51 protein-coding genes and 3 pseudogenes (1 of these 54 running past the window's edge) are annotated in these 57,284 nt (G+C 57.5%); 23 read left to right on the forward strand and 31 right to left on the reverse strand.

The features are described 5' to 3' along the window. Positions 1–218, forward strand: a pseudogene (locus CPY51_RS09250) (IS5/IS1182 family transposase) (its annotated part extends 54 nt beyond the left edge of the window); the annotation flags it as partial. A gap of 619 nt (positions 219–837) precedes the next feature. Here CPY51_RS09250 and CPY51_RS32805 read toward each other — a convergent pair. From CPY51_RS32805 to CPY51_RS09335, 17 genes and pseudogenes are all read right to left on the reverse strand, one after another. Beyond that, positions 838–963: pseudogene (locus CPY51_RS32805) on the reverse strand (YecA family protein); the annotation flags it as partial. 32 nt (positions 964–995) lie between these two features. After that, a complete protein-coding gene (locus CPY51_RS09265) occupies positions 996–2,846 on the reverse strand; it encodes a hypothetical protein (protein WP_111159960.1) in 1,851 nt (616 codons plus the stop codon). A 433-nt stretch (positions 2,847–3,279) separates the two neighbouring features. Then, a complete protein-coding gene (locus tag CPY51_RS09270; protein WP_111159961.1) occupies positions 3,280–5,568 on the reverse strand; it encodes a DUF7024 domain-containing protein in 2,289 nt (762 codons plus the stop codon). A 128-nt stretch (positions 5,569–5,696) separates the two neighbouring features. Next, positions 5,697–6,455 (reverse strand): glycosyltransferase family 2 protein, encoded by a 759-nt coding sequence (locus CPY51_RS09275; RefSeq protein WP_476705523.1) that lies wholly within the window; start codon positions 6,453–6,455, stop codon positions 5,697–5,699. Then, positions 6,433–7,380 (reverse strand): GDP-L-fucose synthase, encoded by a 948-nt coding sequence (gene fcl / locus CPY51_RS09280; protein WP_111159963.1) that lies wholly within the window; start codon positions 7,378–7,380, stop codon positions 6,433–6,435. Before fcl ends, CPY51_RS09275 begins: the two co-directional genes overlap by 23 nt. Before the next feature lie 4 nt (positions 7,381–7,384). Further along, positions 7,385–8,467, reverse strand: coding sequence for a GDP-mannose 4,6-dehydratase (gene gmd, locus CPY51_RS09285; RefSeq protein WP_195909485.1), 1,083 nt, complete (start codon positions 8,465–8,467; stop codon positions 7,385–7,387). 20 nt (positions 8,468–8,487) lie between these two features. Beyond that, on the reverse strand, positions 8,488–9,576 hold the full coding sequence (locus tag CPY51_RS09290; protein WP_206607243.1) for a GDP-mannose 4,6-dehydratase: 1,089 nt from the start codon (positions 9,574–9,576) through the stop codon (positions 8,488–8,490). Next, positions 9,537–12,758 carry a glycosyltransferase gene (locus tag CPY51_RS09295; protein ID WP_111159965.1) on the reverse strand — a complete coding sequence of 1,074 codons (3,222 nt, stop codon included), beginning with the start codon at positions 12,756–12,758 and terminating at the stop codon, positions 9,537–9,539. The genes CPY51_RS09290 and CPY51_RS09295 overlap by 40 nt, the downstream gene beginning before the upstream one ends. 2 nt (positions 12,759–12,760) lie before the next feature. Beyond that, positions 12,761–13,798: a class I SAM-dependent methyltransferase gene (locus tag CPY51_RS09300; protein WP_111159966.1), complete on the reverse strand. Its 1,038-nt coding sequence runs from the start codon at positions 13,796–13,798 to the stop codon at positions 12,761–12,763. 212 nt (positions 13,799–14,010) lie between these two features. Next, complete coding sequence (locus tag CPY51_RS09305; RefSeq protein WP_206607244.1) at positions 14,011–15,513, reverse strand: ABC transporter ATP-binding protein; 1,503 nt, start codon at positions 15,511–15,513, stop codon at positions 14,011–14,013. Further along, positions 15,434–16,255, reverse strand: a complete 822-nt coding sequence (locus tag CPY51_RS09310; RefSeq protein WP_244598547.1) for an ABC transporter permease — start codon at positions 16,253–16,255, stop codon at positions 15,434–15,436. Before CPY51_RS09310 ends, CPY51_RS09305 begins: the two co-directional genes overlap by 80 nt. Beyond that, complete coding sequence (locus CPY51_RS32265) at positions 16,252–16,665, reverse strand: hypothetical protein (RefSeq protein ID WP_146260108.1); 414 nt, start codon at positions 16,663–16,665, stop codon at positions 16,252–16,254. The genes CPY51_RS09310 and CPY51_RS32265 overlap by 4 nt, the downstream gene beginning before the upstream one ends. A gap of 344 nt (positions 16,666–17,009) precedes the next feature. Next, positions 17,010–17,942 carry a HEPN domain-containing protein gene (locus tag CPY51_RS09315; protein WP_111159968.1) on the reverse strand — a complete coding sequence of 311 codons (933 nt, stop codon included), beginning with the start codon at positions 17,940–17,942 and terminating at the stop codon, positions 17,010–17,012. Positions 17,943–18,130: 188 nt separating this feature from the next. Then, entirely contained in the window at positions 18,131–18,559 is a 429-nt protein-coding gene (locus CPY51_RS09320; RefSeq protein WP_338049418.1) for a methyltransferase domain-containing protein, read from the reverse strand. Continuing rightward, positions 18,547–19,092, reverse strand: a complete 546-nt coding sequence (locus CPY51_RS33785) for a LysR family transcriptional regulator (protein ID WP_338049417.1) — start codon at positions 19,090–19,092, stop codon at positions 18,547–18,549. Before CPY51_RS33785 ends, CPY51_RS09320 begins: the two co-directional genes overlap by 13 nt. Before the next feature lie 183 nt (positions 19,093–19,275). After that, positions 19,276–20,364 (reverse strand): FAD-binding oxidoreductase, encoded by a 1,089-nt coding sequence (locus CPY51_RS09330; protein WP_111159969.1) that lies wholly within the window; start codon positions 20,362–20,364, stop codon positions 19,276–19,278. Then, on the reverse strand, positions 20,354–21,607 hold the full coding sequence (locus CPY51_RS09335; protein ID WP_111159970.1) for an aromatic ring-hydroxylating oxygenase subunit alpha: 1,254 nt from the start codon (positions 21,605–21,607) through the stop codon (positions 20,354–20,356). The genes CPY51_RS09330 and CPY51_RS09335 overlap by 11 nt, the downstream gene beginning before the upstream one ends. 119 nt (positions 21,608–21,726) lie before the next feature. Between CPY51_RS09335 and CPY51_RS09340 the strand changes: the two genes are divergently transcribed. From CPY51_RS09340 to CPY51_RS09350, 3 genes are all read left to right on the forward strand, one after another. Next, positions 21,727–22,620, forward strand: a complete 894-nt coding sequence (locus CPY51_RS09340; protein WP_111159971.1) for a LysR substrate-binding domain-containing protein — start codon at positions 21,727–21,729, stop codon at positions 22,618–22,620. Between the two features lie 281 nt (positions 22,621–22,901). Then, positions 22,902–23,789, forward strand: coding sequence for an MBL fold metallo-hydrolase (locus tag CPY51_RS09345; RefSeq protein WP_111159972.1), 888 nt, complete (start codon positions 22,902–22,904; stop codon positions 23,787–23,789). Positions 23,790–24,126: 337 nt separating this feature from the next. After that, positions 24,127–25,668, forward strand: a complete 1,542-nt coding sequence (locus CPY51_RS09350; protein ID WP_111159973.1) for an FAD-dependent monooxygenase — start codon at positions 24,127–24,129, stop codon at positions 25,666–25,668. Between the two features lie 139 nt (positions 25,669–25,807). Here the strand turns inward: CPY51_RS09350 and CPY51_RS09355 are convergent, their stop codons facing one another. Beyond that, complete coding sequence (locus tag CPY51_RS09355; RefSeq protein ID WP_111159974.1) at positions 25,808–28,120, reverse strand: methyl-accepting chemotaxis protein; 2,313 nt, start codon at positions 28,118–28,120, stop codon at positions 25,808–25,810. A 436-nt stretch (positions 28,121–28,556) separates the two neighbouring features. On the opposite strand from CPY51_RS09355, the gene CPY51_RS09360 reads away from it, so the two are divergent. The 5 genes from CPY51_RS09360 to CPY51_RS09380 are packed head-to-tail and all read left to right on the forward strand — an operon-like array spanning position 28,557 to position 34,000. Beyond that, positions 28,557–29,903, forward strand: a complete 1,347-nt coding sequence (locus CPY51_RS09360) for an LLM class flavin-dependent oxidoreductase (RefSeq protein ID WP_111159975.1) — start codon at positions 28,557–28,559, stop codon at positions 29,901–29,903. A gap of 26 nt (positions 29,904–29,929) precedes the next feature. Next, on the forward strand, positions 29,930–30,775 hold the full coding sequence (locus CPY51_RS09365) for an ABC transporter permease (RefSeq protein ID WP_111159976.1): 846 nt from the start codon (positions 29,930–29,932) through the stop codon (positions 30,773–30,775). A 54-nt stretch (positions 30,776–30,829) separates the two neighbouring features. Next, positions 30,830–31,831: an ABC transporter substrate-binding protein gene (locus CPY51_RS09370; protein ID WP_111159977.1), complete on the forward strand. Its 1,002-nt coding sequence runs from the start codon at positions 30,830–30,832 to the stop codon at positions 31,829–31,831. An 11-nt stretch (positions 31,832–31,842) separates the two neighbouring features. Next, entirely contained in the window at positions 31,843–32,613 is a 771-nt protein-coding gene (locus CPY51_RS09375; protein ID WP_111159978.1) for an ABC transporter ATP-binding protein, read from the forward strand. A gap of 34 nt (positions 32,614–32,647) precedes the next feature. Then, positions 32,648–34,000 (forward strand): LLM class flavin-dependent oxidoreductase, encoded by a 1,353-nt coding sequence (locus tag CPY51_RS09380; RefSeq protein ID WP_111159979.1) that lies wholly within the window; start codon positions 32,648–32,650, stop codon positions 33,998–34,000. A 167-nt stretch (positions 34,001–34,167) separates the two neighbouring features. Here the strand turns inward: CPY51_RS09380 and CPY51_RS09390 are convergent, their stop codons facing one another. Together CPY51_RS09390 and CPY51_RS32505 are read right to left on the reverse strand one after the other, a co-directional pair. Next, positions 34,168–35,466, reverse strand: a complete 1,299-nt coding sequence (locus tag CPY51_RS09390; protein ID WP_206607245.1) for a carbohydrate porin — start codon at positions 35,464–35,466, stop codon at positions 34,168–34,170. Between the two features lie 268 nt (positions 35,467–35,734). Next, positions 35,735–35,890 carry a hypothetical protein gene (locus tag CPY51_RS32505; protein WP_154677726.1) on the reverse strand — a complete coding sequence of 52 codons (156 nt, stop codon included), beginning with the start codon at positions 35,888–35,890 and terminating at the stop codon, positions 35,735–35,737. 504 nt (positions 35,891–36,394) lie between these two features. On the opposite strand from CPY51_RS32505, the gene CPY51_RS09395 reads away from it, so the two are divergent. From CPY51_RS09395 to CPY51_RS09405, 3 genes are all read left to right on the forward strand, one after another. Then, positions 36,395–37,750, forward strand: a complete 1,356-nt coding sequence (locus tag CPY51_RS09395; RefSeq protein ID WP_111159981.1) for a sensor histidine kinase — start codon at positions 36,395–36,397, stop codon at positions 37,748–37,750. 107 nt (positions 37,751–37,857) lie between these two features. Beyond that, on the forward strand, positions 37,858–39,021 hold the full coding sequence (locus CPY51_RS09400; RefSeq protein WP_244598551.1) for a sugar ABC transporter substrate-binding protein: 1,164 nt from the start codon (positions 37,858–37,860) through the stop codon (positions 39,019–39,021). Positions 39,022–39,798: 777 nt separating this feature from the next. Further along, positions 39,799–40,278 carry a VWA domain-containing protein gene (locus tag CPY51_RS09405; RefSeq protein WP_111159982.1) on the forward strand — a complete coding sequence of 160 codons (480 nt, stop codon included), beginning with the start codon at positions 39,799–39,801 and terminating at the stop codon, positions 40,276–40,278. Here the strand turns inward: CPY51_RS09405 and CPY51_RS09410 are convergent. Next, a complete protein-coding gene (locus CPY51_RS09410; RefSeq protein ID WP_111159983.1) occupies positions 40,167–40,724 on the reverse strand; it encodes a DUF4142 domain-containing protein in 558 nt (185 codons plus the stop codon). The genes CPY51_RS09405 and CPY51_RS09410 overlap by 112 nt on opposite strands. A gap of 567 nt (positions 40,725–41,291) precedes the next feature. Here CPY51_RS09410 and CPY51_RS09415 point away from each other — a divergent pair. Next, on the forward strand, positions 41,292–41,909 hold the full coding sequence (locus tag CPY51_RS09415; RefSeq protein ID WP_111159984.1) for a cupin domain-containing protein: 618 nt from the start codon (positions 41,292–41,294) through the stop codon (positions 41,907–41,909). Positions 41,910–41,986: 77 nt separating this feature from the next. Here the strand turns inward: CPY51_RS09415 and CPY51_RS09420 are convergent, their stop codons facing one another. Together CPY51_RS09420 and CPY51_RS09425 are read right to left on the reverse strand one after the other, a co-directional pair. Then, positions 41,987–42,313, reverse strand: coding sequence for a hypothetical protein (locus CPY51_RS09420; RefSeq protein ID WP_111159985.1), 327 nt, complete (start codon positions 42,311–42,313; stop codon positions 41,987–41,989). A 462-nt stretch (positions 42,314–42,775) separates the two neighbouring features. Further along, the gene (locus tag CPY51_RS09425; protein WP_111159986.1) at positions 42,776–43,411 is read right to left on the reverse strand and encodes a hypothetical protein; all 636 of its coding nucleotides are present in this window, start codon (positions 43,409–43,411) and stop codon (positions 42,776–42,778) included. A 229-nt stretch (positions 43,412–43,640) separates the two neighbouring features. Between CPY51_RS09425 and CPY51_RS32810 the strand changes: the two genes are divergently transcribed. The 4 genes from CPY51_RS32810 (at position 43,641) to CPY51_RS09445 (ending at position 45,557) form a co-directional block, all read left to right on the forward strand. After that, positions 43,641–43,853 carry a hypothetical protein gene (locus CPY51_RS32810; RefSeq protein ID WP_111160024.1) on the forward strand — a complete coding sequence of 71 codons (213 nt, stop codon included), beginning with the start codon at positions 43,641–43,643 and terminating at the stop codon, positions 43,851–43,853. After that, entirely contained in the window at positions 43,850–44,068 is a 219-nt protein-coding gene (locus CPY51_RS09435) for a hypothetical protein (protein ID WP_244598553.1), read from the forward strand. Before CPY51_RS32810 ends, CPY51_RS09435 begins: the two co-directional genes overlap by 4 nt. Positions 44,069–44,151: 83 nt before the next feature. Beyond that, the gene (locus CPY51_RS09440) at positions 44,152–44,766 is read left to right on the forward strand and encodes an alpha/beta hydrolase (protein WP_244598554.1); all 615 of its coding nucleotides are present in this window, start codon (positions 44,152–44,154) and stop codon (positions 44,764–44,766) included. A 533-nt stretch (positions 44,767–45,299) separates the two neighbouring features. Continuing rightward, complete coding sequence (locus tag CPY51_RS09445; protein WP_111159987.1) at positions 45,300–45,557, forward strand: GlsB/YeaQ/YmgE family stress response membrane protein; 258 nt, start codon at positions 45,300–45,302, stop codon at positions 45,555–45,557. A gap of 41 nt (positions 45,558–45,598) precedes the next feature. Here CPY51_RS09445 and CPY51_RS09450 read toward each other — a convergent pair whose 3' ends face one another. Beyond that, positions 45,599–46,075, reverse strand: a complete 477-nt coding sequence (locus tag CPY51_RS09450) for a hypothetical protein (RefSeq protein ID WP_111159988.1) — start codon at positions 46,073–46,075, stop codon at positions 45,599–45,601. Positions 46,076–46,630: 555 nt separating this feature from the next. Next, the gene (locus CPY51_RS33325; protein ID WP_244598556.1) at positions 46,631–46,762 is read right to left on the reverse strand and encodes an SOS response-associated peptidase family protein; all 132 of its coding nucleotides are present in this window, start codon (positions 46,760–46,762) and stop codon (positions 46,631–46,633) included. Between the two features lie 335 nt (positions 46,763–47,097). On the opposite strand from CPY51_RS33325, the gene CPY51_RS09460 reads away from it, so the two are divergent. Continuing rightward, a complete protein-coding gene (locus tag CPY51_RS09460) occupies positions 47,098–48,030 on the forward strand; it encodes a LysR family transcriptional regulator (RefSeq protein ID WP_111160027.1) in 933 nt (310 codons plus the stop codon). Positions 48,031–48,304: 274 nt separating this feature from the next. On the opposite strand, the gene CPY51_RS09465 is transcribed toward CPY51_RS09460, so the two are convergent. After that, a complete protein-coding gene (locus tag CPY51_RS09465) occupies positions 48,305–48,973 on the reverse strand; it encodes a VOC family protein (RefSeq protein ID WP_111159990.1) in 669 nt (222 codons plus the stop codon). Between the two features lie 216 nt (positions 48,974–49,189). On the opposite strand from CPY51_RS09465, the gene CPY51_RS09470 reads away from it, so the two are divergent. From CPY51_RS09470 to CPY51_RS09480, 3 genes are read left to right on the forward strand one after another with little or no spacing between them, the layout of a single operon-like run. Then, entirely contained in the window at positions 49,190–50,005 is an 816-nt protein-coding gene (locus CPY51_RS09470; protein ID WP_111159991.1) for an SDR family NAD(P)-dependent oxidoreductase, read from the forward strand. Between the two features lie 52 nt (positions 50,006–50,057). Then, complete coding sequence (locus CPY51_RS09475) at positions 50,058–51,086, forward strand: D-cysteine desulfhydrase family protein (RefSeq protein ID WP_111159992.1); 1,029 nt, start codon at positions 50,058–50,060, stop codon at positions 51,084–51,086. A gap of 50 nt (positions 51,087–51,136) precedes the next feature. After that, positions 51,137–51,730 (forward strand): NADPH-dependent FMN reductase, encoded by a 594-nt coding sequence (locus CPY51_RS09480; protein ID WP_111159993.1) that lies wholly within the window; start codon positions 51,137–51,139, stop codon positions 51,728–51,730. A gap of 984 nt (positions 51,731–52,714) precedes the next feature. Here CPY51_RS09480 and CPY51_RS09490 read toward each other — a convergent pair. The 5 genes from CPY51_RS09490 to CPY51_RS09510 all read right to left on the reverse strand — a co-directional run bounded on the left by CPY51_RS09490 (position 52,715) and on the right by CPY51_RS09510 (position 56,223). Beyond that, positions 52,715–53,350: a cysteine hydrolase family protein gene (locus tag CPY51_RS09490; protein ID WP_111159995.1), complete on the reverse strand. Its 636-nt coding sequence runs from the start codon at positions 53,348–53,350 to the stop codon at positions 52,715–52,717. A gap of 19 nt (positions 53,351–53,369) precedes the next feature. Beyond that, positions 53,370–53,918, reverse strand: coding sequence for a hypothetical protein (locus CPY51_RS09495; RefSeq protein ID WP_111159996.1), 549 nt, complete (start codon positions 53,916–53,918; stop codon positions 53,370–53,372). A gap of 87 nt (positions 53,919–54,005) precedes the next feature. Next, entirely contained in the window at positions 54,006–54,995 is a 990-nt protein-coding gene (locus tag CPY51_RS09500) for an enoyl-CoA hydratase/isomerase family protein (RefSeq protein ID WP_195909486.1), read from the reverse strand. Then, positions 54,992–55,504 carry a RidA family protein gene (locus tag CPY51_RS09505; RefSeq protein WP_111159997.1) on the reverse strand — a complete coding sequence of 171 codons (513 nt, stop codon included), beginning with the start codon at positions 55,502–55,504 and terminating at the stop codon, positions 54,992–54,994. The genes CPY51_RS09500 and CPY51_RS09505 overlap by 4 nt, the downstream gene beginning before the upstream one ends. Then, entirely contained in the window at positions 55,498–56,223 is a 726-nt protein-coding gene (locus CPY51_RS09510; RefSeq protein WP_111159998.1) for an SDR family NAD(P)-dependent oxidoreductase, read from the reverse strand. The genes CPY51_RS09505 and CPY51_RS09510 overlap by 7 nt, the downstream gene beginning before the upstream one ends. A 281-nt stretch (positions 56,224–56,504) precedes the next feature. Between CPY51_RS09510 and CPY51_RS32510 the strand changes: the two are divergent. Both CPY51_RS32510 and CPY51_RS09515 read left to right on the forward strand, forming a co-directional pair. Further along, a pseudogene (locus tag CPY51_RS32510) lies at positions 56,505–56,648 on the forward strand (2-nitropropane dioxygenase); the annotation flags it as partial. 170 nt (positions 56,649–56,818) lie between these two features. Beyond that, positions 56,819–57,280 carry a YybH family protein gene (locus CPY51_RS09515; RefSeq protein WP_111159999.1) on the forward strand — a complete coding sequence of 154 codons (462 nt, stop codon included), beginning with the start codon at positions 56,819–56,821 and terminating at the stop codon, positions 57,278–57,280. Positions 57,281–57,284 lie beyond the last annotated feature (4 nt).

Below are 57,284 nucleotides of genomic sequence, written 5' to 3' on the forward strand. Positions count from 1 at the left end.
AGAGCATTTGCAAAGCAAAAGCAGGCGTCGGCCAATATTCCTCCCAAGAACAATCGGAAGGGAAGCTTCCCTTTCAGCCAATGGGTCTTCCGACAGCGCATCTCGTCGAGCGTTTCTTCAGCAAACTCAAACAGCTCAGAGGTATCGCCACCCGCGACGACAAAGACCCGATGAAATTTCTCGCTGCCGTCAAATTGGCAGCAGCCAGAATTGGATGAGATCGTTATGAGTCTGCGGCCTAGTCTGAGTGGGCGCTTCACCACTCGTCGGCTAACTTGATCGCCATGGCATGCGGGACGCGGTGCTTGCATCTTCGCCGCCGCTCTAGCTCGCGCGTTACTGAGTACCCGCAACAACACTCGCGATAGTATGGATGGCCTCAATCGGGATGACAGTCATGACTGTGAGAATAGCAATCGCCAATCTTGCTACCCATGCACTCGATGATCCACTGGCCAGTACCGCCACAGCGAACGGGATAAGAACCTTGTGGCCTACCCCATAGCTGTTAATCGATATGAAAAGATAGGAAACTACAAAAAATCCCGCCGCTAGCGCTAGCCGACGAAAAAGAGGGAGCAGAAATCCTAACTCAGATCTTAAATTTCTCACATCGTCGTCAGGTATCATCTTGCTTTCGTCTTCATGATCGGTGAGTCAACTTAGAAGCGAATTTGCAAACGATCAACACAAATCAGCAACGACGTCCTTTCGAGGCGACTTTTCTTTGGAAGTTCAAAGGCTGTGTCGGCCCGCGGCCGGATCCTCTCAGTGCGCTACGTCGTGAGGTCGACTGACGCCAAAGGCAACATAGGAAGCGCCGGTCTCCAATCCGGACTAAGCGTCGTTTGCGGGCGCGCCTGGATTAAAGCGCATCGGCTTGCAGTGCGCGTAGATGCTCTCGACGGCGAACGGAATCGTATGCCAGGCGTCTTTAAGGATGGCCTCAGGCGGCTTTGGAAACGCCGTCGCGATCACGTCGCGGCCTCGGCATCCTAATTCTTCCGCCGCAAATCAACGACTGTCTTGTATCCGGGCAGCGCATCGCTATCTGTGACAAGGCAATCGGCAGCACCCGGCTGCTGCAGGACCGTGGTTTCTTCATTGAACGGTCTGATCGCTTGAAGTGTGCGCCAGCCTAGCGCCTCACCGGTCAAAGCAACCTGCACAAATGTATCAAGAAACGCGTTGCCGATGTTAAGATTGATGCCGTGACATGAGCGAAGCATTGTTTCCTTGCTGGAGATGCTCCAATCTGTCGCCGCTTTGTCTGGGAGATTGGGATAGGGCGGGGGGTAGGGAGAACCGCTTTCACTGGTTGCAGCAATCGGGCGCGCAATCCCGAAGCTCAGATATACGAGCGCTAGGAGTATAGCAGGCAGTTTCCAGAACCACTTCACCGGGAGCACGATAGGAAGTGCGGCGATGATAAAGAGTGCCGGAGCTGCCATCCCAAGCGCCTTTCCGGCGGTCCAGAACACTCCTTGGTATAGTGCGTAAAATGGAATGGCGAAGCAACTCGCTAGCCCAATGAGCAACGGTTTGTCGGTACTCGTTCTCGCGGAAACCCACGCCGATAACAGAAGGGCGGCCATATAAATGGCGGAAAGCGCCTTCAATAGGGTCCTGACGTTTATGTTCATGTTGGGCGTTGGCAACAAATAGAACAGGCCCAATTCGCCCATTGCAGGATCGATAATTGCTGACGCGTGTGCGTAATGTGTCAGCGGGGTGCCCTGATTGATCCTGGGCCAGTAATCGACGTCACGCCCGAAGAGCTGCTGATCAAAATATGCCGCCCAATCGATCCTCGATAATTGCGATGCGAAACCGAGCTGTGGCAATAGGAAGCCGATCGTACCCTTCCAATACAGGGATGCGACAAGAATCGCGGCGATGCATGGAATTGTTGCTCGAAACAGCGCGCGGATATCGCGCTTAGCCGCAAGGCTGGCAATCGCTGTAATAATGCCGCAAACCGCAACAATACTTGATATCTCTGGGTAGATAAACAGTATGCCCGAAAGGGATGCGCCAAGGCTTACCAGAAGCCACACTGACGCTCCCTTTGTAGACATTGCAAGATAGCCAAGTCCCATTGATATAAACGCCAGAGGCATCCCGGCGACTTGGCCCCAAGCATTAAGGTCAATGACATGTTGAAAGAGTGGCCCTAGCGCATAGATCGCACCCAGCACGACCGCCGCTGATAGCCGATTCGGTGCAACCTGAAGAACGAGGAACGCAACCGACAAAGACATAAGCACTTGGAGAGCCGCCATGTACGGATAATAGCCATCGATGGCGGTTTTGAAGAATGGCCAATAAAAGGCCGCGTGGACGATATTTACGCCTGGTCTAAGGTCAATGAACTTCGTCGCGAAACCTTGCATGTTGCCTGCAACGCCCCAATCGGAAGGAGGCGTTTTTATCATGCTATAGGTATATTCGTTAATCGCGGTGGAAAACTGAAGGTAATTGATCTGGTCGGACGGGTTAATCTGCACCGCATAGAACTGCTCGCCGCCCGTCCACTTCGGGAGAATCGCTAGAAACGCGACAAGGATCACGACAAGAAAAGGAAACAGAGGGCGGGCCCGGATGTCGGAAATCACCCTCCTCGCCGATAGAATAGCACCAGCCGTTGCAACGGCCAATATCGTGAATGTACATTGGTGAGAGGTCTCGCCATATCGGTAGGCCAAAGTCGATATTGTGGCTATAATCCCAAAGCCCACAACCGGCGCGGCAAGGTATGTTCCGCTGAATTTGCACCGGCTTGTAATCGCAATTCCGACGGCCGTGCATACGAGCAGAAAAACAACTAAAAAAATGACATCAAACATTGCGTACCTTCTCGTGCGAACTTGCGCTGACCGTTACTTGGGGTCGGCTGGCTGCAATAGGTGCTCAGAACTAGTTCCTGCAACCTCCTGGAAACATGAACCTTTTTTAAGACGGCGAGGGGTTTTGGGCTGCCGAGATCGCCCGTCTGCACGAAATTCTTCCTCGACATATCTTGTAGCGGTGCAGGAAGATTGGTCCGAACGTTGGGGCAGCTAAGGTCGGGTGTTACGCTACTCCTCGCGTTGATCTCACCAAGCATGACTGGCCAGTGCCGGCTCTGGAGGCACTGGTCAGCAATACAGGGGCGAAAATCGCTTTGCACATTTCGCGACCCCGAGCGCGCGAACACCCCCTTCGCTCCGCGCGGACTCCACCTCCAAGTATCCAAAGCCCGTCCGCAATGCTACGGTCCTAGCAAAGATCCAATACACTTCAATCAACCTCAAGTGATATAAGTCCCAAACCAAGCAATCTAGTGTCAGAGCTTTCGGAAACAGACGCTGGAGTAGTGGCATCCGGAAGCTCGATCCTAATATCGACCATATTGGCAGGAAGCCGTTGTCTCGGAATTTGCATGGACAAACTTATTGGGTCAGCGGCGCTAAGCGTGGCCTGAAAGAGGGGGGAGCCGCTAAGCGAAATGTCCACCCTTTGTCGATCCACTTTGCCAGCAGATAGGAAAGGCCGCACTTTCATTGTTAAACGCAGATCGTGGTCCGGAGGATTGCTAAGGTGAAATGCGAGCCGAACATTCCGATTTTCAGTCCAGGAACCCCATGGCTCGTTGTCGCTTACACCTTCTGTATATAAACAACTATCTGGCTTGCTGAATTGAACGAGATCGCCTGGCGCCATAGTCGGCAAGATATTTGTCGTCAGGAAGAACCCGCCTTTCAGTTCGATGTTTTTCGAACCGAGATAACAACTTTCTCGATCTCGCCTAAGGGCCAACGTACCCGGTCGAAGATCTTCTAATTTTGAGCCGGGTCCGTAATACGTCGCCCCGTGAAACTGAATGGACTTTGTCTTTATGTAATTAGTTGCAAGCATGCGGTCTGCGTATGCGGGCAAATCGATATAGACAGAATTGGAGGATGAAATCTCATCAATTCCACTTAGGCTTTCAAATGCCGAAGAGAACCGAACAAACTGCCACCTTGCCGCGACGTAAGAAAACTGCGCAACCACCCCAATCACGAGGACGACCTTCGCAGCGGCGAACATCTGCGCTTTGGACAATTTCTTCGCACCTATCAGAATTGCGGCGGGAACGCAAAATGAAAAAAGAACCGGATATGATCCTGCAAATTTCCACTGCTGGTATGAAGGCCCATAGAACAACGCGATTAAAATATATCCTGCAGAAAGAAACGCAAATAATCCCAGGCTAATACCCTGCGCTTGTTTGCTTCGCGAATTTTGACCCGAACGCGATATCCCGAGAAGGCCAACGCCAACAATTATAAATAGCCCTACCCATTCTATATAGGTCTGTGGACCAGGAGACCTGGGAGGCCAAGATTCGGGGTATCCTAACAAGGCCAGGGGACCAACGGGCTCAAGCGGCCATCCCGCTATATTTGGAACGGCGAGCTTTAGTGTCTTTATAACTGCAATTAGAAATCTCTCTGGGGCAAGAAAAAGTATTGAAACAGCAGCGGTAAGAGCAAAGGATAGTGTGCATTTCAACGCGATGGAAACAGTCAATCGGAGTCTAGATTTAGCTACGTTCGATTTAAGAGCGGTTATAGTAGCTGCAGAACAGGATAGGAGCGTAAGAATGATGAAATGTGGCAGAGCCATCACCGGGTAGATGAAAATCATGCATACAGTGTGAAGGCCCGTTACTGATGCCATAAAGGAAATATCCAAACGATCAGAGCGATGTACAAAATTATCGAGGATAAAAAAGACGGTCAATAGCAAAGCGGCGCACGCCATTACTTGAGATAAAAAGTAGTTAAGGCAAATATACTGAAATAAAATGTTGCAGAGCAAGAAGAATCCAAGAGATATACTTGTAATGCCGTCTAAATGAAATACTTTTCGGGACATCCCAAACACCGCGGTCGCGGCGCTTGCGCATGCGATCGCCATAGGTATCATCGTGGCGTGCACGGGGCTGTCGTTCAACATGAATGCCGAAAATGCGAGGAAGATAAAGGCGCCAAAGACATCGGATTTTGGAAAAACGTTAAAATCAATGTTACCGATTTTCTGGACAATTCGATCTCGGTTGAGAAGAAAATCTGCGCTTGCTACATAGCTGTGTATATCATTGTTATTTATAATCTGGATATTGAGATCTTCCTGCGCCACCGAATGGGAAACGTATAAAAGTACCGCAAACAAGTAAAAAGAAAATGCTAATAATACTTTCGCCTCGATGCGCGTTTGATTTAAAAATTCGGAAACATTTCGTAGTAATATATTTTTCCGGCCAACGAAAATACCAGCGAGAAATAGGGTAATAATAGCCAGTATTATTTGGAATAGTCCTCTCGCTGTTCCCCCAAGCTCAAAATTGTACCATGAGAGTACAAAAATTGCGATGAAACCGATCGCAAATTGCTCTACGATCGACAACGGCCGGACCTTAACTCCCGCTGCCTTCACGAGGGATGATGTCAGGGCGCCGAGGATGGATATTAGGAGAGAAATCGTGATTGCAGCGAGAGTCCAAGCGCCGGCTTTAAGAATGGTTGTAAGCACTTCGGGCATTCCTCGACTCCAAGAATCGGTAATTGTAAGGCAAAAGCGGAAAAGAAACACCAATTGGACATTAGTGTCTATCGGAGATTGTGGTGCTCGATAGTGCCATATCCCATCCGCGCAGGATCAAGAAGGGCCTAACGAACCAGCGACTTGAACCAGACCGCGTAGGGCTGTGCGAGCCACCACTTCAACGGCACCCTGCCGTAATGTTTTCGAACGGTCGCAATAGCCTCTCGGTAATGGCGCACTCGCTGGGTTTTCGTCTTTGTGCTTTCGTGGACGCGATTTACCGCGAGGTAATCATCCACGAAGCGAGGAGGCCCACATTCCTTATAGAGTCTCCACCACAGATCGTAATCCATCGTCATATGGAGGTTAGGATCGAGCCCGCCCACCTTCTGCCATGCAGCACGCTGAATGACCGTGGCAGGTTGCGAAATAATGCAACGCAACGCCAAGCGCCTTTCAGTGAATGGCTCTACCCATACGGGCCTCCGTGCTTGTGTCTTTTGAATAAAATTCCAGCAACGGCCATACGCCATAGCCGAACGCGGGCTCTGTTCGGCGGCTTGAACAAGCCTCGAAAGGCTTCCGGGCAAAAGCCAGTCATCACTGTTGAGCCAACAAACATATTTGGCGTGCCCAAGCGCAATGCCTTCGTTTATGGCCGCAGCCTGCCCGCCGTCAGGCTCGCTTCTATAGCCAGCGAGGCGGTGACGCCAGCTCTCGATGATCTCCATGGAGTTATCGGTCGAGCCGCCGTCCATCACAAAGACCTCGACCGAAACATCCTGTTCAAAGATTGAAGTCAATGCCTTCTCAAGATAGCGACCTTGGTTGAAGGATGGCACTGCGACCGTAACAAGGGGCTCAGTCAGCTTGGGCCTCGGAATTCTTTAACAGGAAGTCGGAATAGGCGAGCTTGATCCCATCGCGTAATTTTGTGCGTGCTTGCCATCCAAGCTTGCGCAAGCGTTCGACGTTCAAAAGTTTGCGTGGGGTGCCATCCGGTTTGGAGCTGTCGAATACTATCTTACCGTTGAAGCCCACCACGTCCATGACAGTTTCGGCTAGTTCTCGAATGGTAACATCTTGCCCCGTGCCGACGTTGAACAGGCCCTCCTCGATCTCCTCATGCTCCATCAGGAAGACGCAAGCGTCAGCCATGTCATCGACATAGAGGAATTCGCGCATCGGCTTGCCGGAACCCCATACTTCGTAGGTCGCATCGCCACGGATCTTAGCTTCATGCGCCTTGCGAATCAATGCGGGCAGCACGTGACTCTTGCTAAGGTCGTAATTGTCGTTGGGGCCGTATAGATTTGTCGGCATCGCGTTGAGATATTTCGTGCCGTACTGCCGGTTATAGCTCTCGCAAAGTTTGACGCCGGCAATTTTTGCAATAGCGTATGGTTCGTTCGTTTGTTCAAGCGGACCGGTCAGAAGATACTCTTCACTTATCGGCTGAGGACAATCACGTGGATAAATGCAGCTTGATCCGAGGAACAGCATCCGGTTTACGCCGGCTTGCCAGGCTGCATGGGTGATGTTCGCTTCGACCATCAGGTTTTGATAGAGAAATTCCGCCCGATAAACATCATTGGCGTGGATACCACCCACTTTGGCGGCCGCCATAAATATATAATCCGGGCGCTCGGCGGCCATAAACTCGGCGACCTTTGCTTGTTGCGTCAAATCAAGCTCAGTACGCGTGCGGGTAACAACGTTTGAATACCCACCCGTATCGAGACGACGCAAAATGGCGGATCCCACCATGCCGCGATGTCCTGCGACATAAATCTTGGCGTTCTTATTCATTTGTCTACTCGTGGTATTGGTAAGTATTGAAACCGTGCTTCTTCACGACTTCATCCCGCTCTGCCGCCTTCAGGTCTTCGCGCATCATCTCGGATACGAGTTCGGAGAAGGTGATTTTAGGCGTCCATCCGAGCTTTTCCTTCGCCTTGCTGGCGTCACCGAGCAATGTCTCGACCTCGGCAGGACGGAAATAGCGAGGGTCGACCGCAACAATGCATTTGCCTTTCGCATCGAACCCTTTTTCATCGACGCCTTTGCCAGTCCAGCGAATCTCGATCCCGATTTCCTTTGCCGCGGCATCCACAAATTCGCGGACGCTGTACTGAATGCCGGTGGCGATGACGAAGTCTTCCGGCTCCTGCTGCTGCAGCATCAACCACTGCATTTCGACATAGTCCTTGGCATGTCCCCAGTCGCGCTTCGCGTCCAGATTTCCAAGGTGCAAGCAATCCTGGAGGCCAAGTTTGATACGTGCGAGCGCTCGGGTAATCTTGCGCGTCACGAAGGTTTCGCCGCGTACCGGGCTTTCGTGATTGAACAGAATGCCATTGCAAGCGTAGATGCCATAGGCTTCACGATAGTTCACCGTGATCCAATAGGCATACAGCTTGGCAACTGCGTAAGGGCTCCGGGGGTAAAAAGGAGTTGTTTCCTTCTGTGGCGTCTCCTGCACGAGACCGTACAGTTCCGACGTGCTGGCCTGGTAGAAGCGCGTCTTTTTTTCCAGGCCGAGAATACGGATGGCCTCAAGAATCCGGAGCGCACCCAGTGCATCGGAATTGGCCGTGTATTCTGGCTCTTCAAAAGAAACGGCGACATGCGACTGAGCCGCAAGATTGTAAATCTCGTCAGGCTGAACCGCCTGAATGATGCGGATCAGGCTGGTGGAATCGGTCAGATCACCATGATGCAAAATAAATCGACGGTTGCTCTCATGCGGGTCTACGTAGAGATGGTCGATGCGATCGGTGTTAAATAAGGACGACCGACGCTTTATCCCATGAACCTCGTAGCCCTTGTTCAGCAAAAGCTCGGCGAGGTAGGAGCCATCCTGACCGGTGACACCAGTAATGAGTACTTTTTTCACGATTTTTATCTCTACCTAATTTACACGAAATGCTGCAGTCGACGTATTTGAGCCTTGACCATACGCCCTACCATCTCTTCGAAGCCGACACTAGGCTGCCATCCCAGCACATCTCTAGCCTTGGTTGGATCGGCAACCGTCTTTCTTGGCTCCAGCGGCCTGACAAGCACGGGATCGCTGAATACACATTTTTTCCAGTCTCGGCCAACGCTTTGATAGGCTACCTCACATAAATCCTGAAGAGTATGCGACAGTCCCGTTCCGATAATGAAGTCTGTTGGCTGGTCCTGTTGCAAAATCATCCACATTGCGCGGACAAAATCCGGCGCATAACCCCAGTCGCGCGACACTTGCAGATTTCCCAGTGCCAGCTTGCCATCCTCGACGATGGGCCGGCCCCGCTCGTTGCGATCCGGAGAATTGGTAATTTCCAGCGCCTGACACGCTGCCCCGTACGCGACCTTCTGTGGCAGGAAATGCAGGGGCCGCCGCTCGCTTTCGTGATTGAAGAGGATGCCGCTGGCAATATACATATTGTAACTGTCGCGGTAGATGCCTGCCATCTGATGAGCATAGACCTTGGCAGCGGCGTAGGGGTTCACGGGATTGAAGGGCGTGTGCTCGTCCTGGCGCTCCACATGGGTCTGGCCAAACATTTCAGACGAAGAAGCATGATATATCCGCGCGAGGGGGCAGTTATGCCGAACCGCCTCGAAGAGCCTTACTGCCGCCAATCCATTGACCAGCAGCGTTTCCGGCGCCCGAGACCAGGATTCTCCGGGGCGCGACTGGGAGGCGAGATTGTAGATCTCGTCGGGCTTTGCGTCCTGCACGGCCGTCGCGAGGTCGATCCCTTCAGAAACATCTCCAAACAGAATCTCGATTTTGCCGGTGAGATGACTGGCGCAATTCGCCCTGTACCAGCTTTCCTGCCGTGCCAAACCGAAGACCTTGTAGCCTTTTTCGAGCAGGAGCTCAGCCAGATAGGAACCGTCCTGGCCTGTCACGCCTGTGATCAATGCGCGTTTGGCCGGTGCGTCCGTATCACTTTCCATCTCGACGGGCTTGCTCAACTGAAGCCTCTGCGAAGGGTTGATGATCTGCGCCACGCCTTCCTGAGGACGGTACCTATAGCCGGTGATCGACGATCGACGACGCTGAAGACGGTGCGGGCAACACTTCTTATATTATGACGCTTACGCCTGATGCGAACAAGCTGGCTGGAGAAATGGAACATCGCTGGCAATCTATACGCACGAGGCAGTATGCGTCGGAAAGTTGCCCCACCTGCCCATGATTCATAAAGACGATAGGACCAGAGGCCATTGTAGTAGCTGTAGCTGACATAGCCGCCATGCTCTTCGCAGATATCGAATACCTCTTCAAAGATCTTGCCACGCATAGCCAATGTCTTGGCATCTTTGTGCAAACGCGACTGTGCCAGTTTTTCAGAGGTGTGGCGAATGATGCCGCCGCCCGAAGCGATCCTCAGCCAGTAATCGTAGTCCATAGCGGTCTGCAGCTCAGCGTTGAATGGGCCGGTTCGCTCGGCAATGCGACGTCTCCAGAACGCAGCCGGCTGGCAGACGCAGCAATCCTGCATCAGGCGTTCGAACGTGAACTCTGCTGTCGTATAGAGACCCGTTATGTTGCCATCCTCATCAATATAGTCTGCGTTGCCATAGATCATGTCGCACTCGGGATGATCGTTGAAATAGGCGACCGCCTTTTCGAGAGCGCCCGGCAACAGGATGTCGTCGGAATTGAGATAGGCGAGAATATCCCCGCCAACCTTCTGCATGCCTTTGTTAATGGCGTCGGCTTGCCCCTTATCTGGCTCCGAAATCCACCTTATCTTATCGCCGTAACTCTTGAGAATTTCGACGGTTTCATCGGTCGAAGCGCCGTCCATCACGACAAGTTCGACATTCTCATAGCTCTGCGACAAAACGCTGTCGATCGAAGCCCGGATGAAGTGGGCATGATTACGGGTTGGCATCACGATGCTCAGGAGCGGCCGCCGTTTCTCTCGCGTTGGAGCATGCGCCACTCGATTCAGCGCGGCCCGCAGGCTGTGAGCAGGTGTTGCCCAATTGTATGCCGCGAGACGTTTCGCTGCCTTTGCGGAGAGGCACTCCCGCAACCCCTCTTCGTTGACAATCCTAGACATGAGCTGTGTCATCGCGCGGACGTCGGTCGGATCGCAGGACAGCACCGCATCTCCACCTACCTCGGGCAATGAGGCTGCATTGCTACAAAGAACAGGCGTGCCATGATTGAATGCTTCCAGCAATGGCATGCCGAAGCCCTCGAAAAGCGAGAAATAGACCAAGGCGACGGCCTCTCGGAAGAGTGCCGCCACTTGCTCGTGCGGAACAAAGCCAAGGTGTACGATGGGAAGATCTTCGAAGCCCTTGATAGCATCGATAAACCCATCCGGACTGCCCGTCAGGACCAGGCCTGTGTTCGGCGGTAATAGCGGTTGCACATCGCGAAAGGCTTCAAATAGCCGGTGGTGGTTCTTGTGCAGCCAGATATTTGCCGGCATGTAGAAGAACCGGTCAAAGGCGCGCGCCTTCTCGGGCAGGGCGCCGTCGGCGGGCTCAGCGCGAAGTTCTTCCGGCAACGCCGCCGGCATCAGGAATACATCGTCGGTGATCGTCCAGCCATTTTTCACCAATGTGGCGCGCGAGTGGTCCGTCATCGTCGCAATTGCACCGCCACAGGACAAGGCATAGGCAAAAGCGCGCCGCCTAGCTGCAAGCACATCCTTGGCGAAGAACTCTGGAAAAAATTCGTGTTGAATGTCCGGGATGACGAAAATCTGGCGTTCAAATGGAATATTCGGATGGTGCTCCTGCGGATAAGTGCGAATGATGGCCCGCACGTGCAGATACTCGCAATGGCGAGCCATCTCGCTGTAAAAAGCTACGGGGTGCTCGGCGAGCGGGACGAACTCTACATTCTCCCCCTCAAACAGGAGAGGAGGTGGCCCCGGCCGATGGAAGAGCACCACTCGATCCATTGGGTAAAGCCGGACCATCTCGCGAAGGACGCCTTTTACCCATGGCACGATGCCACCGGACGTCCCGGCGTTCAGAGGGAAGAGATCGACGCCGATCACCAGTCGTTCGATTTCCCCGGGATGCCTCGCGATATCGTTGGCATTCTCGACCAGCCGCTCTATCCCGGATTGTAACGGTTGAGGGCGCTCAGCAAACGAGACAATTTCTATGTCACCTTCCTTGATGGGGAGCGGATTTAGTTTTGGCTGATGGGAAGTGGTTGGTCGATCCGCTCCGACTAGTCGAACTATCTTGCGAAGGACACGCTTCACCCGTCGCGTTAAACTATCGGAAGCCCCGGAGTATCTCGGGAAAAGATCACCGAGGATCGCCGGTCGCTCCGGTTCCGCGGAGCGGCTCGTGGGCATCCCCATGGTATTCACACTTAGTCGTTGCATATCAGATTGGACGGCACACCAAAACTCGTGAAGCGCGCTTTGGACATCGCCTTTGAACAGGGAAGGATCCGATTTCATCGCGTTCACTAGCGTGTCCAGCCAATAAGACACTGCACCATGGGTCGTCGCCTTACCGCTATAGCGCTCTGCCATTAGGCGCAATTCCTCGGCCCGACGAAAACCTCCGTTCGCCGTCAACGTTGCGCCCCATTCGCGGGACGCCGCTAACGGCACATCGATAGTCGCGGGCGGAGCTAATTCCGCAAGGCGAATCCAGAGCTCCCAATCGAAACTCCAGCGCAAATCGATGTTTAACCCGCCCGCCTCCTTCAGAACTTTCGGGTTCATGAAAGTCGCAGGCTGCAGGATATAATCCAGCCCCTCAATCAATGCATCACGATTGTAGATTATTGGGCCGGGATTGAAGACTGCTTTTGTCTTACCGGCCTCATCCACGCGAAGGCCGTTGCCGAACCAGAAGCTCGCGTCGGGTTTCTCCCGCCACTTGGCGGCCAGTTCCTCAAACGCGCCAGGTAGGTAGAAATCGTCCGCATTCAGCCACGCTACGATATCACCAGTGCACTTTGCCAAGCCTTTGTTGATGGCGTGGGCGGCACCACTATCGCGTTCGCTCACGAAACTTGTCAACTGATCGTTACGCTTCAAAATCTCCAAAGAGTCATCGGTCGATCCGCCATCGATGACAAAATGCTCAAGGTTTCCCCAATTCTGGGCAGCGACCGAGTCAAGGCACTGTTGCAGAAAGCGTCCTTGGTTCAGCGACGGGGTAACGATCGAGATTTTTGGTGGCTGGCTGGAAGACTGCATGATCAACTATTTATTTCCCGCACAGAGGCTTGCAATTCACGGATCATCCTGGTCAGCGTATTAATTTGCTCCAGCCTGTCAGCTCTATCGGCATCGATGATCTTAATCTGCTCGCTCAATGTGTTGATTTGATCGAGCCGCTCGGCGCGATCGGCGTCTATCACCTTGATGCGGCTGTCCAGATCAAGCATCGCCTGAACAAATCGGCCAGTCGGTCTTGATGCAAGTGCATCTTGCCCGCTATCATCGGAAAGTGCCTCTATTGGCTGTCTTCCGACGAGGAAAAACATATCATACTGATAGAATACAGGGGGCTCGAACACTAGATTGTCTGCACCTAAGCGATTGAAAAGACGCTTTACTGACGATTTCGTAAAGAGATATACATGCTCGTCAGGCTGAAGCATTTTAAGGAAGGCACCTTGCGAAGCAGTCAGCTCTTCGAATGTCATTTCCTCTTTGAACTCCGGTGTTTGAATAATGAGCATACCTTCAGGCTTCAACAGGCCCAATGCGTGTCTCATGGTCCCTTCCGGATCGGGCAAATGTTCAAGCACATCCATCAAAACAACGAGATCAAAACTTCCCGGGATAAGGTTCAGATTTTCCGCGGGGCCGAGTGCTATCGGAACATCGAATGTCTTTTGTCCGAATTCCACGACCCAAGGGCTCAACTCCACTCCAGACGCATCATAACCCGCCTGGCGCATCAATCCCACGAAACTCCCGTGCGAACAGCCTAGTTCAAGCACATTTGCGGGCGGCACCTGGTACCTGAGGAGCGTTCTTAACCAGTGCAGATTTCGATCCGTCAGATCACTGCGGGCACGACCGAAGATATTCGCAAAGCCTAAATCTTCGCTTTGGTGCTCAAGCCAGTATTGCTTTCCATAGAAATCCTTATCGTCGTCTGAAACCTGAAGTTCCTTGTCCGACAAGCCACCCACCGAGACGAGTGTGCCGCACTCTTCACATCTTCCATATTCAGCATTGAACGGCAGAAGCTCGTTATTGCCGCACCAGCAAATTCGCTTATACATTACTTGGTTTTCCTAGCACTGAATACTGTCTCACTCCCGTCAGTCCGTCGTACCGCGGAACACCGCTGGGAAGTTAATGTTAAGTGAAAGAGTGGAAACTTTATGTCGCCAATGTCCCTTCACGGTTCACATCCTTTGGGCCAATCTGCGTTGTTGTATCCATCGCAGTGGCACAGCGCTTTCCCAAGGCGCAAATCTTGTTATCCGCCCGATCACTCTGTGGCAACGGCGTCAAAGGCATATTCGAACGCTCCAGGTAGATCAGCCACACCATGATGAGTGAGAGGTGCGCCATCGTGCACACGGCGCCAGCCGACCGCTATGACGCCGGCCTTAGGCAAATGGCAAACGCGGGATATGTGAGAAAAAATCCTCTCATGATTGAAGTTTGCCATCTCATGATATGTTTTCGCATCAATTGTGGCTAGGCCTAGCTCAAAGCTGTATTCTCCAAGTTCAAGCTTCAGCTCGACGCTCTGGCGGCAGCGAACGAGCGTGCCGGCCGGCAGATGTTGCGGCGTTTTGGTGCTGTATTCGAGTGATCCTTTACCGTGCACGTTGATCCCTCTTTCGTTCTGCAGAACCACACCGGCAAGCGGAATTGCGATCGGATCCGACAAAAGGAACTCGTAACAGAAAACCGCGGTTTCGCCCTGGGCGAAGCTGGCGCAGCGATTTCCTGATGTGTCAAAAACCCCATAGCGGGTGCATCGTGCCGAGCCATTGCCAACTTGGTTGACCGACTCCGCATTGACGAACGCGGTATCCTCTGGCCAGAAATCCGCTCGGGTCGCACTTGGCAAAGTGACAGGGCGTGTAATAGATGCGTCAACCGGCGCTGCGCCGATGCGTTCTGCCAACTTGGGCTGATGCAACTGATAATAGCGCTTGGCCGCTTCCGTCGATTCTCCGACGAACAACGCTTCGCCATGATCGAGCAAAATCGCCCGATCGCAGAATTGCTCGATGTCGGTCATGGCGTGCGAAACAAGCAGTATAGCCGCACCTGAATCTCGCAGGGCTTCGAGCCGCGCATAACATTTCTGCCGGAAAAACACGTCTCCAACCGCGAGCGCCTCATCGATGATGACGATGGATGCATCGATGTGTGCCTGGACCGCGAATGCCAGTCGCACAAACATGCCGCTCGAATAACTCTTCACTGGCTGCTCGATAAAATCCCCGATATCGGCAAACTCGACGATACGGTCGTAGCGCTCTTCGATCTGCCGCTGGCTGAGGCCAAGAATTCGCGCATTGAGAAAGACGTTATCGCGGCCGCTGAACTCGGGATTGAACCCACTTCCGAGTTCGAGCAACGCAGCAATTCGGCCATCGACTTTAACGTCTCCGGAGGTCGGTGACAGCGTACCCGCCAGTATTTGCAGCAGCGTACTTTTGCCACTCCCGTTGCGGCCGATTATGCCAAGCGTCTCACCGGGCTTCACCTGGAACGAGATATCGCGCAATGCCCAGAATTCGCGATGGTAAGTCGGCGGATTTTCCGGTTTTGCCAATTTCAATCGACCGGCCAAACCGTGGAGACGGGGAATGACCAGTTGCCTCAGACGATCACGCGGATGATCGTAGATATCGTAACGCTTGCTGAGATTCTTAACATCGATGACGGCTTTGTCAGAGTACATCGGCAAAGCCTTTCCTTGTCTTCTGAAACCAAGCGAATCCCAGGTAAAAGACCACCACGCCAATAACAAGGCTGACGGCCCACGCCGTCCAGTCAATCGGGTCACCCCATAACAATGCCGCGCGAAGCTGCATGATGGGCAACGTAATCGGATTCCAGACCAGCATCGCTTGGTAAAGCGGTGGCAAGGATTCAATTGGATAAAATACCGGTGCCAAAAACAACATGATCGTTGTTACCATTACGATCACCTGTGCAAAATCCCGAAGGAAAACTCCCAATGATGACAAAAGCCAACTTAGACCGAGTGCAATTAGAAGCATCGGCAACAATATAATAGGAATGAGCAAGCCACCCGTATGCAGCGCTGCACCAGAAAGCATGCAGAATATTATCAGGACGAGCAGGCTGACCAGGAAATGGCCAAGCGCGGAACCCAGCGCCATCAGGGGGAGTATCTCCAGAGGGAATACCACCTTGGTAACGTAGTTTGGGTGGCTGACAATCAACGTCGGCGCCCGATTAAGACATTCCGCAAAAAGGGCGTGAACGATTAGCCCTGAGAAGAGCACGATAGCAAATCCGACCTTGCTCTCGTTGGCAATTCCCCAGCGCGCTTTGAAAGCCACACTGAAGACGAATGTGTAGATGGCCAACATCAAAAGGGGATTGAGAAGTGACCATGCGACGCCAAGGAAGGAGCCTTTGTATCGGCCGATGAAATCGCGCTTGATCAGTTCCCAAAGAAGCTCGCGGTGGCGCACCAGTGTTGAAAGCATGCCCGCCGGCTTTATGCTATGTTGGTTGATCATTCAAACGCGCCTATGCATTTTCGAAGTGATGAAGTTTTCCACGCACAGGCAACTATCAATTTGCGTTTCCTAAACATCTGATGATGCATGGCCTCAGCATTGTTGGTGTTCGCAATAGCCAGCGCGCCAGCCTTTAAACAGCTATTTGGCTCGAAATCAATTCTTTGGGAGCGGGAACTTGACTTTATTCCTTTGAGATCATGTGAGAATCCTGAGTCTCTTGGCGAGCCAATCTTCGGACTTCCCCTAGCGGCGAACCAACTCACCGAAATTCCGGATACTTTTTCAACACTTTGACTAAGTTTCAATGGCTGCAACGCCTTTTTAACGCTGTCGATTTGTGGCAATCGGCGGACAGCCAGGACATCGGTTGGGGACCCTTGTTTGATAACTAAGTTCTTCCGCTTCACATCAACTTCGGAGATTCGTCACTTCGGAGTAGCACCCGCCAGGGGATAGATTATACCCAATTGAATAGAGGGGACTGGTAAGGGCTGTCGCAGCGACCACCTCACGCTATGTGCTCTGCAAGCACCGCGCAGGCTAGTTCGGCGGCACTTGCCGCCCCGAGAGTCGTCAAATTGCGGTCGTCGGCGAACGCCGTAGTAATCGAATAGCATGCCGACCAGAATCGCCATCTGAAACTCCGCCGCGACTCCGAATGGCTTTTCCTTAAATCCGGCGAAGGTGTTCTGAAAGATTGGTCGGACCGGTGCCCGTGGGGCCACTCAAGGCCGCCAAAGGCCATTGGACGCTACTTCAGCGGGTCGCCGCAGATTTCCTGGACGAGTTGTTGAAGAATCGTGACCCGTTCGATCAACCATTCAAGTTCTTGGATCGTGATTGTGTACTTGGAGGAATAGCGCGCCTCGACGTAGGCGCGCGATAGCAACTCAAATCGGCGGCGATCAATTCGGGTGTCGCGCGGCCAAGCGGCAATCAGTCCGGAATCGATGTCCTCCGCCCTGGATCGAAGCATCTTAAGGCGGTGCGATTTGGGACTGTAAAGCGTAATGGTTAATAAGAAACAGTGGTAAGACCGTTCGGTCGCTTGGTGGAGATTAAACGCAGCGTGGCTGAACATTCCATCGGCAACAGCGGTTTCCGCTTGCTTCATACAATATGACGCATCTTCAAACCATTTTGAAAAATTGGCTTGCGCCTCCGTTCTGGCTTCCTCCGGCGTCAGCGGTTTCGGCTCGGCAAGCGGATGCCCCGGTGCCTCATAGAGGATGTTGCCATCGCGGGCGATGTCGCTGAAGAACGGCCGGCCGCGTGCCAATTGATCGTTGACGTCCGCGAGGCTGTGAACGATCGGGACGACGGGCGTGCGGATATGATGGGCGATCTGCGCCTGGATGAGACGCTCGTCGAGAGCAAGCCAAAGATCTTCTTCCTGGGCAAAGCTTTCACGATTGACGACGATCAGAAGATCATAGTCGGAACGGTAGCCGCTGGCGCGATCCTCGACCCAATCGCCGCGGGCATAGGAGCCGTAAAGAATGACCTTCAGGACCTTGCCGCCAGTTTTGCGATCGGACTGCTTGTGCGCCTGGAAGGTCTGTACCTCGTCGAACAGGATCTCCAGCACGCGGGCAAGCTCACGTCTCTTGTTGGCGGGTAGATGGTCGAGCGCATCGGTCAATGTCAAAGCCGCATCAAAGTCTTCATTGGGAATCGTATCCATCTTAGCGGCTCACTGTTGACAAAGGACATAATCTTTTTACGTGCATTTATCAGGAAAGGCAACCACGATTAAGTAATCGTCACGCTGGCTGCCGCACAAAGGCATCAATGTCCAGTCAGCGCGACGACAGATACGACGCTGTCCACTGTTCAACGCTTGCTCAATCGTGCTCGGCAACGGAAGTTGGCTCAGAATTTCACCACGATACCCAAGCTGAGGACCCACATTTCGCGATAGCAGAAATCTGGCCGGAAATCAGACACTCCGGGTCTTCGCCCGTCGCTGGTGAGGGCGGATAAGAAAGCGAGATTATGCGGATGTATTCGCGCTCCGCCGGCCGGAGTGGCTGACGGCGCTCTGCTAGTGTTGTGAGGCAGACACCTTCTCAAGCCCCGCCGCTCGAAACCAGGACCACAAGCGCGTTCCCAAATGGCGCCGGACATTTGGTTATCATCAGAAAGCGCATCGAGCAGACGCCACGTCAGTTTTGGATCCCGCGGCTGATACTGCCAAACCGAGATATCGACCTCCTTCACGGCAACAAGCCCGCCCGGTTTTACGACGCGGCAGAGCTCCATGATTGCATGGGTGAGTTCTTCGTCGCTCAGATACTGAATGACGTTCGCGCTCCAAACCGCATCGAACGTACCGTCGCATACGGCAGCGCGATAATGTCACCGGTTCGCGCGCCTATCGAACAGGCAAACTGCCGGTTTGCAATCAAGCCTTCGATTGCTGCGACGTTTCCAGTGCCAGATCCAGAGCCTCGATATGTCCCTCGACGCCCAGCCATGTAATGCACATCAAGATGTCCACCGGCGCTGAGCTTGTCCTCGGCTTCTCTCACCTTTTGACACACGAGACATATCCGCAATATCCGAAAAGCTTTTGAAATCTGCGAGTAGATTGCTTGGCCAGCGTCTGTCGCGGTGATCTCGTTGCCGGTCCTGGTGAAGAGCTGTTTGCCCAACCATTGCTCCAGATTCTTGACCTGTTGGCTTATGGCTGCAGGCGACACAGCCAACTCTTTTGCCGCCAATGTGAAGCTGGCCGTTCGGTAACCCCGCTCGATGCCCGATATCCGATATTCATGCGGTGATGCTGGGTCTGGTCGAAATCGCCTCATACCAGTGTCTGAGAGCCCTAGCATCTTCAGGAACGGGCATGCCGAAGGCGCGGGATTACGCTAAGGAGATACAATTTCTATTGATTGTGGGTAGCAAGGCCTAGAGGGCCTCATTCAGGCAAGGGGGTTGGGCGTGGTGCCGAGGCAGGGCAGGGCGGTGTTGTCGATTCGTTCGGGAGGGCTGGAAGCAAGCTTTAGATGTCGACGCTAGCGTTCAATCACCAGATTGCTAAGTGGTTTCGAACAGCATGGCAGGAAGAGGCCGGCATTGATCTCACGCTGGCGGATACCACCGCTATGCTTCATGTCGACGGTGCCGCTGAGCAGCTTCGACTTGCAGGTTCCGCACAGACCGCTCGAGCAGGAAGACGGCATCTTCACTCCGGCCTTCTTGGCACAGGCAAGGACCGTCTGATTTGCCCCTACGTCGATCGTGCGACCTTGCCTTGAGAACTCAACCTTGAAGATTTCGCTCTTCGCCTCGTCAATCAGCGGAACGGGCGCGTCGTCAAGCACTGCTGCGTCAAAGCTTTCTTCGATGTAACTCTCGATAGGGACACCAAGTTCTCCCGAGATCTTCCGGGCAGCCGCCATAAAGGGTGCCGGGCCGCAGCACATGACGGTTCGCTTGGAGAGATCAGGCACGACAAGCTGGAACAACTCGCGCGATATCCGTCCGCTCAATCCCGGCCACCACGTCTCTCCACCCAGCTCCTCCGGAAGGAAGTAAAGGCGAAACCCCTTGAGCCGCGTGGCCAGGTTTGCCAGTTCGCTGCGGAAGATCAGGTCCGTCGGCGTTTGACCCGCATGCAGGAAGATTACGTCAACTGGCAGCGCTGCATCGCCGAGTTCCCGCGCCATGGACATGACGGGGGTGATGCCTGATCCGCCGCTGAGGAACAGATATTTCTGATTGGCGGCGGCCGGCTGGATGAACTGCCCGAGGGGTCCGCTTGCCCGCACGCGTCCCCCTGGAGCCAGGTTGTCGTGAAGCCAGTTGGACACGGTGCCGCCCGTAACGCGCTTCACCGTTACGGATATCGCGTTTGTGCGCATTGGAGACGAGGAGATGCTGTAGCAGCGTGTTTCCAGCTCGGCACCAGTCGCTATATCGAAGGCGAAATACTGGCCGGCAGAAAATGCGATGTGCTTTCCACCTTCTGCGACAAAGGTGAAGGTCTTCACATCGTGTGTTTCCTGGTGGACGTCGACGCATAGCAGCTCGCTGTCGACATCAGGGTTCCAGTATTTCCGATTGCCGGGCGAGCCGACCGAATCCATCATTCTAGTATCCATGGGCGCGCATCCGCTCGATGTACCATGTCGCGAAATTGTCCAATTGCGGCTCGGTGAAGCGCGAATACGGACCCGGATCGTACGCCGGGTCCTCAACGCCGGACTGAGAACGCGCGACCAGCTCTGCGTCCTGCTCGGTCGTTGCAATCCAGACCTCGGTCAGCTTGTTGAGGTCATAGTCGACGCCCTCGACCGCATCCTTGTGAACGAGCCATTTCGTGCGCACCAGGGTGCGGTTTGCAGAGAGCGGAACGACCATCGCTGTCACCGCATGGTCGCCCATGAAGTGGCTCCAGCAATTGTGGCCCCAGAGGTGCGTGTCGCCGAGATCCTTGCGCGTCATCTTGCCGAGAAGCTTCGAGGAGGCGGCTGTCGCGTCCCGCGTTTGCGATTCGCCCGCGCCTGCGATGATCAGACGCTGCGTTCGAAAGTTTGTCGCGTGGCCGCAAACCTGCTCAACAACCCCGGAAGGATGGCCCTCTGCCTCCCACGCCTGCGTACGCTCGGCATAGAGTCGCAGATGCCGCTCCGCTTCGGCACGGTCCTCTTCGTTGAGCGTTGCGGGATCGAAGCCGAAATCGAGATCGATGAAGGAGACGCAGAGCTCCGGATGATTGGCCGCGCAATGATAGCACTCGCGATTGTTCTCCATGGTGAGCTTCCAATTGCCATGCTCGATGACATCGGTCTGATGAGCGACTTTCGCATTTCGGATGTCATAGGGGGCAAGGCGCTCGTCCACCACCTCCTCGAGAGTGATGACATCATCAGGCGGAGTGTCCGACAGGCAAACATAAATTAATCCACCGATCGACTTGAAGTTGACGGGCTTCAGGTTCCGACAGGACTTGTCGAAGTCCGTCCCCATGTGGGGCGCGTGCACAAGCTCGCCCGATAGTTCGTAAGTCCACTGATGATACGGACAGACGAGTTTCGAGATGACGGTCGATCCACCGTCGAGGAGCCGACTACCCCGGTGCCGACAGACGTTATGCAAGACGCGAACGTATTCGTCGTCGTCCCTCAGGAGGATCAGGCTTGTCGCACCGATGTCGATGACCGTGGCATCTCCGGCGTCCGGAACATCACATTCAAGACCGACATAGATCCAGTGCTTGCGAAAGAACACGTCCAGGTCCGCCTCAAAGACGTCATCGCGCGTATAGAGGCCGGCTGGCAGCGAATAGCCCTCGGCCCGCGAATCGAGGACCGAAGAGATCGAAGACGGAAACGTGTTTAGCATGACCTCTCCTTATGCGATAAAGCGCAAGAATGAGTTCAAAACCACTTTGCTTCAACGGCAGAAATTATTGCGGGTGACATAACTAAATGTTATGTGTTCGCCTGCCTTGAGGTTCACCCATGCAGCTACGCAAGAGACTGCCCTCGTTGACCGCTCTTGTTGCACTCGAAGCAACGATACGACATCGCAGCGTCACCGCTGCGGCCAAGGAGCTTGGCGTCACTCAAGCTGCCGTCAGCCGTCAGATCGCCCTTCTCGAAGAGGATTTCGGCAGATCGCTCTTCCATCGTGGCCACCGATCCATCGAGCCGACGCCGGCGTGTCTCCACCTCGGTGCGACACTCGCGGACAGCTTTTCCAATATTGCCGACAGCGTTGATACGATGCGGGCGACAGCGACCGACATCGTAACGATCGGTGCGACAATTGCGTTCTCGTCCTTTTGGCTTCTCCCCAAGATAGCCGAGCTGCGCAAACTCGATCCGAATATCCAGATCAGGGTGATCTCACAAGACAGCAAGATTGATCTCAACACCGGGGTCGTGGATATCGCTATCAGATACGGATCGCCTCCATTCAATGACGGAACCGTCTTGGCATCCTGTGACGACAGTATTTTTCCGGTTTGCTCGCCCGAGTATGCCGCTTCCCATCTCGGCCGAGATTTTCCGGACGGCGACTATGAGCTCATCGAAACCGACGTTCCGGATAGGAGCTGGTATAGATGGGACGACTGGTTCGCCCGCCTCGGCCGGAAGCCCGGAAACTTGCGATCGATGCTTCGCTTTAGCCACTATACCGAGGCAATAACTGCAGCGAGAGCAGGACAGGGCGTCGCTTTAGGTTGGGACACGCTCATCAAAACCTTTCTTGCAGACGGCAGTCTCGTCAAGCTTGGCGACGTCAAGATTCCGGCAGAAGGACGACATAATATTTTGGTGCCGATAAACACAAAGCGCTCTACGATGGCGGACTTCACCGCGGGCTGGCTGATGCAAGCTTTTCAACGATAGCACCGTGAAAATTGGCTTCGTTGGCGCGCTCATCGATCCGATGCGTTTCATTGTCGCTGCTGCCCGCGGGTAAGTTGACAGGCCGAGATGTTCGCTGCCGGGGTCCGGCAATGGGTCAACGCGCGACCTCATTGGAGGCCTCAAACGTGCCAGGAGCAGAATGTCGAGCCGATCCTTGCTGTCCGCTTTTTTCATCTTGGCGAACACCGATTGGTGAGATGTCTCAATCAACCGAACTTGCGTAAGATGCGTTCGCGTTCTCGCTCAGAAAGGAAAGTGCCATGACTAATCGCAAAATTTCAGCAAAGCTATTGGCGGCAACTACTTTGATGGTCGCATACCAAGGACTTGCTTTTGCGCAGATGCCGCAGCAACAACCGGATGCGAAAGCCTTCAAACTGGGGAAATTCGACATTGTCGCCCTTCACGACGCCCAGTTTGTCCAACCCAATGACGGCAAGATATTTGGTCTTGACCATAGCCCGGCCGAAGTCGCGGATTTGCTTAAGGCTGCGGGCGCGCCAACAGATACCGTCACCCTCAGCGTCGACGCTCTACTGGTCAAGTCGGACCGGCACCTCATCTTGATCGATACCGGCGTCGGCGGCGCACTTCAGGGCAGTCTGGCAAAAGCCGGGTATCGCGCCGATGCAGTCGACGAAATCCTGATCACCCATTCACATCCGGATCATGTTGGCGGGCTGGTTGTGGATGGAAAGCTCGCTTTTCCAAATGCCACGATCCGCATGTCGGAAGTGGAGTGGTCAGATGCCAAGGCAAACGGAAAGCTTGCAGACATCGTCAAGGCCATCGCGGACCATATCAAGACGTTCAAACCTGGCGGTCAGGTTGCTCCCGGTATCACATCCGTGGCCTTGAGTGGTCACACGCCTGGCCACGTCGGTTATCAGATCGAATCCGGAAAGGAGAGGCTGTTCGATATTGGCGACACCGTTCACAGCTCGATCATTTCGCTTGCCAAGCCAGATTGGGGGATTTCGTTCGATGGCGACAAGCCGGAGGCCGAGCGGAACCGCGTCAAGACGCTGAGCACGCTCGCCAAAAGCCACGAGAGGATTTTCGCCCCGCACTTTCCGTTTCCTGGCGTGGGATACATCTCGGCGGAGGGCGACCACTTCAAATGGACCGCGAATGACAAGGCCGAGTAGTCGTAAATAAATCGTGTTGGTTCCGACTGTCGCCCCATCCTCTCTGCGATCCCTTCTCGAAGCATCTACGACAATGAATTGCGACCGCGGCAGTCAGAAAAGCGAATGTCTTCTGTTGCCGATCGATCGCCCCGACGCTATGTTGCCGATGTCGGAAAAGGCATGACTTGGTGTGGTTGGCCCAAGTCCTTTCGGAAACGGAAGCTCTGTTCCTTGCCTCGTGCATGAGTTCTCCACGACGAACAACGGACGCTGCTCAATCAAGCGTCCTATTGTTCGTCCGTGTGGTTGTCAAAACGACGAACCGCTCCGGTCGAACGACCACAAGGAGTAGTTCATGCGCGACGCGTTCAAGATTTATGATGTTGTGATTGCCGGTGCGGGTCCGGTGGGCTTGTTTCTCGCCTGCGAGTTGCGGCTTGCTGACCTCTCTGTGCTGGTGCTGGAACAAGCTAAGGAGCCGCATTCTCCCTTGAAGCGGCTGCCGTTCGGCATGCGTGGCCTTTCCGCGCCTTCCATCGAAGCCTTCTACCGTCGCGGGCTGCTTCACGACATCGCGGAGCCGCAACGGGCGAAAGATCAATCAGGCGAAAGCAGCGCTTTGACTGCCGTGCACTGGATGCAACAGCCGCGCCGCCCAGGCGGCCATTTCGCTGGCATCCAGTTTTTCAACGACAACATCGACGCCGTGAAGTGGCAGTATCGCCTGCCAAGTCCGGCAGGCACCAGCATGATGATCGAGATGGAGTACCTCGAATCCGCCTTGGCCATCCGCGCAATCGCAACGGGGGTCGAGATCCGGCGCGGCCTTGGCGTCGAAACCTTTGACCAATCGGACGAAGACGTGACCATTCGTGCTGGCGTCGAAACCTTTCGCGGACGCTGGCTCGTCGGGTGCGATGGCGGTCGCAGTACCGTACGCAAAGCTGGCGGTTTTGAGTTCGTCGGCACCGATCCAGAGTTCACGGGCTATTCCGTTCAAGTCGAGATAGCTGATCCAGACAAGCTCGTACCCGGCCGCCACTACACGGCTACGGGCATGTATACTTACCAAAAGCCCGGGACCATCGCGATGGTCGATTTCGACGGCGGCGCTTTCCACCGGACCCATCCGGTTAAGCGAGGGCATGTGCAGGCAGTGTTGCGCCATATCTGCGGCATCGACGTCACTTTGACGGCCCTTGAGCTTGCCACCACGTGGACGGACCGCGCCTATCACGCGACGGCTTACCGCAATGGACGTGTGTTGCTCGCTGGCGACGCTGCACACGTCCATTCCCCTCTGGGCGGTCAGGGGCTTAATCTCGGGTTGGGCGATGCGATGAACCTTGGATGGAAGCTTGCTGCGACGATCCGCGGCGACGCGCCGTCCGGTCTGCTCGACAGCTATGCGAGCGAACGGCATCCGGTAGGAGCGCAGGTCCTTGACTGGTCCCGTGCTCAGGTCGCGCTCATGCGTCCAAGCCGGAGTTCGCGCGCGCTCGAAGCCATTATCCGTGATCTCATCGACACGCGCGACGGCACGACTTATTTCGCCGAACGCGTCTGGGGTGTGTCGTTACGCTACGATTTTGACAGTAGTCATCCGCTGGTTGGCCGCAGTGCTCCCGACTTCGAGTTGGTCAACGGGATGAAGCTTGGCGACCTGCTCGGGGAGGGGAAAGGCTTATTGCTAGACTTTGACGCCGGCGCGCCGCTTCACGCGCTGGCAAGCCGCTGGAGCGGTCGGATCACATATGTCGCAAGTGATGCCAAGGATAGGCTGGGCTTGAGCGCTGTGCTCGTGCGCCCTGACGGCTACGTTGCATGGGTCGGTGAGGCCGCCCCTGACTATGAGGAGGCTGTTCAGGCCGCGTCGCGGTGGTTCGGCGAAGCCTGAACAATGTGAAGGAGCAAAAACATTGCTCGGAAATTGGCGAGAGCGAGGGCCCGCACCGGGCCGGCTCAGACATCGTCTAGAGCCAGCGTGCGGCTGATGCGTCCAATTGGGGCCAGACGCCACTATCCGTCTATGACCCTCAAAATTCCTCCCAATCCGCTGGCTGCTGTGCCACCGCTGCGGTTCCAAAGCTCTGCTTGACCCGCGCTCCGAGAACACGGGCCGGCGATGTCGCGGGTCTGTGCATTGATGTCGTCACGACCGGCCTTGTTGCCTGGGCGGCCGATCCTTCAAAACGGAACTGTCCGAGTAGACCATTGAGAGACGTTGCTTCGGAGGCAAGCGCATGGCTTGCTGCGGTGGATTCCTCGACCATCGCCGCGTTTTTCTGCGTTCCCTGGTCTATCGTGTTCACCGCGGCGCTGATTTCGTTCAACCCCGTCGACTGCTCCTGTGTCGAGCGAACGATCGCCATCACATGCTGGTTGATCTCCTGCACCTGCGAAACGATCGCCTCCAGCGACTTACCGGTTTCGCCGACTAGCGCGACGCCTGCCTGCACTTGCTGACCGGAATTCGTGATGAGCTTCTTGATCTCCTTTGCCGCGTTTGCGGAGCGTTGCGCCAGTTCGCGCACCTCCTGGGCGACAACCGCAAACCCCTTGCCGGCCTCGCCGGCGCGCGCTGCTTCAACGCCCGCATTCAACGCCAGAAGATTGGTCTGAAAAGCGATCTCGTCGATCACGCCGATGATGTTGGAGATTTCGCGCGAGGAGCTTTCGATGCCACCCATGGCAACGACGGCGTCCTTGACGATCGCGCCCGATTTTTCAGCGTCTGCGCGCGTGCGGTCGACAAGGCTCCCGGCGTCCGCCGCTCGACGGCTGGCGTCTCTCAGAGAGGTGGTGATTTCCTCAAGGGCTGCGGCAGTTTGCTCGACTGAGGCTGCCTGCTGTTCGGTGCGTTTGGCAAGTTCGTCCGAAGCCCCACGGATTTCGTCGGAGCCTGCCTGGATGGCGGATGCGTTATCGCCAACGGCACGAAGTGCGGTCTGCAGCTTTTCCACCGAAGTGTTGAAATTATGCCGGATCTGGTCAAGCGGGCCGACGAACTCGCCGTTTAGCCGGTGAGTCATGTCACCCTCTGCAAGCCTTTGCAGGCCGTTTGCAAGCTCGCTTACGGCAAACTGCACCTGGCCATCGCGATCGGCCGCTTCTTCTGCACGCCTGCGACGTTCCTTTTCACTGACATCGCGACCTTCCTCCGCTTCGAGTTCAAGGCGCGCCTTGGCGATGGTGGCATCGCGCAGGACCTTCAGCGACCGCGCCAAGTCACCGATTTCATCCGAATGGACCGATTCCGATAGATCGACATCCGTGCGGCCACGAGCAATTTCACCCGTGGCACCGATCATCGAGCCGAGACGGCGGCGGAAACGAACCGAACACATCCAGCCAACGAGGATCATGATCGCCGTTGCGCCGATGATGACGGCAACGGAGGTGCCGGCTAGTGAGGAGAGGCTTGCAAAGACCGTCGCCTTAGGCACCGAAACGATCGTATACCAAGTCGTATCGGCAAGCAGGTTGACCGGCACGGCCACAGCCATGTCAATGCTTCCATCCTTGTTGGTCATTTCGAAAACCTGCCGCGGCGAGGCGATCAGCTTCCCCCACGCGTTGGCGTCGAGGCCGGAATCTTTCAAGGTCTTACCGAGGACGGAAGGGTCCGGATAGCTAACGAAGCTGCCGCCCTTGCTGATGAGAGCGACAAAGCCATCCCCGAGCGGCTTCAATTTATTGAGTTCGCTTGCAAGTTCGTCCAGCGCGGTATCGACGCCGGTTACGCCCACGAACTTGCCGTCGATCGACAGCGGCACCATGACCGACGCCATCAGTACGTCCTTGCCGTCGATCTTGTAGGAGTAGGGTTCAGTCACCAGGTCCTTGCCGGTGGTTTTCGGAACCTGATAGTAGTCGCCGGGACCGGGTGTATCGTAGTCGACCAGCGGCGAATATACGATCTCGTTGCCCGAACGGGCGAAATAAGGAATGTAGCGGCCGGTCGCGTCCGAATCCGCCTTGCCCTTGTGATCGCCGTCCTTGCCATCGAAGGCCTCCGGTTCCCAGCCGGTACTGACACCGAGCGCATTCTTGTTGTCCTGGAGAAGCTGTTTCAAAAGGGCATTCATCGCATCACGGCTGGGTGCTGTTGATTGCTTCATCGCATAGAGCGCCGAGCGCATGTTCCATGAAAGCGTCTTGATGCCTTGGAACCGCGTTTCGATATTGGCAGCGCTCGTCAGGGCGGAATTGGTCATCTCGGCAATGCTGCGCTGACGCACTTCGTTATAGGAGAGCCACAACAGGATACCGGCAGTTGCCACCGACGTGGCGACCCCGGTGGCAATGATGACAAACATGTTTTTCGCCGTGGCAGTTTTCAGAAACATTCAAACGCCTCCCCCAAGGATTGATGTACCGTCCAAGTATTCGATCCCTTTTCCTCAGATGGCTGGCCACGGGACCTGAAACGCAGACTAAGTATCAACAGTAGAGGCGGCTTGGTTAGAATTTCATAAACTTTCTCATATGATCATGCGTGTCTGTTAACCCTGTCTGATGTCCGAGACCCGATAAGCTTCTGCGCTGTGCAGCGTTTCCTGTGGCTATCGTTGCCAAGGCGTAACAAGCTAACGGTTCGCTGCGGCGGGCGATAAATTCGCTATTCTGACTGTTTGAGAAAAAAAATTCCAAATTAAGCCAATTGCCCGGCGCCATACAACCTATCAAATTTATAGATTATATCGCTATACTGACACATCGCACCACCGTAGCTTGATCTCTCGAATGGGAGCAGCCAAAACTTGCGATGTCGAGGGGAGTTCCATGAAGAGACAAATCAAGCTCGGTGCGTTCCTTCCCGGCGGGGGCCAGCATATCGCGTCCTGGCGCCATCCGGACCAGCCGGTCGATGGAGCGGTCAATCTCAAGTTCCACATCGAGCTCGCGCAGGCAGCCGAACGTGGGCTTTTTGATGCCTACTTCCTGGCAGACGGGCTTGCAGTCGCCTTCGGTGGCGGCATTGAGGGTGGCAACGCCAGGGTGGTCGGTTTCGAGCCGGTGACGCTGTTTTCAGCATTGGCGCCGTTTACCGAGCATATCGGCTTCATCGCGACTTCATCGACGACCTATGAGGAGCCTTACTCCGTTGCGCGCAAATTTGCCTCGCTCGACCTGATCTCCGGTGGCCGGGCCGGCTGGAACGTTGTGACGACTGCAACGGAAGCTGCGGCGAGGAATTTCAATCTCGAGCGGCAGCAACCCCACGCGGCCCGCTACAGGAGGGCCGCGGAACATGTCGACGTTGTCAAGAAACTGTGGGAAAGTTTTGACGATGACGCGTTCATTCGCGACCGTGAAAGCGGCATCTATTTCGACGTGAACAAGGTGCGCCGCACCAATCACCGCGGCGAGCACTTCCAGGTCGAAGGGCCATTGAATGTCCCGCGTTCGCCACAGGGCCACCCCGTCATCGTGCAGGCTGGCCAATCGGACGACGGGCGCGGACTTGCGGCTGCCACTGCGGAAGTCATCTTCACAGCGCACCAGAAGCTCGATACCGCCCAGGAATTCTATCGCGACATCAAGACGCGCGCGCGCAGCTTCGGTCGCGATCCGTCGCATGTGCTCATCATGCCCGGCGTCTCGCCCTTTGTCGGCCGCACGGAGGCGGAAGCCCGCGCGAAATATGAGCGGCTCACAAGTCTGATCATCGAAGAGGAGGGGTTGGCGCTCATCAACGCGCTCAGCGGCGGCGAACTGGATCTCACAGGCTGCGATCTTGACGGTCCGCTGCCTCCGGCGCCACCGACAGAGGGCATGAAGAGCCGTCAGGAACTGATCCGCCGTATCGCGGATGAGAACAATTTCTCCATCCGCCAGCTTTACCAATGGATCGCTTCGGCGCGTGGCCATTTCACCATCATCGGTTCTGCGGTCCAGGTCGCGGACACCCTGCAGGAATGGTTCGAAAACGAAGGCGCGGATGGATTCAACATCCTGCCGCCCTGGCTGCCGACCGGGCTTAATGATTTCGTTGAACTCGTTGTTCCAGAGCTGCAGCGCCGCGGCCTCTTCCGCACCGCCTACGAAGGCAAAACCCTGCGTGAAAATCTCGGCCTGCCTTTTCCGCAGGTAAGGTGGGCTGCCGCCTATACCGAAGCAGCAGAGTAACTGACACGGGAAGAGAGGGTAGCGTCATGGCGCTCGAGACCGAACAGCAGGGCATACTGCAGAGCTATCGCGAAACGCATTTCTGGCAGAGCAGGCTTGCAAGGGAAATAGGCGAGTTGCTGCGCGGTTTCCTCTCGCGCTTTGGGCTGCTCGTTGCTTTTGCCGCCCTCTGGCAAATTTCACCGTCGCTCGGATGGATCAACCCCGCGGTTCTGCCTCCACCGGATGCGATCTTGCGGGCACTCTGGAATGGCATAAGCGGCGGCCCATTGCTCCGCGATATCGCGATCAGCCTTGAGCGCGCCGGTGTCGCATTTGCCGCCGCGGTCGCCGTCGGCATCCCGCTCGGGCTCTTCATGGGGCAGATCCGAATTATCGAGCGCAGCCTCGACCCGATCCTGCAATTGTTTCGGCAAACATCCGCACTCGCACTCTATCCAGTGTTCATCTTGCTGCTCGGCCTTGGCGAAGCGTCGAAGATCTTCGTGATATTCTGGGCGACCTTGTTTCCGATACTTCTCGCCACCATCGGCGGTGTCAAACAGGTGGACCCAAAGCTGGTGGAGATGGCGCGCGTCTACGGCGCCCGACCGCTTACCGTTTTCCGCCGCGTCGTGCTGCCGGCTGCCTTGCCGCAGATTTTTGTCGGGTTGCGGCTAAGCGCCACCACTTCGCTTCTGCTGCTCATCGCAGCAGAGATGATCGGCGCCAATTCCGGGGTCGGATTTCAGGTGATGAACGCGCAGTACAATTTCCAGATCCCGCTGATGTTCGCAGCAATATTGCTGCTGGCCGTTCTCGGACTGTCGGCCAACTTCATCCTCGATGCAGTGCAGGCTCGGCTGTGCCGTTGGTCCAACCCCAGGGACTGAAGGCCGAGACCTGGCGCGCCCTCTCAATCTCACCCCATTCAATGGAGTAAAAAAATGCAGATTTCCCGTCGTTCCCTAGGCCGTATGGCCGCGCTCGCAGCCGGCATGCTGCTCGCCGTCCAGGCGAGCGGTAGCTTGGCTGCAGATGAGGTCACGATCCGCTATCTTGCAAGTCAGGGCGGTCTCGCTCCCCATGAACTTGCCGATGCGCTCGGCTATTTCAAGGATACAGGCATCACGCTGCAGGATGTCGGCTATGCCCCGGGTGGCCCGGCCTCGCTGTTCGCGCTGGCGTCTGGCCATGTCGAACTCGGAGGTGCCGCCACCGCCGCGGTGCTCAATTCGATCGCCGGCGGCAACGATTTCATTGCGGCCTATCCCTCGAACGGTATCAACAAGACGACCGAGAGCATCTTCTATTCGCTTGACGGTAGTCCGATCAAGTCGATCAAGGATCTGGCCGGCAAGACGATTGCAGTCAACACGCTTGGAGCCCATCTCGATTATACCGTGCGCGAGGCGCTGCATTCCGTCGGCCTGCCGGAAGATGCGGCCAAGCTCGTTGTCGTCCCGGGTCCGCAGCTCGAACAGGTTCTGCGTTCCAAGCAGGTCGACGTGTCCGCCTTCGGCTACTGGCAGAAGACTTATGAAGGCGTAGCGCTGAAAAAAGGTGGCCTCCAAAAGATCGTCGGCGACACCGATGTGCTTGGCGAGATCGCCGGCGGCTTTACGGTGCTGCGCCGCGACTGGATCAAGCAACACCCAGGCGCTGCCAGGATCTTCGTTGAAAAGTCGCAAGCCGCGCTCGAATATGCCCGTCTTCATCCGGAGGAAACCAAGGCTGTGATTGCCAAGGTGCTCGCCTCGCGCGGCGAGAATGCCGAGATCGCGCAATACTTCACCGGCTATGGCGTGCGCGAAGGCGGCAAGGCCGTGGACCGCGATCTGCAATTCTGGATCGACATCCTCGCCCGCGGCGGCGTCCTGAAACCGGGCCAGCTCAAGGTGGAAGACATCCTTTACGATCCGGCCAATTTCGCCGTCGCCGGCAACTGAGGGGCGGATCGATGGCGGTGGCCGAACTAACTTCGCGCGGAGAGGTGACGATCAGGAACCTCTCTAAGTCCTACTCGATCAACGGCCGCCATTTCAATGTGCTCCAAGGCGTGAGCAACCATATTGGCGCCGGTGAGAGCCTGGCGATCGTGGGAGCTTCCGGTTCTGGCAAGACGACGCTGCTCAGGGTTCTCGCCGGGCTCGAAGATGCGGATCGGGGTGACGTCTTGATCGACGGCCAGTCCGTCCATGGCGTCGGCACGGATCGCGCCGTGATCTTCCAGGAGCCAAGGCTTCTGCCCTGGCTTACCGTGCTTGATAACGTTGCCTTTCCGCTCGAAAATCGCGGTGTGAAAAAGGCCGAGGCAAGGGCCAGCGCACGCCACTATATCCAACTCGTCGGCCTCGGCGATTTCGCCGATGCGCTGCCGTCGCAGCTTTCGGGTGGCATGGCCCAGCGTGTCGGCATTGCAAGGGCCCTCGTCGTCAAGCCCGAGATCCTGCTGCTCGACGAGCCGTTCGGTGCGCTCGACGCCATGACCAAGATCACCATGCAGGAAGAACTCACCCGCATCTGGCGGGAGGAGAAGGTGACGATGATCCTGGTCACGCACGACCTCGAGGAGGCAGTCTATCTCGCCGACCGGGTGCTCATCCTCTCCAAGGAGAAGGGCGCGCGCAGCCGCGAGATGGATATCGATCTTCCGCGGCCGCGCAATCGCAGCGAAGCGCGCTTCGTCAAGTTTCGCGAGCAACTGTTGAACGCGTTCGGGCTGCACTGAATTTCGGCTGAGCAATTTTGAGAAGGAGAATGAAATGGCCAAGCGTGACGGTCAGTTAAGCCTCGGCGCTTTCCTTTTGCACACCGGGCACCATGTTGCCGCATGGCGTCATCCAGGCGCGTCCGACAGCACGGGCTTCTCGGATTTCGTGCATTTCGCCCGCATCGCCGAGAACGCCAAGTTCGATGCAGTGTTTCTCGCCGACGGCGTCAGCGCACGCGTGCACAATGTCGAGGCGGCGAGCCGCAAGGCGCATTCTGGATTCTACCCATTCGAACCCATCACACTGCTTTCGGCGCTATCCGCAGTTACAAGCCGTATCGGTCTGGTGGCGACCGCCTCCACGAGCTTCTCTGATCCGTACAATCTTGCACGGCAGTTCGCCTCGCTCGATCATCTCTCCGGCGGACGCGCCGGCTGGAACCTGGTCACGTCAGCCGATGCCAGCGCCGCCTACAATTTCAGCCGCGACGCGATCATAGCGCATGCCGACCGTTACAAGCGGGCGGAAGAATTTGTCGATGTCGTCACCGGTCTCTGGGACACATCGGACGACGACGCCTTCGTGCGGGATAGGAAGAGCGGCGTCTACTTTCACCAAGAGAAGGTTCGTCGCCTCGATCATCGCGGCGCATTTTTCCAGGTTCGCGGGCCGCTGAACATTGCCCGTCCGCCGCAAGGCCACCCGGTCGTGGTGCAAGCCGGCTCTTCGGAACCCGGCAAGGAACTCGCGGCCAGAACGGCGGAGGCGGTCTTCACCGCCCAGCAGACGCTGGAGAGCTCGATCGCCTTCTACAGCGACCTCAAGGGGCGGCTTGCCAAATATGGCCGCGCGGCCGACGACATGAAGATCCTGCCCGGCGTCTTCCCCGTCGTGGGCAGGACGCGGCAGGAGGCGGAGGAGAAATTCGAGCAGCTACAGGCCCTGCTCGAACCTTCCGTCGGGCTCGACATGCTGGCCGAGCTTGCGGGGGTCGAGGAAGTGAGGACACTGCCGGTCGACGCGCTAATCTCGCAACTGCCGGAAACCGAAGGCGGCAAGAGCCGGCGAGCACTGTTCCTTGAACTTGCTGCACGGGAAAATCTGACCTTGCGTCAACTCTATCAGCGAGTTGCAGGCGCCCGCGGGCACTGGCAGATCGTCGGCACCGCTGCGGAAATCGCGGATGAGCTGGAGGAGCGTTTTATCAACTTCGGTGCGGATGGCTTTAATATCATGTCGCCCGCCCTGCCATGGGGCCTGTCCGATTTTGTGGAGCTCGTCGTCCCGGAACTGCGCCGTCGCGGTCTGTTCCGCAATGAGTATCAGGGATCGACGCTGAGGGAACATCTGGGTCTCAAGCGTCCCTCTGCTCAGAGCGCGGCTTCCGCCGCGGCGGCCGAATAATCGCTCGCCTTACAAGTGACGATGCCGCCTATATCACCGGTCAAACCGTTAATGTCGACGGCGGGCTGATCATGTCTTGAGTGTCGCTATGCTGTTGGCCGGAGATCGTGCAAATCATTCATACCGCGCCTTCAGCCCGCCGCCCAAGCGCGCAGGTCACTGAGCGATCAGAAACTGGCTGCGGTCTTCAGGCCCAGCACGACGACGTCCTTGTTTTCACTGATGCCGCCGGGATTGACGACGTACTGGATGTTCGGGCGGAAAAGCAGCCCCGCTGTGGGACGATACGTATAGTACAGCTCAAAGGCGTATTCCGAGTCCGCGACCGGACGGCCTTGCAGGGCCTGAACGTCCGCCACGCGGTTGTTGACGTGGGTGGTGCCTACGGCAAAGCCGATATCGTCTTTGGGGCGCGAGCTGAATAGGCCCGTGTAGGTCAATCCCCCCGCTATCTGACGATCGGTCGTGGCGGTGCGATTGTCCGCCACGACGAGATTGAGGAAGAGGCTGAGGTTGTCCGTCACTTGCTGTTGGAAATTGATGTAGGCCCCATACCGGCCGCGCCGCTCGCGGGCCGGCAGACCTGTCAGCGCGAACGGATTGCCGTTGACGTCGGACACGACATCCTCCGCATTCGATGTGTCATACCACCCGCCGATCTTGTAGCTGCCCGGAAGCGCACCATTGTCGAACTTGGGAAGCCATGCAAGTTCCACCGGTATAATCGCCCCGGTGGAACCGGAAAAGAACACCGGAAGCACCTGATCATTGGTGCCGAGGTATTTGGGGTTTGCGTCATAGACACCGGCCTGAACATAGCCGAATCCGTCTAGAGCCACCTTGACGCGGGTCGCCCATTGGCTGATGGGCCAGTTGTAAATGTAATTGCCGACGAGGTTGCCGGGGTTGGCGCCACAAAATGTCAGGTTCTGGAAGTCACATGAAAATGATGCGAAGTCCCCGCCGAAGGTCATGCGGCCGATCTTCCAGTCAATCAGCCCGTCGGCATATTTCTGGTCGAACCAGAATTCGGTCAAGCGGATGGTCTGTCCCCGACCGTAGACCTCCTGCACCTGCTGGAGCGTGCCGAGCTGCGCGTCGTCGCTGAGGTTGCGGCCAAGGCGTTGCGTCAGGGTAAGCTGGAACTGCGCCGCCGGCAGGCCGAGCAGCCGATCGAGATCAAACGTCGCTCCAGCCGCATACTGGTCAGTATATCTCGTCGTGTGCTCAGTGCCGCCGGCCGGATTGTAGGCGAATTCGCTCGTATATCCGAACTGAAAATCGATACCCATCTCTTGCAAACGGGTCCGTTCTCCGCCCCAGTCGCCAAGCAGCCACGGAGTAGGCGCAGCGTCGGCGCTCGAAGGATCAACTGGTTTGGTTACACGATCACCGGCATGAGCGACAGCAGTCGAAAGAAAGCCCGCCAGCATGATTCTTACAGCCCACAGTGCCGTCTGTCGCATCTCCGCCCCCACATTAGTGACCCCACACACGGCAAACTATCACGATTCGCTAAGGTGCCTATTGTCCGGACATTCAACGCAGTTCATCTGCCGCAAAACAGGGACAGCAAAAGATGGACTTAGCTGTTCGGCGGGCATGCATCCGCCGCTTAGCCATTTGTGGAGGAGACGTCCTCCTAGTCGGGGTTGGCGCCAGGTCCCTGGGCGAGGCCGCATGTGGTCTTTGCCCGCTTTCGTGGTCGCCGTCGTCGGGGTCTTATTCCACGCGTCAGAACACATCGATACGCTCGCTGTCGAGCCACTTAGGCACCACGATATGACTGGCGTCCGAATGCGTAGAACGCGCTTGCTCCGTTTCCATCGAGATTTTGCCTTCGAACAATTCTGGGTCGATGGCGTCGGAAAGCACCTTGTCCGACGCCATGATGAAACCATCGAAGTTTTCCGCTGTGGGCCGGAGAAGAGACGTGAGTTCTATCGGGACGTCGCCTTCAGGCAGTGGGCGCTTTCCTTGGAGGTAAGCGCGCCGATTTCAAGTTTTCCATTGCGTTCGATCACCTGGGCGCGGCGTCGAACCGCCAAGGCCAGGGCGTCTTGATCAGGACGCCCTCTATCAGATCAGGAGGCTGTCAACACAAGTCGACATCTCTGGGTAGGTCAAGCGATTGTGATGCACGCAGCGGACGCATTCGCCAACCTTTGGATGAGAGGAGTGAAGATATCGTTGTCGCGTTTGAGAACACCGATGCCGACGAGCTTGTCGCGCATTCTCTGAGGTATTTGCCGCGGGATGACGTACCGCTGTATTGTTTGTTGCGGCGGAGTTTTGCGGTGGATGCAGTACCGTCAGCCGCCCTAAATTCAGCAGTAAGGGCAACGCAAAATTTCGTTGTGGCGTGTTCGTCGCAAATAGGGCACGAATGCGACAATGTCTGTTTCGAGCCCTTCGCTACTGCGCTCCACCTCTGCTTTTCTGTTCATCGGGTTCCTGGCCCTGATGGCAATCGTCGCCATGAACTTTTGGCTGGGAGAACGAGCGCAGTCCTATTTCGAAGACGCGATCTCAGCACGTGATACACGGATTGCGGCAGTCGAGTTGAGAAACGCAATGCAGACAGCCGAGGCCAGTCAGCGCGGGTTTTTATTGACGGGCAACGAGATTTATCTCGCACCGTATCAGACAGCAAAAATCCAGGCGCAGCGTCATCTGTCCGCTCTGCAGGCACTTCTCTCTCCATCCTCCGGTTCTGACGTCACATTGGCGCGCTTAGAAACGCTTCTAGCTGCCAAGTTCGCCGAACTCGACCGGACGATTGCGCTGAAGCGCGATAAGCGGGACGATGAGGCTCTGGCAATTTTCCGTACGAACAGCGGCAAGGCGCTAACCGATGAAGCCAACGTTTTTTTCGCAGGAATCATTGGGAAGGCCGATGACAAACTTACGTCTGGTGTTGCCGAACAGCGGGCCAACGCCGTCTGGGTTCGGCTCGTGTCAGGCATCGGATCGCTTGTGATCGTCGCTGTAGTTGGTGGAGCCGCATACGGCATCGCTGGTTATACCAGGGAGCTTCGCACGACGCGGGATGAGGTCAATGGGCTCAATGCCGAACTTGAAGAGCGCGTGGCAACGCGAACACGTGATTTGGCCCAAGCGCGTGATCGCGCCGAAGTGCTGGTGTCAGAGGTCAATCACAGGGTTGCCAACAGTCTTGCTTTGGTCTCGTCACTTGTAAGCCTGCAATCGAAAGCTTTGGTGGATCAGTCCGCCAAGGATGCCCTGGCAGAGACCCAGGACCGCATCTTTGCGATTTCCCTTGTTCACAAGCGGCTTTATGGCTCCGGCGACGTCCGCTCGGTCGACCTCAGCGAATATTTGACGGGGCTGCTTGAGCATCTTCGCACCTCACTGCGCAGTCAAGGGCATGGGGTGACAATCTCGTTCGATATCGCGCCCGTAGAACTGCCTACCGATGCCAGTATCGACTTGGGTGTGGTCGTTACTGAACTTGTCACCAACGCCTTCAAGTATGCCTATCCTCAAGGCCTCGGCGAAATCCGGGTACGTTTGAGCAAACTCGACCAGCGGGTCGAGTTACTGGTCGAAGACGACGGAGTGGGCCGAGCGGACGGCGAGCCGGCCAAGGGGACGGGCGTTGGCACGCGGATTGTCAACGCCATGTGCATGAGCCTCGGTTCTAAAATCGAATACCGAAAGCGGCATCCTGGCACCGCAGCCCTATTGGTTTTCTCGCTCAAACCGCGCGGCGCGATCGCGGATCAGTAGGACTTGTGGGAACTGCTCTCCAACGGCTACCTGATAACTCGGGTTCTGTGCCAAAGTGGCCGCCAGCCGTGCTTTTTGAGCCGAATTTGCATCCAGGGCGAATTGAAATGCTTTTAGATCGAACCTACAGAAATGGCTGGCTTCCGACTGCGGGCCATACCTTAATACCCGTAATGTTGGTAGCTAGTCTGACTGCGGTGGGCGCCCAAGAAGGTCCGTCGGGAATTACCCAGCGGACGGTGTTCGCGCCATTCGACCCTACCCAGCGGGGCTGCCACAAGCCGCCGGGCCTTACCAAGGAGTTGGCATACGTACAGGAAAACGAACGCGAATTCCTGCAAGGCGTCAACCACGGCTTGGAGATGGCGGCGAAGGATCGTGGGCTAAAGTATCTCCGAAGCGTGGCTGAAAACAATGTTCCCAAGGCGGTCGAGGATATAAACGCATATCAGGCCGCCAAGGTAGGAGCACTGGTCGCCACATCCTCAGACCCAACTGCGGTGAGTAGTAGCCTCCAGCGGACAATCTGGTCGGGAGCTTTCGTTGGCACCATCGTACCACCGCCTGCGACCTTGCTGCTCAATGCTCCCCAATATGCCACAGGCAAGGCTTTGGCAGACGCCTCAATCAACTACATCAAAAGCCAGCTCGGCGGTAAGGCTAAAGTGGTTTTGCTCACCCAGGATACAATGGAGTATCTAACGCCAAGGTTCGAGGCAATGCGCGATGCCTTCGCAAAAACTCCAGGGGTGACAATCGTCGCTGACATCGCTCCAACTCCCGTCAACAAGGAGGGCGGCTTTGTGACCATGAGTACCGTTCTTTTGGCTAACCCGGATATCGACGTCGTTCTCGGTGGTGACGCTGTGGTGCTTGGCGCGTTAAAGGCCCTGCGTGTCGCCGGCAAGGACCGGCCCAACCAGTTTCTAGGCGGCATTGACGGCGAGCCCGAGGCTGTGTCCGAGATCAAGAAAGGCAATAGCCCCTTCAAGGCCAGCATCTCACTTTCGTCGCCTGTGTTTGGATACGCAATGGGACAGTTTGCCGCCGACTGGCTTGACGGTAAGAGCATCCCGCAGGCGATGGATATACTGCCAATTGCGCTCACTAGCGAGAATATGGCTCAGTACGAAGCAGATCTGGAAAACCCTGCTGCGGTTTATGCCGACCCCATTCGCAAAAGTACCTATCTCAAGATGTATGGCAACATCTGCTATGATACACGGGACCAGTATGTGAATTTTCCATGGTCGTCAGAAAGCAGCAAGTAGGACGGCGACCTTCAAACTCCGTCTGGCGTTTCAAGAGAGCAGGGACGATGCGGCGCGGGAACCAGAAAAGGTTGTGTGTCCTCCTGTTGCTGCGGCAACGCCCGATTGACTTCGTACCGTGCCGCTGGCGCTATTCTCCAACGTCCGGAAACTCGTTCGCGGCATCCCGTAAGAACCTGGAAGTCCTGGGCCCCCAATCCCGACCATGAACAGCAGCCGCCACGCCGAGCCGTGATCCGAGTCGACCCGTCAGTAATGAAGGAGTTGATCGCCGGAGTGCCCGACCGGGTCTCCTCGCCGAAACTGTTGCGCGTTTCTGCCTGAAAATCATTCCCGGCAACCCGCCCGCGTTGCGTTCCTCGAGGAGACCGGGAACCCGGCGCTGCAGCGCATCCGATGGGGCGGCACCGACTACGAGCGCGTCATCCGCTCGAACCTCATGGCCTATGCGATCTCCCGCTCGACGTATCCCTCGTAGGTCGGCGCAGTCACGGGCGTAGGCGATGCTGTTTTCTCCGCGTTGGAAAAGAACCACGCTCGCAGAAGGACGCGCTGGCAACTCTGCCTAGATCGCTTGCCGCAACTGCTTCATCGGTCGCATCGGGCGAACGCCTTCTGGAGACGATGATCACCACGATATCAGGGCGCGTAGGTTTGCTGCCCGCCTGGCACGCAGCCGCATGACGGCAAAATCCGAGGGAAGGCCTTGCGACGTCTCGCTCGCCCCAAGGCCTTTACGAGAAACTTTTGAGTACACTGACCCGGAGAAATTGAGAAATGACGACATTCGGACTTCAAAAGCCCGAGGATGAAATCCGTAGGGTCGGCTTCGTTCTTGAGACGCAGGGCATCCACGAGCGCATCGAGGCTCAGGTCGGGCTGAACATCGACGTTTCCGGATCAATGAAAGAACTTTACGAGAAAGGTGTCGCCCAGTCGGCGCTAGAGCGCGTCCTGTCGGTCGCGCTCAATTTCGACGAAGACGGGAGGATCCAACATGGACACGAATCCGAGTTCGTAGCCGGGAAAAGGAGGCTGGCATCTATAGACTCCTTTGTTAGCCCTTTCGCTTGCGGAAATGCGCCCGGCAGGGCCTTTGCTTCACTTCTGAGCGGCGCAGTCTGCCGCTCGCGACGGCAAGCCAATCAGCCAACCTTTGACATTAGCATGTCGAGATGGTCGATGTGCTCCTTGATCTGGCCGCGGGCGAGCTTCGTGACGCTCAGATGCTCGCGGTTCTGCCCGACCTTGAGATAGTCCTCCTGGATCGTCAGCAGCTTCTTGTGGCCGTCGAGCTGGGCGGTCACATACGCCTTGTCGAAGTCCTTGCCGGACGCGCTCTTCATCTTGTCGAGCGCAGTCTTGCCTTCGGCGTCGAGCATGGCTTCCACTTCGGTCTGTGACGGCGGCTTCAGAGCGCCCTCGGTCTTGTCGCCCATTTCCATCGACTTCAAGATGTCGGCGATCGTCTCCTGTTCGGCGACCTCCCACTTGGCAAATTCCTTCGTCATCGGATCGGAGGCCTTCTCCAATGCCACGCGGCTGGTCGCCAGCGACAGCGAGCCGACCTTCTTCGTCTCGTCGGCATGCTTCTTTTCGGTGTCGCCCGACGCGGCGGCCGTTTGGGCGAAAGCGGTCATGGAAAGGAATGCCGGGACGGCGGCGGCGAAGGCTGCGGATGTCAGAAGGGCGCGGCGGTTCATGAAGATCTCCTCGTTGGAACACGGCACCCAACCTCGTGGGGCGCTGAAAGTTCCGGGCGTGATCCATAGCGACGACCGGAACCTTTCGCGACCACTTCGCGGAATTGTCTTCTGCCAAAGCCGCCAGCGCATGACGATTGGAGGCCGTCCGGCGTTTCGAGTACGCTTCCCTATTCGTCAAAGACATCCTTCGCATCTGGGACGATACGCTTCCTGCATGGTTTTGATCAAACGCCTCCCGCCATTCGATCAGTTCTCCCACGGCCCAATCTGCAGGACATGGTCCCTCAGCCACCAAACTGTGGTAGAATAAGCAATTCGAAATGCAATCGAAGGGGGGAACCGCAAGGACATGCGGGCGGGTCAGGTGTTTTTCATCAACCGCGCCATTGCCGCTCGTCACTGCTCCACGACATTCGAGCAACGATAAAATTCGCTTCTGGGACCATCGCCATGCCTTGACAGTGTGGGACTGGACGGCGCCGCATCGCCTGCGGTCACCTGATGGTGGGACATCGCACTCACCGTCGGGCGGCCCGTCAACGAAATATCAGAGGAGGACCAAAAATGAAGTCGCTATCCCTCAGCGTACGCCATATCGGCGCGCTCCTTATTTCCCTAACTGCTTACGGGCTCATGACGTCAGCTACATTGCCCGAAGAAAACAAGTTCTTCATCAAGCCTGTGGTGGAGAAGAAGGTCACAGAGCTGCCGTCTGGGCCATTGTACTGGAGGCTGGAGAACTTTCCGAGGCTGAAGGATGCCCAGGACGCGGCGGGTCCGATCTCGCTTGCAGCGGAAGTTGCAGACAAGGTCTGGCTGTTCACCCTTGGACCCAAGGGTGGGTCCACAACAGGCGGAACCAAGGTCGCCGAGATCGGACCCCTTCCGCCGGTCAAGGCGAGCGAGTATCTGCTGCGTGTCAATCACGCCGGTGGAGCGCCCGGCACCAAGACGGCAATCCATACGCATCCGGGATCCGAGGTATTCTATGTTCTGGCCGGCAAGGTCGGTCAGAAAACGCCCCACGGCGTGACCTACACGGAAGCGGGCATGACCATGACCGGACACGGGGCCGATACGCCAATGGAGGTCTTCAACGCCGGCACAACTGATCTCGATGAGCTGGCCATCTTCGTGGTGGACGCCAACCGGCCGTTCTCCTCACCGGCAAAGCTCGACTGAGCGACGTGACGATGGCCAAGGCAGGCTCGACCAGCGGCGTCCGGTTCGCCGATGACCGCTGGCTATTAGCCGCCGACTTACAAAGGCAGTCCGGCCTTCAGGAGGCCGTCCCGTAGCGCGGTCCTGTCAGGGTCGTGCTCAAGCAGGATTGTCCGAGCCATGAAGTCGTCGACTGTGAAGGTCGGTTCGTGAAGAAGAATGGTTTTCGCCTCGCGCGACGCGTCAGAGAGGCGTCCGAGCTGGGCGTAGGCTGCCGCGAGGCGAAACGACCACCCTCCAATCTCCGGCAACCTGCAGGTAGACCGGACACAATCTGCGTACCTTCCCAGGAGATAGAACGCTCCTGCCGTATGGGCGTGATACCAGGGCGGGTGGAAAGGATTGAGACGTATCGCTCGCTCCATCCACGCCAGGCCGTCCTCCGCTCATCCACGCTGAACCAGCACATATCCATCGATACCGTGCCATCTGCATCGTTTGGATTGAGTTCGATGGCTCTTTTGGAATGGTATTCCGCCCGATCATATTCACGGTCGTATAGCAGTATGTGCCCGAGGACTCGGTGACGCGTTCCGTCCTACGGGGCGAGCTTTAAGCCGCGCACTGCCAAAGCTATCGGATCCCGGCGCACATGTTTCGGCGCACCTCCATATCCTTCGATGGCGAGGTGAACTAACCCCAGATGGCTCTACGCAAGCCCATGGCCGGGATCGCGGTCGGTCGCCTGCTGGAAAACTCGGGCACCGGCAGTACGCCGAAGCGACACCCCGATGCGGCTGAAAAGGCTGGAACAGGCGCATCAAAAAGGTGGGCGAGGGACTGCTCATGGCAGCACATTTCGGCCAACCGTCTGCGCTGTCTCCAAACTAGCGAAGAAGCCCATCTCGCCTGAACTCTTCCCACCCTGGCAGGTCCGGATTGTTGTCTTCGTCGGGGCGGTTTTTCGACACCGATGAGGTCTTGCCGCCTTTCTTCAACGAACGGGTAAGCTTTGCTTTCCAAGCCGCCCGCCGCCGGTTTTCCGCAGCAGTTGCCGCATCTTCCTCGCGCCAGTCTTCGACCACGCCCCGGTCGAGCAGGTCTTCCACAAGACGGGGGTCGAAGACGTGGAAGGTGATCTTCCTTGCGCGCCCGCGCAGCTTCACCGTGCGCGTCCCTGCGCTGGGCAGGCGACCGTCGTTGAGCCACCGATGCCTCTCAGTCGTGGAGATCGTCAGGATGTCCTCGATTTCTCGGGGGATGACGGGCAAGTTTTCGATCCCGTCGAGCGACTTGGCGACGAAATCGGAAGTCGCTCGAAATTTGTCCTCCGAGCCCTCAGGCATCGTCAAGGTGAGAACTCGTCCACTGATATCGAGCGATTTTCGTAGAGCGAACGGCAGGCGGGCGCGTATTTCCAAGAGAATTCCCTTGGAGCGGATGAATGACCCCAACGTCGCGGCGGGCGGTAGCGTCCACGCCTCGATCAACTCAGCAGCGTCGTTTTTTTTGGGCGTCAGCATCGGTGATATAGATGGGGTGTCGATTTGCAGCGTCAACAAGCTAGGAGCACGGACACCATCGGCGAGGCTCTCCAGAGCGACCCCATGCCGTGAGCCGAGCTAAAGGACCATTTGATCGATCTTAATACGGGTTCGATCAGTCTAGACGATGGATCGACAGATGCCGCCCTCTCGGGCTGCCGGAACAAGCAAACACCTGCTGCGTTGCCGTGACTGAGGAGGAGCCGTCATGTCAGTCCCATTCGAACCCATCGTGCCACCGCCGTCCGTGCCCCCGCTCGATAATCCGCCAACGGATCCCGACCGGATTCCTGGCGAGGAGCCGTTTCCAGACCCCCAACCCGATCAGGGTGCCGCCCCAATTGCCCGGATGTCGGCGCAATGTCCGACATGGGGACTGCTAGGCAATGGCGTCGGCCTGCATTCGGAGGTTCGAACGTGAGCGAAAACTGGAGAGAAGAGCTGCGTCTGCACCTTGAAGACTTTGTGGACACCTTCGTCGTCAAAGGTGCGAAGCAGTCGGACGTCTACGCGGCAATCCTGGAAGAGATCGGGAATCTCCGGACTGCCTACGAGCGTGATCCAGATCCCGCAGAAGACAGTCCCGGCGCCGAGGCGGAGGAACCCTCAAACGAATGGCCTGGCGCTCTGCCCTGACGACAGCTTGGCGATCAATACTGCGGCGCGGAGCATTTCAGGCATCGAATCCTCTCGAACGCCCCTTATAGCGGGAAATCGAATTGAACATCGTACCCAGCCTCAATCAGCGGCTCGTCGTCTTCCTGCATGGCATCGGCGGAACCGGGGCGAGCATGCTGCCGCTTGCATCCTCTTGGCGGCCCTCGCTCCCCCGCACGGCCTTCGCCGCGCCCGATGCGCCATTTCATCATGGCAACGGGTACGGTCACCAGTGGTTCGGTGTCGATGGCAACGAGCTCAATCCGGAGCGGATCGAGAAAGTCCGGAAGGCCTTCGACGACGTGGCGGACGGTATCGTACGAAGAGAAGGATTCGAGGACCGTCTCGACAAGGTGGCGTTCGTCGGAGTTTCGCAAGGGGCCATAATCGCGTTGGACGCCGTCGGCTCGGGTCGCTGGCCGGTTGGCGCACTCATCTCCTTCGCAGGATTGCTTCCTTTGACCTCGGTCACGCCAGCCGAAAAACGGACGCCGATCCTGCTGGTCCATGGAGCCGTCGACAACACGATCCCGTCGGTAGCCTCGGAACTGGCGGCATCGCAGTTGCGCGCCGCAGGCTTCGATGTAGAGCTGAAAATCCTGCCCGGTGTCGGCCACAATATCTCAGCGGAAGGCGCGGAGATGGCAAAGAGCTTCCTTATCAGAACTCTGAGTTGACGACCTCCTCATGTCATGCCCCGGCGGTTTCCTCCTTGTCATCCGCCGTCCTTCTGCCTGGAACCATCACTGCGGCTGGCGGTTCACCACCCGAGACCGCGGCGTGTCAATCGGACATGACGGGGAAGGTGAACGCATTCGATTTTTCCGATTTCTCAATGCGGGCAACGAAACGCCAGACGAGCATCTGACCCATCCGCCGCGATCTCAACCCTCATGAACGGCTACCGCCATGATTGATCACCCAAGCGCGCAGCCAGACAGTCCGGATAGAAAGGGCGAACTCGACCAGGCAGTCGACTTAGCCCATCAGCTCCTCGATGAGGCCCACCTCGTCAGTTGGACGCGCGTCGAATTCGTGATGCCGCGAACAACCGATTGTCGGTGATCGAGGAGGAACGCGAACTGCTTGGAACCAAAGAGCCTCAAAACAGTTTTGCAACTGGTCGCTCGGCAATCATTCGCTCGACGCTTTGATGACCCTGACAGTCCGCCGGGCGGCCGCTTCGTCACTCACAAGCTAGGGGAATAGTATGGATAACGCAGGTATCGGCTGGATTGCGGCAATCATCATCGGCGGCCTTGCTGGCTGGCTTGCCGAAATGTTCATGAAGAGCAACATGGGCGTACTCATGAATATCCTCCTCGGCATCGTCGGCGCAATCGTTGCCAACTTCCTTCTTTCGCTTTTCGGCGTCGTCCTCGGTGGATGGATAGGCTATCTCGTTGCCGGCTTCATCGGAGCGTGCATACTGATCGCAATCGCGAGGATGGTGAGGCGCACAGCCTGACGAAAGAGAGAGGCGGCCACGCGAGAAGCCGCCTCTCTCTGTTATCGGGTCGCGCCCCAAACGTAGGCGAGGCCGGCTACGATCCCCACGGTCACCAATGGCCTTTTCCGGATCTTTTCTTCGACATCGCTCCAATAGCTCTTCGCTTCTGCCTTCGCGACGCGAACCGCACCGGACGCGATCTCGCCTTCCGATTCCGTCAGACGTTCGACCTCCTTGTCCAGGGCACGGATCTCTTCCCGGTCAATGTCGCCGTTGTTGTGATTGGAACCGGCAGGACGGAGAGCCTCATCGACAAGCGGAAAGCTTTCCTCAAGACCATCCCTTCGGATCCGATCTGCCTCGGTGGGATCGGTGCGGCCGGCAGGGACTGCGGTTTGCGTGGCAGATACCGGATCGGACGCCGGGAAGGTGTCCTCCAATCCTTGGTCGAGCGCTTCCAGCCGGGGTGCTGCTCGTTGCGACGCCTGCTCCTTCAATATGGACTGCACTGCGGGGGACTCTTTTGGATCTGGCATGGGTTCTCTCCTGTTCGCCAGAGAAATCGCCGCGTGCGCCAGAAGTTCCGTCAGGCCCTTCGCGATTGATGATCCTCAACATTCCAATCCGATCGGCCAGCGTCGCCGGCAGCCGCAAAGCCATGACGTAGCAACAGCTGGCGCTTGAGAACGGCGATCCTGCCGATCGCGGCTCGCACCAACTCCGTCACTGGGTTGTCGTCCCCGTCACAGCGGATTGATCTCAGGCTTGCCTTCGAACCGGGAGGAATTGACATGCCTCGACACTCGGTGGAATTCGAGTTGCGGATCCAAGTTCTGCCTCACAGCTCCTTTGTTCGCGCCGGGGCCGTGGCGGGATCAAGCCATTCCAATTCGACCGCGGGATCGAGGATGACGGGCTGACTGTCACGGAGCTTTGTCAATCGGATCGGCCGCCGGCATGGTGACGATTGCGCAGCTCGCGACGCCCAGCGCGTCGTTGCGCGCCATATTCCTTTGAAAGAAAATAGCGCACCGCCCGATAGGAAGATGTGCCACGGGTCCTTCCGGCCGTCACTCTGGTTCAGGGTCCATCTAGAAGCCGTCTGTCGGGATCAGGCACCGCTTGCTCTTAAACGCGTCCCTGAAGGCAGGCGTCTTATCGACGGTTTCGATCCTTGCGTTGAACATCGCGGCCTTCAGCATTTCCTTAGCCCAGAACGGCACCAGCCGCTATCTGGCCTCTTCGACCATCTGCTTGCCGTCAGCGTTTTTGTGCGCCATGAGCACCGTCCGTGGAGTTATGTTGAACTGCGCACGCGTGTTGGGGCGCCTCATTCAGGCTGACAACGGCGGCACTGACGCCTTCGTCCAGGCGGATGACTGACAGATTTGCATGGTGCTATCCTCTGATGACAACCTGACGTGCCGGAACCTCCTATTCCGCGGGCGCGCGATCTATTGCACCAAGGTGTCGCCTACACCCTTTCCTATCCGGGATCTTGCGTCGTGGCGCATGCTGTGAAGGTACTCGACGATGAACAGGATCGAGGCAGTGGATGATGGATCGTATCGACGCAATGAAGGTCTTTGTCACGGCCGTGGAGGAAGGAAGCCTCGCAGGCGCTGCGCGCAGGCTGAAACGATCCCCGACGGCGGTCAGCCGGGCTTTGAGTCTGCTCGAACAACATGTCGGCGTTGAACTCCTTCACCGCACGACGCGGACCCTGAAGCTCAGCGAAGCGGGCCAGCGGTATGTCGAAGCATGCCGGAGGGTGCTGGTCGATCTCGAGGAGGCCGACATGGTCGCGGGTTCGGAACGATCCTCTCCTCGTGGGACGCTGACCATCTCCGCACCACCCATTTTGGGCGAGGAAGTGCTGCGGCCCATTCTCGACGCCTTCCTAAGGGAACATTCAAGCGTCTCCGTTCGGCTTCTGATGCTTGATCGTTTCGTCAATTTGGTCGACGAAGGCGTGGACGCGGCGCTGCGGATCGGTAATCTCACCGACTCGACGCACATCTCCACGCGCATCGGAGGCGATGTCCGGCGCGTGGTCGTGGCCGCTCCGCAATATCTCGAAAGCCATCCTGCAATCGATGAGCCTTCAGATCTCTCCAAACACGATCTCATCGCCTTCTCGAATTTCGGTCTCGAATCCTGGAGCTTTGCGCCGGCCAAGGGTTCTTCCGTCCCGAGGACCGTTCACTTCACGCCTCGCTATCTCGTCAACAGCGTTCGGGCGGCCGCGGCATCGGCTGCGGAGGGAATGGGTGTGACGCGTCTTTACTCCTACCATGTCGCCGAATACGTCCGCGATGGCCGTCTGACCATCATTCTTCCGCATGCCGAGCCACCTGCGCTGCCCGTTCATATTCTCACCCCTCAGGGCCGCGCAGCCGTTCCGAAGGTACGAGCGTTCATTGACCTGGCGGTTCCGCGTCTCCGGTCGGAGCTTGGACGTATCGCGGCGGCCTCCGCCAGCCTCACGTGATCATGCCGAATTGCGGTTGGGTGCCTTCAGGGAAGTGACAATTCCCCAGAGCGTCGAACGCCTCTAAACCGCTCACAGCGCCGGCCAAGCTTGATTATCGGTTGGGTACTCGACGTCGACGGCGAACCAGACGAGTGTCGCCGGTGGCGAGCGGGAACGCCGGTCCGATCGGACCGGCGCTCTTGCGCGACGCAGGCCGGGAGGGTCGCCTGCGGCGTAGGCTTTTGAGAGCGGTCAAGCGGTCCGAAAGCCCTGAAGTGAAACTCTTGGGGAATCAGGTCGGCAAGGTTTGGCCAGACTGCTCCTTGACGAGGTATTGCGCGTACCAGCGCGGCCAGTCGTTGTCATGCTTTCCACCCTGGCGTTTCTCGTGCTCGCCGTGGGCGGCTGCGGCCCTTTGAAGTGCCTCTGCAAGATCGCTTTCCGACGTGAATGCTGCGCCCTTTGCGTCGATACGCCCTGGAAGTCTCGTTGTGACCTCCTGGAATAGCCACCCGTTTCCGTCCGGATCAGAGAAGGAAGCAAACGAATCATAGCTCGAACGCGAAGGATGCGGTCCGGGAAGACGCTGATCGGTTGCCATGTGGTGGAACACGCCGCCTGCGTCGTGGAAAACGCCGCTCATCTCGGCGCCACGCGAGGCAAGCGCCTCGTGGGCCATCTCGATGTCCGAAACGATCAGATGCAGCCCTTGTGCGGAACCAGGGGCCGCGGACGTCACGTTGGATCCGAAGATGACGGAGCAGGGCGAACCCGGCGGCGTGACCTGGACGACGCGGAAGCCGTCCTTGCCGGAAACATCTGCGTCGAGCCGCCAGCCGAGGCCGGTGTAGAAGGACTTGGCGCGATCGACGTCGGAGACCGGAATGACGACGACCTCGAGTTTCATGTCGATGTGGTGGTCGAGCGCCGCCATCGTTTTGTTCGGTTCCTGGACAGCCATGTTCGATCTCCCTCGGGTTGAATTCGCAAAGGCATTTCCGCCACCTTGGGAACATGCACCGTCGCCTGCGTGGCTGTCCATTGTGCGAAGGTGTCGGACGTCAGCCGGTCCATAGGTATAGCCAATACCTTGTCACAATAGCTTCGAGGCCGCGACCGGAGGATCCCTACGGGCAGACGATCCCCTCGGCTCCAACCTCAAGCAAGGAGAAATAAGATGACGAACTTTCCAAGAGGCACCGCCCTGATCACCGGGGCGTCATCCGGCATCGGGGCGCTCTACGCCGACAAGCTGGCGCGGCGCGGCTACGACCTCGTCCTCGTGGCACGAAGCCAGGATGCGCTTGACCGAACTGGCAAGGATATAGCGACTGCGACGGGTCGAAACGTGAAAACCGTCCGGGCCGATCTCGGCCAGCGCGACGACCTGCTGAAGATCGAAGGAATTCTCCGGAGCGACCCGTCGATCACGATGCTGGTCAACAATGCCGGGGTCGGCGCCGTGGAGCCACTCCTCATGTCGGACGTGGAGGCCATGGAGCGGATGATCAAGGTCAACGTCACGGCACTGACCCGCCTGATCTATGCCGTGGCTCCGTCCTTCGTCGCACGTGAGCACGGAACGATCATCAACATGGCATCTGCATTGGGCATTGCGCCAGAGGTCCTCAACGGCGTCTATGGCGCGACGAAGGCTTACGTCATAGCGCTGACGTTGTCGTTGCAGAAGGAGCTGGCCGAAAAGAACATTCGGATCCAGGCAGTCCTTCCCGGCGCAGTCGAAACACCGTTCTGGGAAGCCTCCGGTGGTTCGCTCGAGCGTCTGCCCGACCAGATCGTCATGAAGGCGGAGGACGCGGTCGATGCGGCACTTGCAGGTCTCGATATGGGCGAGCTGATTACCCTTCCTTCGGTGCCCGACATTGCCGACTGGAACGCCTACGAGGCGGCACGCCAGAAGCTGATGCCGAATCTTTCGCGCAACATTCCGGCTCCGCGATATCGAACTGCGGCGCTGGCGTCTCAGCGATGAAGGCGAGTTGCCGACGCCACGAAACCAACTACTTAAAAATGGATCCACGAAAATGCTCGACCCCGATCTACTAAACCGGTTCCCGCGCGTTCGGCTGATGCAAGGACCAACGCCGATCCAGCACTTGAGCCGACTGGAGCAGGTGCTTGGTGATGCGCAAAAAGGCGTCTCCATCTGGGCGAAGCGAGACGACCTCATGGAGCTAGGCGGCGGCGGCAACAAGCTCCGAAAGCTTGAGTTTCTGCTAGGGCAAGCAATGGCAGAAGGTTGCGACACGCTGGTCGTGACTGGGGGTGTGCAGTCGAACTTCGCCCGATTGGCCGCCGCTGCCTGCGCCAGAACTGGTTTCGCTTGCGAAGTCGTTCTTGCTCAAATGGTGCCCCGCGAGACCGAGATCTACCAAGCGAATGGCAACGTCGTGCTGGACCGACTGTTCGGTGCACGGGTTCATATTTTGGAAGCGGGAGACGATGCTGGCGGGTTCGCTCTCAGCCGGGCCTCCGAGATCGCCGCCTCCGGGGGAAAGGCGTTCATTGGAACGCTCGGCGGTTCGACGCCGGTCGGGGCTCTGGGCTACGTCGACTGCGCGTTCGAGATTGCAGCGCAGTCGACCGAAATGGATATCGTCTTCCAGCAGATCGTCGTTCCAAACGGCAGCGGCGGCATGCATGCTGGCCTTCTGGCTGGGGAGGTTGTGGCCGGGAGAGATCCTTCCCGGATAAGGGCGCATACCGTCCTGTCGCCAGCGGACGCATGCCTCGCCGCGACGGTCGACAAGGTCAACGCGGTCTTCAAGCTCCTCGAGAGCAAAGACTGCATTCAAGCGGAACATCTGAAGATAAGCGGCACGCAGCTCGGTGGCGGCTACGGCATGCCGACCTCCGATATGGTTGAAGCGATCAGGATTGTCGGCCGATCAGAGGGCCTCCTGCTCGATCCCGTTTACGGAGGGAAGGCCTTTGCCGGTCTGCTTTCCGATATCGAAAACGAAGTCATCGCGCCGGGATCGAACGTCCTGTTCCTGATGACCGGAGGTTCTCCTGGGCTCTACGCGTACGCAGACGCCCTGAACAGCAAATGATCCTCGTTGAGAGGGTCATCAATTCCAACTCAACAGGTGTGAGAAATACCATGGCTACAAAACCTAAGATCGCCATCATCATCGGCTCCACGCGTCCCACGCGCTTTGCCGACAAGCCTGCACGGTGGATGTTGAAGCAAGCCCAGGCCCGCGACGACATCGACGTCGAAGTGGTCGACCTTCGCGATCATCCCTTGCCGTTCTTCGACGAGATTGCTTCGAACGCGTGGGCGCCGAGCCAGAACGCCGAAGCGGTCCGCTGGCAGCAGACCATTGGGCGCTACGACGGCTACATCTTCGTCGTTGCGGAATACAATCGCTCGATTACCGGCGTATTGAAGAACGCCCTCGACCAGTCCTACATGGAATGGGCCCGCAAGCCGTTCACCGCGATCGCCTATGGCACCGCTGGCGGCTCGCGCGCGCTCGAACATCTGCGGGGGATCGGCGTCGAGCTGCAGATGGTCTCGACCCATGCGGCCGTTCATATCGGTGGCAGCGATTTCTTCACGGTGTTCTCGATGGGCGGCAACAAGCCGATCGAGGAGATCGAATCCAACCTTCTGCCCTCGGCAAAGACCGCGCTTGACGAGCTCGTATGGTGGGCGAAGGCGACGATGGCCGCCAAGGCGGCGGAGGTCTGACATCCGGAATCAAAGTCACTTCGTGGGGGCGTGAACCGCCCCCACGACATCGTTCTTTCTGGAGGCGGTCCTGGCCGCCTGGAAATTTCTGAGCGGTGCCGGAAGCACGTCGGCCGGGAGTCCGAGACCGGCCGCAGGAAGCGGTAGACCGCAAGGGTGCCGACGGAGGTCGATCTCCCACCCGAGGTGGCCGGATAGGAGCCCGCCAGGGATTATCGCCGGGGAAACTTCGGCGCCGGTTCCGAAGCCGTTGACGAGAATTCGGCCGCCCAGAAGCTCCAACTGCGGTGTCATCTGAGAAGCGGCCTGGACGTCCTTGGCGTCCACGTGCAGGGCGGCGGTCGACTGGCCTTCCAAGGATCGACAACCTTCGCAACTCGTCGTCATCCTGGCAGCGGGCGATCAGTCCCGCCGCGCCGAAGACCTCTTCCCGAAGCTACGGAGTGGCGAGGAATGCAGCCGCCGTCGTCTTGAAGAGCGCCGCCGCGGACGGTGTGTCTTTTCCGACAGCGACCTGAGACATTGATGAAGACGCCGCCAATCCGGCCACGCCTTGCGACAAGCGCCGCAGATACCGCGTGTCAGCATGGTCTGAGCCCGCGATCCGAAAGCGTTGCTGCGGCATTGTCGTTAAAGGGCCGCCGGGCAAGCACCGTCCATGGCGATCAGACCTGGATTGGTGCAGACTTGGCCAGTGTTTCAGGGTGAGCGGATGCGAACCATCTGCCGGGCTCGCGCCGCCGATAAGAAGATCGCCGGAGAGTGTCACGGTGGATCCTCTCGAATCGGGACCCATGACCGGCTTCCCCCGTGGAACGCGAGGATCAACGTGAACCGTCGGCGGATGGCTGTCGAACTCAGATAGGCGCCGCCGAACGGCATGCCAACCCTCGCCGCACAAAAAGTATTACTTTTCAATGGATAGCGCCCGGCGTGCGGATGGACGCCCGCCCAGATGTTGGTGGCCGCTGGAATGGAAAAAACTCACGCCGCGCCGGTGAGGGCGATCGCCGCGATGGTTTCCCTGGTGTCTACGATCGCGCTGGCATAGCTGGGGAGGTTGACCTCCAGCGCCGCATGCATCATTTCCGGCGAGTAGTCGGCGACCGCGTCCTTCACGACCGTGACATCGTAGCCAAGCTCCGCGGCGTAGCGGACGGTGGCCTCGATGCAGGTGTGAGCGACAAGCCCGATCACGATGACCCTCTGGATACCGTGCCGCTTCAGCTCGAGATCAAGATCGGTGTTGGCAAAGCCGCTCGAGCACCAGTGTTCGGACGCGACGACTTCGCCTGCTACCGGAACGAACTCCGCGCGGAACTCACCGCCCCAAGTCCCGAATTCGAAACTTTTTCGGTTCCATGCCGCACGCTGGATTGGGGCGACGAACTTCCAGTTTTCGTAATCACCGGCACGGTAGCGGTGGTGCATCGCGAAGAAGACCCGGAGCCTGGCCTCACGTGCGGCGGTCAACACTTCAAGCATGTGCGCAACGCAGTTGTTCGCTTCAGCGACTTCCTTGATGCGCGGCCAGATCTTGCCGCCCTCGGAGATGAAGTCGTTGTAGGGGTCGACCACCAGCAGGCCGGTGTTGCTCCGGTCGAAGGATAGGTCCGTCATGGCATTCCTCCTTCGTCGGTCAGGCCGCCATCGTGGACGGGTTCTTCAGCGCCGCACGCTCGATGCTGGCCGCGAACAATGGCGTCTCGCCCTTGTTGTGCGCGATGGACATCGGCTGACGTTGCGTGCGAAACAGCTCGAAGGGAATTCCTTGGCGGTCGAGCGAGGCCATCATTTCATCAGTCGCGTATGACCTGACACGGTTCGTGAATTCACAGTGGTTCGCATCGACCTTTTTCGCGCTCAGTTCCCAGGTGACGTGGATGGTTACCCGACCGTTCGGCGTGAAGACATCGGAATCGGAATCCAGGATCAGATGGTCCTTCTCGCCCAGTGTCTCGTGGTAATGCTGGACCATGAGGCTCCCTCCGATCGTCTCGACGTTGATTGACATCCGCGTGCCGTCGGCTGCGGTCGTAAATCCTGCCGCAATGTGGGCGGGCGAGCATCCCTGGTATTCCTTTTCCGGAAGATTGAAGCACCAGTGCGGAATGTCGATCTTTTCGATCGGTGCGTTGATAATGGCCGAAAAACTGGAATCGACGATCTGGTTCTCGATGCTGTGCATGTGACTTCTCCGTGGTTGCTTGGGTGGTAAAGGGGATGTCTGATGCCCGCGCGACCTGCCCAGTCACTGCACGGGCACCGCCTCGGCCTACTTGTCGGCCAGAGACTGCGTGTAGTGTCCGAGCCTGGCTTCGATGTCCGGATCCTTTTGCAGGCCCATATGCATCAGGCGGCCGATGTTCTTCTGCGCCACCGGGCGCTGGACCGACGTGATGAACGCGTCCCAGCCGGCTCCGATCTCGGGGTCGCTCGGAAGGCTTGCGAAATCGACAAGGCGTTTGGTGTCAGCGATCGCCTGGCGGTCGAAGCCGGAGATCCGGGTCGCGAGAGCGTCGACGAATGGGTCCAGCTTGTCGTCATCGAACGAGCGGTTGACGTAGCCATATTCCTCGGCGAGATCGCCGTTGATGTCGTCGGAGCCGAGAAGGACTTCTAGCGCGCGACCGCGACCCATCAGCCTTGGCAGACGCGCCATCGGCCCGCCGCCTGGGACAAGACCTGCGCCGACCTCCCATTGCGACAGGATCGCCTTCTGGCGGCTGGCGAACCGCATGTCGCTGGCGAGAGCAAGCTCGCTGCCGACACCTGTCGCGCGCCCGCGGATCAGGGCAATGGAGACTACGGGAGACTTGCTGATGCGGACCAGCATATCGGGGAGCGGGTGAAGCCCGGTCGGTCCAGAGGGGAGGCCGGTGGACTCGGCGAGCGGCGGCGTGAAATTATAATGGGTCAGAAAGAAGCCGGGCACGGCGCTGTCGAACACCACGACGCGGAGATCAGGATCCGTCTCGATTTGAGAAACGACCTTTTCCATCTGCGGAATCGTTTCCGGTCCGAAGATGTTGAAGGGCGGATTGTCGAAGGTGACGCGCCAATAGGCGGGGGTGCGCTTCTCGACCTTGATCAGCGACTGTTCCTGGCCAGGGTCTGCTCTAACTTCCGGGGGACGATCCGCCTTGTCGGCGATTTTCGTCTGACCGGAAAGGGCCAGCGCCGGCAGAAGCAGCATGGCCGCGGCGGTGAGGAATTTTGACGACATTGCGATGGCGCTTGTCGCAGTTGGTGGTCTGACCCTCATAACTGCTCCATTTCGGGTTTGAGAGCGACGTTGCTCCGCTGGGGTTCGATCTCGAAGATGAGTTCGATTTCGACAGGCATGCCCAGCGGTATGCTGGAAACGCCGAGCACTATGCGGGGTGGGATACGGTCCGCGCCAAAGATCGAAAGGAGCAGTTCGGACGCGCCGTCGGCCACCTTCGGATGCTCTCGGAAATCTGGCTGGGTGGCGATGTAGACGCCGAGCTTGGCAACGGTCCGAATCCTGTCCAGCGAGCCCAAGTGCGACCGCGCGGCAGACAGAGCGCTCAAGCACGCGGTCCGGGCGGCGTCGTAGCCTTCCGCAACGCAGAGGTCCTTGCCGACCACGCCCGTGTAGAGTGGAGCATGCCCGACGACCGGTAGCATGCCACTGAGGAAGAGCAGCGACCCACTCTGCACTGCTTCGACATAGGCGCCGAACGGCGTCGGTGCGGGTGGAATGACCAAAGCCAGTTCCCTGACGAGCGCCTCCGCGCTCGCGACTACCATTTTCCAAGATGTGCGCCGTTGTCGACGTGCAGCACCTCCCCCGTGATGTTGGACGATTCCGTCAGATAGACGACGCCGTCGACGATCTCCTGGACGGCGGTGACCGTGCCCATCGGCGACAGGGAACCAAGGAAGTCTCTCGCGTTGTTGGCGTGCAGTGGGGTGTCGACGACGCCGGGAGACAAGGCGTTCACGCGGATGTTGTCCTTGGCGAACTCAAGCGCTAGGCTCTTGGTGATCGCGTTGAGGCCGCCTTTGGTAATCATTGGAAGCGAGGCCGTAACACCCGCGATCGGATGATCCGTCAGCGATGACGTGATGGTCACGATACTTCCGCCCGAATTCTGCCGAAGCATCTGCCTGACAGCATGCTTCGTAAAGTGGATGAATCCTTCGACGTTTGTCGCCGAAAGGCGATGGAAGTCGTCGATCGTGTATTCGAGAAACGGCTTGGTGAAGAAGACCCCGGCATTGTTGACCAGCGCGTCGATCGTGCCGAACTGCGCGACGGCCGCGGTCGCGACACGCTCTGCGGTTTCAGGATCCGCGACGTCGCCGCTGATCAGCTCCAGCCGGCCCGCGCGGTCGAACAGGCCGGTCTCGCTGATGTTCCGGGAGGTTCCGACGACGTTCCAGCCCTTGTCAAGGAAGGTCTTCACCAGGCCTGCTCCGATCCCCTGCGACGCGCCGGTGACGATCACAGTCTTATGCACGCTCATGCCTGCCTCCCTTCTGGCGACGCGGGTATCCTTCGTCCGCCGGACGGCGGTCGGTCGCTCTGGTCTTTGAATGATGCCTTGGGCCGGCTGTGAGCCGGGAGCGTCCCGACGGTCGCGCCGTCGTCCGCTCTGCCGGCACCATCGCGCCAAAAATCGAGCCCCGATATTGTACCAAGGTGTCTCCGATACCTTCGGATCGGGTCGCCCCGTCTGCACACCAAGGTCCAATACGGGGCGGGTGGCCGGCGGGATCAGCGCTGCAACGTCACGCAGGAGTTCACATGACCCGCTGGCCGGATCGGCGAATTCTCGATTTGTTCGGAATCGCGCTTCGCATCATCCAGGCGCTGATGGCCGGCGCAACGACGGTCAACATGGTCGTCGCACCGCCGGCCAACCGTAGACGCAGGCTTGGGGCGTCGCCCGACGACACCATCGTACAATAGAATGCGTGATCTCGATTGAGCATGCTTCCGGAGTGGACGAGGACGCGATACGGGGTCCAGCCCGTCTGTTTGTTCGCCCGAAAAGGGCTGCGTGCTCTTGCGAACGAACGCGGAAACCTCCGTTGATCACCCGTGCGAGGATGATACCGATGAATCTAAATCTTACAGAAGTCGACGGCGGCGAGCCCCAACGAGGCGACGGAAGCCCCATGGATGCGTTGATCGAATTCTACCGGGCCTTCAATGCTGGCGATCTCACGGGGCTGGAAGCCTTATGGCTTTCAGGTACGGAGCCCAGCATGGACAACCCCATCGGTGGCATCCGTCGCGGGTGGGACCAGATCGCCGCCGGGTATTCGAAGCTCTTCCAAGGTCGGGCGAAGGTTCACGTGACCTTTCACGATTTCACGAGCCAGGGCGCCGACGACTGGCATCTGTTCGTCGGTCGCGAACGTGGATCGTGCGGGACGGCGAAGGAGACGCTCGACGTCGCCTTCCGGACGACCCGGTGGTTCATACGCAGGGACGGAGGCTGGCGACAGCTACACCATCACGGCTCGGTCGAGGATCCGAAAATGCTGGCTGACTACCAAAGATTGATGTTCGGATAAGGAG

This window comes from Arminella tubonensis, from assembly GCF_003240585.1.
GTDB classification, from domain to species: Bacteria; Pseudomonadota; Alphaproteobacteria; order Rhizobiales; family Rhizobiaceae; genus Rhizobium; species Rhizobium tubonense.

Excerpts from the sequence above, each read along its gene's own strand:
- CPY51_RS09265 (WP_111159960.1), bottom strand. The coding sequence starts at position 2,846 with ATGTTTGATGTCATTTTTTTAGTTGTTTTTCTGCTCGTATGCACGGCC.
- CPY51_RS09270 (WP_111159961.1), bottom strand. The coding sequence starts at position 5,568 with ATGCCCGAAGTGCTTACAACCATTCTTAAAGCCGGCGCTTGGACTCTC.
- fcl (WP_111159963.1), bottom strand. The coding sequence starts at position 7,380 with ATGAATAAGAACGCCAAGATTTATGTCGCAGGACATCGCGGCATGGTG.
- CPY51_RS09295 (WP_111159965.1), bottom strand. The coding sequence starts at position 12,758 with ATGCAGTCTTCCAGCCAGCCACCAAAAATCTCGATCGTTACCCCGTCG.
- CPY51_RS09300 (WP_111159966.1), bottom strand. The coding sequence starts at position 13,798 with ATGTATAAGCGAATTTGCTGGTGCGGCAATAACGAGCTTCTGCCGTTC.
- CPY51_RS09310 (WP_244598547.1), bottom strand. The coding sequence starts at position 16,255 with ATGATCAACCAACATAGCATAAAGCCGGCGGGCATGCTTTCAACACTG.
- CPY51_RS09315 (WP_111159968.1), bottom strand. The coding sequence starts at position 17,942 with ATGGATACGATTCCCAATGAAGACTTTGATGCGGCTTTGACATTGACC.
- CPY51_RS33785 (WP_338049417.1), bottom strand. The coding sequence starts at position 19,092 with ATGCTAGGGCTCTCAGACACTGGTATGAGGCGATTTCGACCAGACCCA.
- CPY51_RS09330 (WP_111159969.1), bottom strand. The coding sequence starts at position 20,364 with ATGGATACTAGAATGATGGATTCGGTCGGCTCGCCCGGCAATCGGAAA.
- CPY51_RS09335 (WP_111159970.1), bottom strand. The coding sequence starts at position 21,607 with ATGCTAAACACGTTTCCGTCTTCGATCTCTTCGGTCCTCGATTCGCGG.
- CPY51_RS09340 (WP_111159971.1), top strand. The coding sequence starts at position 21,727 with ATGCAGCTACGCAAGAGACTGCCCTCGTTGACCGCTCTTGTTGCACTC.
- CPY51_RS09345 (WP_111159972.1), top strand. The coding sequence starts at position 22,902 with ATGACTAATCGCAAAATTTCAGCAAAGCTATTGGCGGCAACTACTTTG.
- CPY51_RS09350 (WP_111159973.1), top strand. The coding sequence starts at position 24,127 with ATGCGCGACGCGTTCAAGATTTATGATGTTGTGATTGCCGGTGCGGGT.
- CPY51_RS09355 (WP_111159974.1), bottom strand. The coding sequence starts at position 28,120 with ATGTTTCTGAAAACTGCCACGGCGAAAAACATGTTTGTCATCATTGCC.
- CPY51_RS09360 (WP_111159975.1), top strand. The coding sequence starts at position 28,557 with ATGAAGAGACAAATCAAGCTCGGTGCGTTCCTTCCCGGCGGGGGCCAG.
- CPY51_RS09365 (WP_111159976.1), top strand. The coding sequence starts at position 29,930 with ATGGCGCTCGAGACCGAACAGCAGGGCATACTGCAGAGCTATCGCGAA.
- CPY51_RS09370 (WP_111159977.1), top strand. The coding sequence starts at position 30,830 with ATGCAGATTTCCCGTCGTTCCCTAGGCCGTATGGCCGCGCTCGCAGCC.
- CPY51_RS09375 (WP_111159978.1), top strand. The coding sequence starts at position 31,843 with ATGGCGGTGGCCGAACTAACTTCGCGCGGAGAGGTGACGATCAGGAAC.
- CPY51_RS09380 (WP_111159979.1), top strand. The coding sequence starts at position 32,648 with ATGGCCAAGCGTGACGGTCAGTTAAGCCTCGGCGCTTTCCTTTTGCAC.
- CPY51_RS09390 (WP_206607245.1), bottom strand. The coding sequence starts at position 35,466 with ATGCGACAGACGGCACTGTGGGCTGTAAGAATCATGCTGGCGGGCTTT.
- CPY51_RS32505 (WP_154677726.1), bottom strand. The coding sequence starts at position 35,890 with ATGGCGTCGGACAAGGTGCTTTCCGACGCCATCGACCCAGAATTGTTC.
- CPY51_RS09395 (WP_111159981.1), top strand. The coding sequence starts at position 36,395 with ATGTCTGTTTCGAGCCCTTCGCTACTGCGCTCCACCTCTGCTTTTCTG.
- CPY51_RS09400 (WP_244598551.1), top strand. The coding sequence starts at position 37,858 with ATGCTTTTAGATCGAACCTACAGAAATGGCTGGCTTCCGACTGCGGGC.
- CPY51_RS09405 (WP_111159982.1), top strand. The coding sequence starts at position 39,799 with ATGACGACATTCGGACTTCAAAAGCCCGAGGATGAAATCCGTAGGGTC.
- CPY51_RS09410 (WP_111159983.1), bottom strand. The coding sequence starts at position 40,724 with ATGAACCGCCGCGCCCTTCTGACATCCGCAGCCTTCGCCGCCGCCGTC.
- CPY51_RS09415 (WP_111159984.1), top strand. The coding sequence starts at position 41,292 with ATGAAGTCGCTATCCCTCAGCGTACGCCATATCGGCGCGCTCCTTATT.
- CPY51_RS09420 (WP_111159985.1), bottom strand. The coding sequence starts at position 42,313 with ATGGAGCGAGCGATACGTCTCAATCCTTTCCACCCGCCCTGGTATCAC.
- CPY51_RS09425 (WP_111159986.1), bottom strand. The coding sequence starts at position 43,411 with ATGCTGACGCCCAAAAAAAACGACGCTGCTGAGTTGATCGAGGCGTGG.
- CPY51_RS32810 (WP_111160024.1), top strand. The coding sequence starts at position 43,641 with ATGTCAGTCCCATTCGAACCCATCGTGCCACCGCCGTCCGTGCCCCCG.
- CPY51_RS09445 (WP_111159987.1), top strand. The coding sequence starts at position 45,300 with ATGGATAACGCAGGTATCGGCTGGATTGCGGCAATCATCATCGGCGGC.
- CPY51_RS09450 (WP_111159988.1), bottom strand. The coding sequence starts at position 46,075 with ATGCCAGATCCAAAAGAGTCCCCCGCAGTGCAGTCCATATTGAAGGAG.
- CPY51_RS09460 (WP_111160027.1), top strand. The coding sequence starts at position 47,098 with ATGGATCGTATCGACGCAATGAAGGTCTTTGTCACGGCCGTGGAGGAA.
- CPY51_RS09465 (WP_111159990.1), bottom strand. The coding sequence starts at position 48,973 with ATGGCTGTCCAGGAACCGAACAAAACGATGGCGGCGCTCGACCACCAC.
- CPY51_RS09470 (WP_111159991.1), top strand. The coding sequence starts at position 49,190 with ATGACGAACTTTCCAAGAGGCACCGCCCTGATCACCGGGGCGTCATCC.
- CPY51_RS09475 (WP_111159992.1), top strand. The coding sequence starts at position 50,058 with ATGCTCGACCCCGATCTACTAAACCGGTTCCCGCGCGTTCGGCTGATG.
- CPY51_RS09480 (WP_111159993.1), top strand. The coding sequence starts at position 51,137 with ATGGCTACAAAACCTAAGATCGCCATCATCATCGGCTCCACGCGTCCC.
- CPY51_RS09490 (WP_111159995.1), bottom strand. The coding sequence starts at position 53,350 with ATGACGGACCTATCCTTCGACCGGAGCAACACCGGCCTGCTGGTGGTC.
- CPY51_RS09495 (WP_111159996.1), bottom strand. The coding sequence starts at position 53,918 with ATGCACAGCATCGAGAACCAGATCGTCGATTCCAGTTTTTCGGCCATT.
- CPY51_RS09500 (WP_195909486.1), bottom strand. The coding sequence starts at position 54,995 with ATGAGGGTCAGACCACCAACTGCGACAAGCGCCATCGCAATGTCGTCA.
- CPY51_RS09505 (WP_111159997.1), bottom strand. The coding sequence starts at position 55,504 with ATGGTAGTCGCGAGCGCGGAGGCGCTCGTCAGGGAACTGGCTTTGGTC.
- CPY51_RS09510 (WP_111159998.1), bottom strand. The coding sequence starts at position 56,223 with ATGAGCGTGCATAAGACTGTGATCGTCACCGGCGCGTCGCAGGGGATC.
- CPY51_RS09515 (WP_111159999.1), top strand. The coding sequence starts at position 56,819 with ATGAATCTAAATCTTACAGAAGTCGACGGCGGCGAGCCCCAACGAGGC.